The sequence below is a fragment of the Snodgrassella alvi genome (genome assembly GCF_002777745.1).
Taxonomy (GTDB): domain Bacteria; phylum Pseudomonadota; class Gammaproteobacteria; order Burkholderiales; family Neisseriaceae; genus Snodgrassella; species Snodgrassella alvi_D.
This window is the reverse complement of record NZ_MEIO01000049.1, coordinates 57,672-115,342: the sequence shown is the minus strand read 5'-3', so window position 1 is coordinate 115,342 and position 57,671 is coordinate 57,672. Positions and strand designations below refer to the sequence as shown.

The following is a 57,671-nucleotide window of genomic DNA, read 5'->3' as shown; positions in this document are numbered from 1 at the left end:
CACCTGCCCACAGATTACAAAACCAGATACAATAATTCGTTTAACTCATCTGCACAGCCTGAATTGCTGTCAAAGCAACAGTATAAACAATATCTTCAATCAGAGCGCCACGAGACAAATCGTTTACCGGTTTGTTCAGACCTTGCAACATCGGACCAACACTCAACACATGAGCACTGCGCTGAACCGCTTTATAAGTTGTATTACCAGTATTTAAATCAGGGAATACAAATACCGTTGCCTGACCTGCTACCTTACTGTCAGGAGCTTTCTGCCGGCCCACGCTCGGTACACTGGCCGCATCATACTGCAAAGGTCCGTCAATATGCAGATCAGGACGTTTTTGCTGTGCCAGCTTAGTTGCAGCAGTAACCTTTTCCACATCAGCACCACTACCAGATGAGCCAGTAGAATAAGAAATCATCGCCACTTTTGGTTCAATACCAAATGCTTTAGCAGAATCAGCAGACTGAATAGCAATATCAGCCAACTGCTCGGCAGTAGGATTCGGATTTACCGCACAATCACCATATACCAGCACCTGATCCGGCATCAGCATAAAGAATACACTGGATACCAGACTGGCACCCGGTGCAGTTTTAATCAGTTGCAAGGCCGGACGAATAGTATTGGCTGTAGTATGCACAGCGCCAGATACCAAACCATCCACGTCACCTGTTGCCAGCATCATAGTACCCAGTACCACTGTATCCTGTAACTGTTCAGCCGCCTGTTCCGCAGTCAACCCCTTACTCTTTCTCAGCTCTACCATCGGAGCAACATAACGTTCACGGATACTGTCAGGGTCAATGATTTCCAGCGAGGCTGGTAAAGTGATTCCTTTAGCCTGCGCCACCTCTTCCACTTCTGCTTTTTTAGCCAGCAACACACAGCGGGCAATACCTTTATTTTCACAAATTGCTGCCGCAGCAATCGTACGTGGTTCATTACCTTCAGGCAAAACAATACGCTTATTAGCTGAACGGGCACGTGCCATCATCTGATAGCGGAATGCTGCCGGTGCCAAATGTTCTGCTACCGGTTTAGCCAGTTCCGCGCAAAGCAGCTCAGCGTTTAACTGAGCAGCCACAGCTTTAGCCACATCCTGAGCCTGCGCTACTTCGACACCAGCAGATGCGGCAGTAACCAGACCAATACATTCAAGCTTTTTACCATGTGCAGCCAGTTCCGCCTGCACTTCTGCGGCAAAACCGGCAGCCGGTGCAGTTTGGGCATCAGCAGTTAAAATAAAGCCACTGATTTCAGTATGTCCATGTGCATAATCATGTAAAGCCAGTTGCAACTGAGCAGCCACCGCAGCAGGTGTTTGGTCTGCCACAGCAGCCACCAGAATCACCCGTGCATTCAGTGCGGCCGCAATTTTTACATTTTGTGCAGGCAAGTAAGTCCGGCCAGCTTCAGGCACAGCACCTTCAACCACCACCACATCGTGTCTGGCTTCAGCCATCTGGTGGAAAGCAGCCACAAACTCTTCTACCGCATCATCTGCCTGTCCCTGATACACACGTTCATCCAGACTAGCCAGCGACTGCGATGCAGGCAGATTCTGCTGCAATACAGCCTGCACCAGTGCAGCTGTGTTATCCGCAGCCACATCTGTAGCAACCGGCTTAAAGTACAATGACACATGTCCGGCCTGAACAAAAGCCTGTGCCACACCCAAACCTAGCGCAGACAGACCTGTCTGATTTCCAGTTGGTACCAGCAAAAATTGCGACATAATTATCCCTTTCGTATAAATAACACCCACAGCAATCGCTGCACTTATCTTATCGCTAACGATTATAGTTTAGTTCGCTTCACCACATCACAAACTGCATCAACTTTTGCATGAAAAAACATAAACCAGCCGGATATATCAACCAGCTACCACCATTTAAGTCATTCTTTACCGAACCATTATCCGCCTCAATCAGGCATCAGTGCAGACATAGCAACCCAAACCATTATTTGTCCCACTACCCAGATAAACATCAAATTAAGCTAAAAATAGTCCTTATCCAAACCAGCAAAGCAAACTGCCCACAGATACAGGCACACGAACAAATTAAATAAACCTATTAATTTTTTTTCAATCATCTTAGTTCCAGAAATTGTGTCATATACCTCATATCACAAATTCTGTATTTCCGTTTTTTATATTCTCTTCTTGGCAACCATACCAGAAATAAATTATTTATTAGGAAAACTGGTGAACAAAATCATGAAAAAATAACAGATTAATCATTCCCAATGGAATCGGAGACAAAAGCAATTCAGGATTTTTGTATAAATAGAGAAAATTTCCAGACCAAAGCTGCTCTGTATTTCAGAAACAAGAGCAAATATAATGACTTTGTTATATCAGCCAACAGAAATTAAACAACATCTCCCTCAGAGCACAAATAATGGCACCATACCAAAAGAATTAAAATTAAATGGTATAAAGCACAGCAATATCAAAACATCATCTGGGAGGCTGCCTGAACAGACAGCTCATCCATTTAAGACAGCCCTTATCCCGCGCTACAGATTAGCCAGTACTCGGCTCATCTCATAAAAATCGCCCCGCATTTGAGACCATAGATTTTCACGTGCCTGATCAAACTGTTCCTCACGGCCAAGCAGTTTACCTTCAGTAAAAGCCGTATATTTGCTGGGCACATGGCCGTCAAACCAGTAATAAGTCTGCGACGAGGTACTCTTTGCACTGTATTGCCGGTTTAAATCATACAGCCCATTTGAACGTACCTCAGCTACCATCTCCGCCTCATTAACCGTTTTCACACTATACTGTTTAAAATAAAAATCCTCATAAACAGCCTGATTCACCATATTGCCATCGGCATCAGCCACCTGCTTCGTGCCAACCCGTAAATTTTCATGCTTATCACTGGTTTCAATATTTTCCTTGTACTGCTGAAAATGACCACGAGTCATACTCACATCAATCACCAGATTAGCAGCACTGGCACTGCTTACAAAACTCACGTAATTTTTTTGAAGCGCAGAGCGTATACGGTCAGCCAGATAACTATTACCGCGGACAAATATCTGTACCTGTCCCTTACGAGCATAAACATCAGCCAGTTTAGTGGCATTTTTATAAGAGCTGCCATAAGGACTGTATACCTGACTGGCCGCACTGAACAAACTGGCCGCCTCACGGTATTCACTTAAATACCTTGCTTTGCGCACAATGGCCTGCGCCTGCTGGTACTGATTTTCTGCCTCAATTGTGCGCCATTTTTTTTCATAAATATCGGCCAGTTTAGCGCTATCCTTATAATTACCTAAAGGCAGATAGACATCATGCGCCTTACGGAAATTAGCTGCTGCCTGCTTATAATTCCGCGCTCGGACATTAGCTTGTCCCTCAGCATAAAACTCCTGCGCAGCAGTCTTATAATACATTTTCTGATTATCCTCAGCGCGCTTGTAAATATCTTTATAATTAAAATATTCATAGCCCTGACGGTATAATTTGGCCTTACGCAGATAATCATTACTATTAGTCGCCACAATGGCACCAGCCTGCTGGTAAAACTGTATCGCCAGAGATTCTTTCAGCCCACTCACCGTATACAGACCCAAATATTGCTCAATAAAAGAACTGTAGCTTTTGTCTTCCAGCTTAGTTTTCATCTCCAGCAACAGCTGATAATTTTTAATCCGTGTATCATAATCTGCCGCCGCAGCCTGCTGAATATTTCTCTGTGCCATCTGAGTCAGTTCACTAACTGTCACCTGCAAATACAGAATATCTTTTTCTTTCCACGGTTTATTTTGCTGTTGCAGCTTCTGGCTTTTCGCATTAAAGTTAGTCGCCAGAATATTCACTCCACCGATATAATCGCCTGTTTTAAACTTATCTTCCGGTTTAACCGGTACTACACAGCTTGCCAGAAACAAACACAAAAACACCAGTAAAACTTTTTTCATTGATCTATCCCCTCAGCTACAAAAATAGGCATCTGGTAAAATATCAAATCGCATATTAGCATTTACAAAAGAAACCAACAATAAATACACATATTAACTTAAATTCATTGATATACAACATCATTTCACAATCAGAGTAATGATGTAAACAACCTAATATAATCAAAATCGCGATATCACATACCTGACACAAAACAGCAAATAGCCCAGCAAGCATTCTAGTACGCTCAAATTAAGCTAAAATACAGATATCAATGCAGAAAACAAATTAAAGATCCTCTCAAAAATCCATTTTGGCGGCAATAATCCATCGCACCCATAACCATATCAGCTAAAGGCAACCCAGAATGCTATTTAAAAGAAAAAACCCGTACTACAATCCGGCGAAAGCCCACCATACACCCTATGGCTTTCGTAATCTGGAGCCAACAGTTATCAAACAGCTTGAAGTCTATCGCTGGAACTGGGAAAGACACATACAACACCTGCCCAAACCGCCACAACAGGGCTATGAGCGCTTTGCTCAGGACTGGTATCAGATACCTGACTTTACTCTCAGCGGCAACCGGCTATGGTGGATTAGTCATGCCACATTGTTACTGCGTTTACAGCAATGCATGATTATCACCGATCCCGTATTCTCACAGCGCGTTTCACCAGTAACATTTGCAGGTCCGAAGCGCCGCACCCAGCCGGCAGCCAGCATTGCCCAGCTCCCCCCCATTGATGTTATTGCCTTGTCACACAACCATTACGACCATCTGGACAAAGCCAGTATCCGGCAGTTGGCTGCTCGTTTTCCGGCCATTACAGCCGTTGTTCCATTAGGCCTGAAAAACACACTGCAAAAGCTGGGCGTTAGCAACGTAATTGAACTGGACTGGTGGGAACAGATAAACATAAAAGATATCCAATTTCATGCCGTGCCGGCACAACATTGGAGTCAGCGAGGCATCTTCGACCGCAACCTTAGCCTGTGGTGTGGCTGGATAATGCAAACACCCCAAGGCAGCAGTACTTATTTCAGTGGTGATACGGGTTTCAGCGAAATAATGTTCCGGCAGATAGCAGAACGTTTTGCGCCCATAGACATGGCCGCTCTCCAGATAGGTGCCTATGCACCGCGCTGGTTTATGCACAATCAGCACATCGACCCACAACAGGCAGTAACCATTTTTAAAATACTGCAATGCCGTCAGGCTGTCGGAATCCACTGGGGCGCTTTTGAACTGGCCGACGAACCACTGGATGAACCACCACAGCTACTGGCCACCGCCTGTGCACAACAACAACTTTCCACTGGTCGCTTTGAAAGTATCAAAATGGGAGCCAGCCGCATAATTTCTGCTGCCTGAACTAAACACTAACAGAAAAAATCTGCAATAACATCATAAAAAACTGATTTTTTTAGTAAAACCATATTGAAAAACAATACTGGTCTCAAACCTAAATACACAATACAAGTAAAGCCAGCAGACAATTTCAGCAGAATATCGCTTTCAAAAGAACTGATCGGATGACAAAATCATTCGCAACCAGCTTATAGACATTGCACAAAGCAAATACTTAACTAATAAAACAGAAACAAAACACCAAATCAGAGAAGTTATCAGCACATCTTGCCCAGACATGCAAGCTGAGCTGACACAGTATCCAGCCAGAAAAATTACATCCAGATACAGAAATCCTGAATTAAAACACCCAAACAAACCACATTCAGCCTGAATAAAATGGGTTTTAACATTTACACCTGATTACTTAAATCAGCCATCATACGGTTAAACTCCTCACGATAAGCAGGAGCAACATACGGGCGCAACAACGTGAGCGTCTGATGTGTACCGCGAAACTTCGAGGCTTCATTCAGCTTGCGTTCATACAGAGCACTGTCATAGTCACACCAGTATTTAGTAATCAGCCAGATATTGACAGCCATTTCCGTACGAGCCGTTTCATCTGTTTGAATAAATCCGATATCAGTCAACTGTTGCAACAGATTCTGCAATAATGGTGACACCTGTATTCGGGTAAAATTATTATGCTCACCCAGCAGCTCGGCACTGCGCGACAGCATCGCATTCAAATCACTGAACAAAAAACGGTATTTCCACATCACATCATATACACCAAACATATAGTTCTTAATGGCATCCGTGTCCTGTGGCGTTTTAACATGTTGCAGATAGCACAACAGCTCCTCACTGTAGCGCTTAAACAGCTGCATAATAATTTCATCTTTATTGCGAAAGTGATAATACAGATTGCCCGGACTAATACCCAGATAAGAAGCAATATGATTAGTACTGACATTACGCTCACCCTCTTCATTAAACAGCCTCAGACTGGCATCAATAATACGATTATAAGTATTGGGGCGTGATTCTTTCACCATATTCATTTCTTTCAGATTATGCAGTGTCTTACCGCGCAGATCATACAGATAGATTCCTCAGCATAGTGGCATATATCAGCCGGCAGCCAGCATCAATGTTTGTGGCAGCCATACCGGTTCCGGCTCCAGTTGCACCTGAAAGCGCTGTGCCACACAGCCCTGAACATATCGGGCCAGCGCAACCACATCTGCGGCACTGGCCTGATTTTTATTCACCAACACCAGTGCCTGCCGCTCATGCACCGCAGCCCCGCCAAGCTGATAACCCTTCAAACCACACTGATCAATCAGCCAGCCTGCTGCCAGCTTCATCTGTCCGTCAGACTGTGGATAATGCGGTAAAGCCGGATACTGGTTTAACAGAGTTGTCACCAGCGCCGCCGGCACAACAGGATTCTTAAAAAAACTGCCGGCACTGCCAAGTACACGCGGATCAGGCAGTTTCTGCTGGCGGATATGGCACACAGCCTGAGCCACCATACTAGCCGTTAACGTTTGCCCCCGAGCCAGCTCTGCCGCCACCTGCGCCAGATCACCGTAATGCAACTGTGGCGTAAAACTGCGCGACAGCGCAAACCGCACTGCCACAATCACATAACGCCCCTGTTCACCGTGTTTAAAAATACTGTCCCGATAAGCAAAACAACACTCATCACGATTCAGCCAGCGCAGTTGCCGCTCATCAAGATCAAAACATTGCACCGCTTCAATACAAGACTGTACTTCAACACCATAGGCACCAATATTCTGTACTGGTGCCGCACCTACCGTACCGGGAATCAAACTAAGATTTTCCAGTCCGCTCCAGCCTTGAGCCAGCGTGTACTGTACAAATTCATGCCAGCATTCACCTGCCGCAGCCTCTACCACCACCCGCACACCATCATCTGCTACCAGCCGGATACCACGGTTGGCCATACGTACCACCAGCGCCGGATAATCCGCACAAAACAGTATATTACTCCCACCACCCAGCCACAGCACACTTTGCCGGTCAAATTGTGGCAGCGCCATAATGTCTGGCAACTGAGCCGTATCACTTAGCGTTACCAGCCAGCGCGCCCGAACCGGCAGAGCAAAAGTATTCAATGACTGCAAATCCGCATGTTCAATCACATCTATCATGATTCTCTATCCGCATGCGCCAAAGCAAATTTTTCACTTTGCCGGTGCAAATACCATACCAGCGCCACAGCCGCACCTGTTAACGCCAGTACCAGCGCCAGCCAGAAACCATATAGCGCCATACCAAAATACAAACCAAACAAACAGCCAAATCCCAGTCCCAGCCCCCAAAAGCTGAACGCATGAATCACCATCGGGATTTTAGTCAGCTTATAGCCGCGCAGGGCATACGAAGCAATCGTCTGTGTTGCATCTGACAGCTGAAAAATCGCTGCAAAAATCAGCAGCGTTCCACCCAGAAAAATCACTTCCTGATCCACGGTATACAGACTCACCCAGAAATGCCGAAACAATAGCAGGATCACTCCAGTAAAACAGGCTCCCAGCAATCCCATAGACAGCCCCACACCCGAAACAAAACGGGCACGCTGCCATTTACCCGCACCGACAGCCTGTCCAACACACACCGCCAGCGCAATACCCACACTTTGCGGCAACATATAAATCAGAGAAGTAATACTAATTACCACCTGTTGCGCTGCTACCTGAGTTACCCCGAAGCGCGCAATCAGCAAACTAATAAAAGTAAACAGGCTCACCTCAAGGAAAAACGACATCCCGATCGGAATCCCTAGCCGCAACAAAGAGCCCTGCAAGCGCCATTGCGGCCAGTCAAAACGTGAAAACAGCGCAAACGGAGCAAAAAATCGCTGGCGAAACACATAGATACCCAACACAATTGCATTAAACCAGAAACAGATAGCCGAAGCCAGACCACAGCCTGCTCCGCCCAGTTCCGGCATACCATATTTGCCATAAACAAAAACATAATTCAGTGGAATATTCAGCAGTAACGCAATCAGACTCACCACCATAATTGGCTTCGGACGGTTTAAAGAAGAAGCAAAAGCATAAAAAGCCCGATGAATCATCGCAGCCGGCATACCCAGCGCAATAAAGAACACAAACTGCCCAAACACACCATCTACATATGAGCCCATATTCAGCCAATGCTGCATCGGTACAATCAGCGCCCACAACAACAGCATTCCCAGTACACCTAAGAACAGCCCGAACCATAGTCCTTGCCGCCCCTGTTCACCAATTTCCGTAGTTTTTCCGGCGCCATACAACTGTGCCAGAATCGGCTGCAACGCCGTCATCACCCCCAGAAAAGTAATATACAGCGTAATAAATACATTCGAGCCCAAAGCCACACCGGCCAGATCATTGGCACTGGCATGGCCGGCCATCACCGTATCCACCACACCCACACCCACCTGCGCTGCCTGTGCGATAAGAATTGGCAACGCCAGCCGCAATAATCTGCGACATTCAGCCAGCAACTCACCTCGGCCATGCTGATTCAGTTCAAACAACATGTTTCACCTACAAACTTAAACAATACAAATAATAAAAGACGGCAAGCCGTCACAATCGTTAGGCAGCATGACGCCGCGTAAATCATAACAAAACAGGCTGCCTGAAATTCTTCAGACAGCCTGCCAGCAAGAAAATCAGTTAAGCGCGTTTGCGGAACTCAAAAGTACGTGAATCAATTTCCACCTTATCGCCATTTTCAACATAGGCAGCTACCTGAATCTCAGCACCACCTACCAGACGGGCATTCTTCATTACCTTGCCAGAAGTATCACCTTTTACCGCCGGCTCAGTGTATTCCACTTCACGTACGATAATAGTAGGCAATTCCACAGAAATAGCGCGACCATCATAGAAAGTCACTTCACATTTTTCTTCCATGCCATCCACAATAAACTTGATGGCATCACCAATGTTTTCAGCTTCCACTTCATACTGATTAAATTCATCATCCATGAAAACATACATTGGGTCAGCAAAATAGCTGTAAGTACACTGTTTGCGATCCAGTACTACCACATCAAACTTTTCATCGGCTTTATATACCGTTTCCGTAGCAGCGCCAGTCAGCAAATTTTTCAGTTTCATTTTCACCACGGCAGCATTACGACCGGATTTATTGTATTCGGACTTCTGCACCACCATTGGATCATTGCCCACCATAAATACATTACCCGGGCGCAATTCTTGTGCGGTTTTCATCTTTAATCTAACTTCCAAAAAAGTTCAGCAAATAAATAACTGCATTATTTTAGCGGAAGATGGCTAAATCTGGCTAGTTTTTCCAGCGCACTGTCCTGTGCATGCAGCATTTCAGACCATACCGCAGCCGCTTTTACCCAATTTTGCCAGTTTGCATACAAATCCTGCCACACCTCCACACGCCTTAACCCGTCCAGATTGCCTGCTCCATTCAAATCATCCGACAATGCCATAAAAGCCCCTCGCACCCCAACTGGCCAGCCTGCCATCGCCTTGTTCCAGAACGCATGCAGCTTGTGCAGATGAGCATCATCATCCTGCCGGTAAATATGCCAGAAAAACGGCAACCCTGCCCATAAAGCGCGCACAAAACTATCCTCACCGCGCACAATGGCCGCATCAGCCAGCCACAGCAGGCGGTCAAAGGCCGCCTGCGGCACAAACGGAATGCGCACCAGCGTCAGCTTATCCAGTACATAAACATCGCCGTCCTGTTGCAAAGCATCGGGAGCAATTACCTGCGCAGCCCGCAAACTGTCGACTACCTGCCCCTCAGCCAGCCACAGCGTCATTGGCGCATCCGCCTGCCGCCACATCGCCATCCATTGCGGCCAACACACCGAAGCATAGGCAAATACCAGCCACAACTGGCCGCTATGCTGCAACGGCAAACCATACTGCTGCCTGAATGCCTGCTGCATCGAAACCTGCTGCTGAAACGCAGTCCGCTTAGCCAGATAATCAGCTTCGCGCAACAAGCCGCCACTGGCCGCATCAACACCCATAAACCAGAAATACTTTTCTAAGCCATTGGCCTGCAATGATGGCATAGCATGTAAATCCACCGCCCAGTCTTCTGCCGTCAGATATTCCCAGTTCAGCCACAAAGGTCTGCATTCAGTCATGCGTGCCTGTACCGCTGGTGGTAAATCACAGCCGAATGTTTCAATCACCAGTACCGGATCAGCGGCAGCAGCCAGTTGCCGTTGCATAGCTGCCTCATCATCCTGCCACGTTTCCACCACAATCTGCGGCTGATATCCGGCATGCTCCGGCACCAGCCTGTCCAGTGCACCCAAGTCATCAATCCACAGGCGTACCCGCAAGCACAAAAATTCCGCCAGCAAACAGCTTAAACGCCAGCCCACCCCCACATCACCAAAATTATCGATTACCCGAACAAATACCCATGCCTCAGTTGCCGAACCATTCGTCGGTGCATACACAGAAAAATCCTGACATTGCATAAAAATTTCCTTACCGGCAGCATAACTTAACCCGTCACACCACCATCCGTCATTCTGTCAAGAGAAAAACACACTTGACAGAACGATTTTATCCACATGCATTAAATGTAACGCGCCAAAGACTATAAAAAAAATAAACCAACAAGCCCAAAGACTATCTATTTTTAAGTTCATGTTTTTAAACATTTTTATTTTTAGGCTTATTTTTTAAGCAAGCACATACAAGGCTTGATTTACAGGCAATTATCCAGACACAACTTTCATTTTCCACAGATTTATCCACAAATATTGTGGGCATATCTTTAACCCCTTTAACAACAAGGTTTTTTACACTAAATCATCATCACAATGAAAAATAGTCAGAAACCAATGACTGCTATGGTAAAATAAACCATGCTCTCCAAAGTAGTAAAGCCATTATGTCTGATGCACTTTTTGCCAAAGAAACCATAACAGTATCTCTTGAAGAAGAAATGCGCCGTTCCTACCTCGATTACGCCATGAGCGTTATCGTGGGACGCGCCCTTCCCGACGTGCGCGATGGCCTGAAACCAGTTCATCGTCGTGTACTGTACGCCATGCACGAACTGAACAACGACTGGAATCGTGCCTACAAAAAATCGGCACGTATTGTCGGCGATGTTATCGGTAAATACCACCCCCATGGCGATACCGCCGTTTACGACACCATCGTACGCATGGCACAGGATTTCTCCATGCGTTACATGCTGGTAGACGGACAGGGTAATTTTGGTTCCGTCGATGGCGACAGTGCTGCGGCCATGCGTTATACCGAAATCCGCATGGCAAAAATTGCGCACGAATTACTGGCCGATATCGATCAGGAAACCGTCGACTTCATTCCCAACTACGATGGCAACGAAAGCGAACCGGCCGTACTGCCGACAAGGATTCCGGCACTGCTGGTTAACGGTTCCTCCGGTATCGCCGTTGGCATGGCCACCAATATTCCGCCACACAATATCAACGAAGTCATTGGCGGCGCCAAAGCCTTACTGGCCAACGAAGACCTCAGCATTGACGAACTTATTAACCTGATTCCCGCGCCGGACTTTCCTACCGGCGGCATCATCTACGGCCTCTCCGGCGTACGTGAAGGCTACCGCACCGGCCGCGGCCGCGTCGTTATGCGCGGCAAAACCCATATCGAACCAATCGGTAAACACGATGATCGCGAAGCCATCATCATTGATGAAATCCCGTATCAGGTAAATAAAGCCAGACTGGTTGAAAAAATTGGTGAACTGGTACATAACAAAGTTCTCGAAGGCATTTCCGACCTGCGCGACGAATCAGATAAATCCGGCATGCGCATAGTTATCGAACTGAAACGCAACGAAAATGCCGAAGTCGTACTTAACCAGCTATACAAACTCACCCAGTTGCAAGACAGCTTTGGTATCAACATGGTGGCACTGGTAGACGGCCAGCCGCGCCTGCTCAACTTAAAACAGATACTGAATGAATTTTTACGTCATCGCCGCGAAGTCGTGACCCGGCGCACCATGTTTGCCCTGCGTAAAGCACGCGAACGAGGCCACGTACTTGAAGGTTTAGCTGTAGCCCTGTCCAACCTTGACGAAATCATCACCCTGATTAAAACTTCTGCAACACCACCAGAAGCCAAAGCCGCCCTGACCTCACGTGCGTGGCGCTCAGGTCTGGTCGCAGAAATGCTCGCCCGCAGTGATATCGATGCCAAACTGGTTAAGCCACAGGATTTACCTGAAAATACTGGACTATTAGGCAACGACTACTACCTATCTGAGGCACAAGCACAAGCCATTCTTGAGATGCGTTTGCAACGCCTTACCGGTTTGGAACAAGATAAAATCGTTGAAGAATACAAAAGCGTCCTCGATGTCATACTTGACCTGCTCGACATTCTGGCCAATCCAGCACGCATCAACCAGATTATCCATGACGAACTAACGGCCATTCAACAACAGTTTGGAGATGAACGCCGCAGCGAAATCAATACTTTTGGTGGCGACATTGCCGACGAAGACCTGATACCGCAACGCGACATGGTTGTTACCCTCACTCATGGCGGCTATATCAAAACCCAGCAGGTAGACGACTATCAGGCACAACGGCGTGGCGGTCGTGGCAAACAGGCCACCGCCACCAAAGATGAAGACTTTATCGAAACCTTGTTTATCGCCAACACCCATGACTACCTGCTGTGCTTCACCAGCTTGGGCAAATGTCACTGGATAAAAGTCTACAAACTGCCCGAAGGTGGCCGCAACAGCCGTGGCCGGCCGGTTAACAACCTGATTCAGCTCGAAGATGGTGAAAAAATCAACACCATCCTGCCAGTACGCGAATTCAGCGAAAACGAATACGTCTTCATGTGTACCGAACAGGGCATCGTCAAAAAAACTTCCCTGATCGACTTCTCCCGTCCACGTACCGCCGGCATCATCGCCCTCGGACTGGACGAAGGCGACCACCTGATAGGCGCCGTAAAAACTGCCGGCAAACACGACATCATGCTGTTTTCCAATGGCGGTAAAGCCGTACGCTTCAGCGAAGACAACGTCCGTGCGATGGGACGTAGTGCCCGTGGCGTACGCGGCATGAAACTGGCTGAAAACAATCAGGTCATTAGTCTGCTGGCATACGATGCCGAAAAAGACAGCAACAAACTGGTACTTACCACTACAGCCAACGGCTATGGCAAACGCACTGCCGTTGACGACTACCGCCGTTCCGGCCGTGGTACTCAGGGCGTTATTGCCATCGATACCGGTGAACGCAATGGCGACCTCGTGGCCGCCACCCTCGTGGCCGACAGTGACGACCTGATGCTGATTACCAGCGGTGGCGTACTGATTCGCACCAAAGTCGACCAGATACGCGCCACCGGCCGCGCCGCTGCCGGCGTAAAACTCATCAATCTTGATGAAGGTGAAAAACTGGTAAGTCTGGAACGCATTGCCGAACCAGAAGAAAACAGCAACACCGAAGTAGATATACTAGATACCCCTGAGGATTAAATTCAGTTTTCAAACAACATAAAGCCGACTTCTCCAGTCGGCTTTATTCTTATCCAAATAAATATTCTTACCACATCCATCATAGCAATCCACCACTTGATAACAATAATGAAATCCATTATCATCTTTATTTGCAAAACAAACCATATACACAAAGGAAAAGCCATGTACGTTTGTCTGTGCAATGCCATCACCGATCGCCAGATAAAAGAAACCGTAGCCGCCGGCGCTTCCAGCCTTACCGACTTGCAGGCGCAGCTTGGCGTCGCCACCTGTTGCGGCTGCTGTGCCGATTTGGCCAGCTCATACCTGTCCTGCCACCACGACAACCTAACCAATTGCACCAAAGCCGATAACAAATAAACAATCAAATATCAAAAATAAAAAATTGCAAATATTTCCCGTTACAGCGGCTTATTTAAAGCTTAAGCTGATGAATGGGCGACAAAACCAATATGGACATAACTATTCACCATCCACGGTACTGCTATTAATATTATTTTGGGATCAGAATCAATATATTTCTGAATTATCCTAATCAACTGTTTATCAATACCCTGCCGCTGAAAGCTGATAACGGTCATCCACCGCAATATCGGCCAGATAAATTACATACACAAAATCCGTCATACAGCAGAACCTATAAAGATTTATATATTATTTATCCAGCCCTTGTTGCACCATATGTGCCGCTCTGATAACAGCTCTGGCTTTATTCTGGGTTTCTTGCCACTCCAGTTCTTCATCGGAATCAAATACGATCCCGCCACCACTTTGTACATATAAGGTGTTATTTCTGATAACGCCAGTCCGAATAGCAATACATAAATCCATATCCCCAGAAAAACTCAGGTAGCCCACTGCTCCGCCATAGATACCACGTTTGTTTGGTTCTAATTCTTCAATGATTTCTAAAGCCCGTACTTTAGGTGCACCTGAAAGCGTACCTGCCGGAAAAGTAGCGGCTAGTACATCCAGATTAGACAGACCATCCTGTAATTCACCTTCTACATTAGATACCATATGCATTACATGGGAATAGCGTTCGATAATCATTTTATCGGTAACTTTTACCTGACCAATTTTGCTGACGCGTCCGACATCATTACGGCCAAGATCAATTAGCATTACGTGTTCGGCTAGTTCTTTAGGATCTTGGGTCAATTCCTGTGCCAGCGCCTGATCCTCTTCGGCAGTTTTACCGCGAGGACGTGTTCCGGCAATGGGTCGTACGGTAACGCTGTCTTGCTCACGCCGCACCAGAATTTCAGGTGAAGAACCGACAACATGAAAATCGTCAAAGTGGTAATAGAATAAATAAGGAGATGGATTGAGGGTACGCAAAGCACGGTACAGACTTAATGGATTGTCATTAAATGGCATACTCAGGCGCTGACTGGGCACAACTTGCATACAATCGCCATTAAGGATGTATTCACGCACACGTTTAACGTAATTTTTGTATTGCTCTTCGCCGGTTTCGGCAATAGGTTCAGTTAACTTGCTGCCAAGTGAAAGAGGTAACTGTACGCTCTGACGCAGAGCGGTTCGCAATTCTTCCAGCCGTGTGCGCGCCTGCTGATAGCCGTCTTTTTTACTGGTATCAGCATAAACAATCAAATAAATTTTTCCTGACAAGTTATCGACAACAGCTAATTCTAATGAAAGCAGCAGAAAAATATCTGGTACACCTATGGGATTAGGCTTGTCTGTCTGTTTCAGGCGATGAGCAATTTGCTCAAAATGATAAATGGTTTCATAACCAAAATAGCCAACCAGCCCACCGGTAAACCGTGGTAAATCAGGGATATCGGGAGTTTTATATCTGGACTGAAATGTGTTAATAAATTTTAGCGGGTTACCCTGATGTGTCTCAACCAGCTGCGCCTGCTGATAAACCTCGGTGGTTCTACCAGATATTTTTAAATAAGTATTACAAGGCAGGCCGATAAAGGAGTATCGTCCAAAACGCTCACCATTAACTACAGACTCGAGCAGGTAGCTGAATGGTTTATTTGCCAGTTTCAGATAAAGCGATAATGGCGTATCCATATCTGCCAGTACTTCTTGTACCAAAGGGATATGGGTATAACCGGCTACAGCTTGTCGCTGGTATTCAGCTAGGGTAATCATAATTTACTTAGTCTGTGTATTTATACGCTGTCTTAGATATGAAAGTTTCTGAACTGCTGTTCTTTCTTAATTCATATCATAGCGTAATTCTGGGTTTAAAGCATGTTTACCAATATGGAAAATCTTAATGTACAGCAGCAGATAATATAAATTTTAATGTTTGAATAAATATATTTATATTCTACGGCAACGGTTTTGCCTGTGAGAATCAATGTTTATTTTTATATGGTTATTTAGGTGTTGTAACTGAATTAATACAAAGGTGACTTTAGCCGGATATTAAAAAGCTGCCGATGTACAGGCAGCTCCTTCGGTAACTTACTCTTCAACAGGCGCTTCGCCGTCAGTTTCATCCAGTTGCCCTTCGGTAATCTGGGGGGTAATACCAACTTTATTGCGAATTTTAAGGTTAATTTCGTTGGCAACTTCAGGATTGTCTTTAAGCCATTGGCGTACATTGTCTTTACCCTGACCAATTTTGCTGCCATTGTAACTGTACCAAGCTCCGGCTTTCTCTACAATCCCCAGTTTTACACCGATATCAATCAATTCGCCTTCCCAGCTGATACCTTCACCGTACAGAATATCAAATTCAGCCTGTTTAAACGGTGGGGCAACTTTGTTCTTGATAACCTTTACGCGGGTTTCATTACCAAGCACATCATCTCCTTTTTTTATCTGGCCAATCTTGCGGATGTCCAGACGTACAGATGAGTAGAATTTGAGCGCGTTACCACCAGTGGTGGTCTCAGGGTTACCAAACATAACACCGATTTTCATACGAATCTGGTTGATAAAGATAACCAGTGTATTGGTTTTTTTAATATTACCTGTCAGTTTGCGCAAAGCCTGACTCATCAGACGCGCCTGCAAACCCACATGACTGTCACCCATTTCACCCTCGATTTCGGCTTTAGGCACCAGTGCTGCTACGGAATCAACTACTAGCATATCTACTCCGCCACTGCGTACCAGCATATCGCAGATTTCCAGTGCCTGCTCCCCGGTATCAGGCTGGGACACCAGAAGATCTTCGACTTTTACGCCCAACTTACGGGCATAGATAGGGTCAAAAGCATTTTCGGCATCGATAAAGGCACATACTCCACCACCCTTTTGACATTGGGCAATGGCTTCCAGACATAAAGTGGTTTTACCAGAAGATTCCGGACCATAAATTTCTACGATACGGCCACGAGGCAAGCCACCTACGCCCAGAGCCAAGTCAAGCCCTAGTGAGCCTGTGGAGATAACTTCGAGATTTTCATCGGTATGGCTACCATCCATTTTCATGATGGAACCTTTACCAAAACTTCTTTCTATCTGCGCTAGTGCCGCAGCTAATGCTTTGCTTTTCTCATCAGACATGATGCTGTGCTCGCTTGCTATGTAATTAACTTTAATAAATCAATTATCGCATAAGCTTATGGTCAGGTGTTTAGCAAAAGCTTAGTTATGCTATCTATTTGAATTTAACAATTTTGTTATCTGTTACCGGTGGTGTAAATGCCCGTCAGTGGTGGGCTGTGGATGACTATAGTTACTTCATCTGGCTGGTCTTTTACGAATTTTTATTTATTTTTAGGCAGATGGCTGTCAGGTTTATAACAGGTTGATAAAGATGATACACTATTGGTTTACATAAGTGACTTATATTATTGTTGCTATGACCATAACGTGATGGTTGGATATCTATGTTATGGTGCTCTTCATTAAAAAATGTTGACGTTTGAATAGTCATCAATTCTATCGAATTCGTAACAGTTGCCTATATTGCATACAGCAACTGGAGGTTGTCTAGTATGAATGCTTTTGCCAATCTGGGTTTATCTCAGGAAATCGTCTCTGCACTAACAGATCAGGGCTATCAGGAACCCACACCGATTCAACATGCAGCTATTCCAAAAGCTTTGGCAGGTATGGATTTACTTGCTGCGGCGCAAACTGGTACAGGAAAAACTGCTGCATTTATGCTACCTAGTCTGGAAAGGCTGAAACGCTATGCCAATACTAGCACTTCACCAGCCATGCATCCTGTACGCATGCTGGTGCTCACACCAACGCGTGAACTGGCCGACCAGATTGACCAGAATGTACAGGGTTATCTGAAAAATCTGTCTTTACGCCAGACGGTATTGTTTGGCGGCATGAATATGGAAACTCAGAAGCAGGATTTACGCCAAGGCTGCGAAATTGTTATTGCTACGGTAGGACGCCTGCTTGATCATGTTCAGCAAAAGAATATCCAGCTTAACAAGGTAGAAATTGTAGTTCTGGATGAAGCCGACCGTATGCTGGACATGGGCTTTATTGATGATATCCGCAAAATCATGCAAATGTTGCCACCACAACGTCAAACTCTGCTGTTTTCAGCAACTTTTGCACCGGCAATCCAGCGATTGGCTCAGGATTTTATGCACAATCCGGAAAAGATTCAGGTAGCAGCACAAAATACTACTTCAGCCAATGTGGAACAGCATATTATTGCTCTGGATGGCGGACGTAAACGTTCATTGTTACAGCGACTAATTAGCGACCTGAACATGAATCAGGTAATTGTGTTTTGTAATACCAAGCAAAGCGTAGATCAGGTTAATCGGGAATTAAACCGCCGTGGTATCAGTGCTCAGGCAATTCATGGTGACAAGTCGCAACAGACCCGTCTGGAAACGCTGGCACAATTTAAAGAAGGTAGTTTGCGTGTTTTGGTTGCCACTGATGTAGCTGCACGTGGGCTGGATATTGCTGAGCTTCCGTTTGTAATCAATTATGAACTACCACTAAATGCAGAAGATTATGTACATCGTATTGGACGTACTGGACGGGCAGGTGCTGAGGGCGTGGCCATTTCCCTGATGGATGAGCAGGAACAGAAAGTATTTAATGCTATTAAAGATTTAACTGGAAATGATTTGCGGATTGAGCGAATTGAGGGTTTTGAACCACGCTGGTGGGAACAAACGCCAGCAGAAAATAAAGCATCGCAGATTTCATCAGTTAAAGTTGAGAGTGATACTCCTCGTCAGCGTGAACGAGTAATCAGATCTGGCACGAATAACGCCAATAAGGTGCAGAACAATAAGGAAGTTGATGTTACCTGCCAACAGATTCCGGGGCGTACGCGCCGCTTTAGCCGGCACAATCATCCGCAATGTGCCTTGCTACAGCCTAATTACGGAGCACGCAAAACTAAAATTCGTATTTAGTTCTAATTTGTAGTGCTTTGAAATTATTTTGATTTTTTACAACAGCAATTTTATTCATCAATAAATTGCGAAAAAATTTGGGAATTAATACAACTATCGGTATAATGCGCTGCTGTGGCGGGTCTCCTCGCATGGTTATTTAGGACAACGGGTCAGGTGCGGAAGCAAGCAGCCCATCTTAAAGCGACCAGTGCCGGGGGTTTGGCTCGCCACCCTCATCTCAGTCTTTTCTATTTCTATATTTCCCCTGTTTATCAATTGATTGTTGTATTCACTCTGCCACTTTGCTAATCTGTTTTAATCAGGTTGCAACAAGAGTTCACATGATGAATACACGCCCTTTCTCATATATTATTTCTATATTGTTGTCCGTCTGCTCTTTTTGCAGTCTGGCAGAAAGTTTAAATTACGGCATAGTTGAGCTGAACGCACAGGCGACACAAGCTGTTGCCCGGAATGAAATGATACTGGTGCTAAAAATTCAGCAACAGGGAAGCAACAGACAGCAAATCAGCAATACGGTTACCACTCGTTTAAATCAGGTTCTGGCTGCGGCGCACCGACATAATGATTTTAATACAACACAATTGACTCGCACGGTTGAACCCAGATTTGACTATCAGAAAAATAAGCGCACTGATAATGGCTGGCAGGACAGTGTCCTCATACAGATCAAAAGTACGAACTTAACGGCATTAAACCGGTTTGCCACTGAGGTACAGAATCTGGCTGCTGTTGTGGCTATCAATTATCAGGTTGCGGATACTACACTGCAAAATTATGAAGCAAAACTGACTCAGGAAGCTATTGCACGTTTTCAGCAACGTGCAGTGTTAATTGCTCATGCACTGGGCGGACATGGCTACAAGGTGGTGAGTATGAGTTTGGGGAGTAGTCAGGATTCACGGGATTATGGCGCTTATGCGTCACCGGTAATGTTAAGCCGTATGGCAGATTCAGCTCCGGTTCAGGATACGGCTGCGGGTGAAACTCAGTTAACATTAAACATTAATGGAAAGATTCAGATAACAGGATTACCATGATGAGAAACGGAGATACAGATATCCGGTTCTAATATCAGCTTAAAATTTATATAAAGAATCAGGAGATAAAATAAAAGCCAGTTTTGACAACTGGCTTTTATTTTTATTGGCACGCCCACGGGGAATCGAACCCCGGTTACCGCCGTGAAAGGGCGATGTCCTAACCGCTAGACGATGGGCGCGTAGAACTGGTGCACCCGGAGCGATTCGAACGCCCGACCCTCTGGTTCGTAGCCAGATACTCTATCCAACTGAGCTACGGGTGCGTGAAAGATGTGCAGTATAGGTAACATTAGCGTCCATGTCAATACCAGTCATATTCAAAAATTAGCAATAATAAGCAATATATTGTTTTAGCAATAAATTAATCGGGCATTAATCCAATGGGCAAAATACTTCAGGTAATTAAAATGCCATAAACATGTTGGCTGTATAGTCCGTCATTTTGGTATAAAATAGCAGTTCTTTTGCGTTTCCTGTTTGCGTCATGAGTATTGTTACCGATAATGACGCCGCTGCATTTGCCGAGCTGGCAGCGGTTTTGTTTACGCTGCCCATGCCTGTTGCAATTGTTGATCTTGAAACCACTGGTGGCCATTTCGAACACGACCGGATTACCGAAATTGCTATTCTACGGTTTCATCGTGGCTGCATCAGCCGTCATCAATGGCTGATTAATCCGCAACAACCCATTAGTGATTTTATTACTCAGTTAACCGGTATCAGTAATGACATGGTACAGAATGCCCCCATCTTTGCTGATATTGCCAGTGAGTTATTGCCATTGTTACGTGGACACCTGCTGGTAGCCCACAATAGTCGTTTTGATTATACTTTTCTGCGCCATGCTTTTTCGCGCTGCCATATTGGCTTTGCAGCACCAACTCTGGATACTGTACCTTTCTCACGCAAATTATATCCACAACATTTTAAACATAATCTGGATAGCATTATTGAGCGCTTTACGATTAAGATTGCCGCCACTGAACGTCATCGCGCTATGGGAGATGTACTGGCACTAACAGAATTTCTGCAATGCAGCTTATTCGAAAAAACTGTTCCGGTTTGGCTGGCACAATGGCAAGCACTGATTAAACCCGGTTATCTGCCCGCATGGCTTAAACCTGAATTACGCCAGCAGCTATATGCTTTACCAGACTGCTCTGGTTTAATTTTGCAGCAGGCAGCCCAGCATAAACCAATAACAATGATGGTACTGGAGCGTGCATTTACTGATATCTGTACACTATTACAAAATCAAAATGCGCAAATACAATGGCAGCAAACTCATAAGGTTGATTTTATTCCAGCTATCAGTATTCTGCATGCCTTATGGTTGCAAGGTCATTATGTAATGCAACAACAGGCACAACCATATTCTGATGAAACTGTTACGCCAGCCAAATGGTATACAGTTTCTTTTGTTGCAAACCATCATGGACAGCTACAGGCTCGGATTATTACACTTAGGGAAGGTATTCTGTCACACCCGCCTTATGGGTTGTTTATGCATCCGCGTGCCGCCAAGCGTGCACTGGCCGACTGGGCGCGCCGCTATGGTTTATGTCCGGCAGTTCTGGATATAACTCCTCAGAGTCTTGGCCGCAATGAACCCTGCCCGAATCAGGCAGCGCGGATATGTGATGGCACTTGTCGATTGGACTCTGCTACACAGAAACAAAATAAGCTGGTATTACAATATGCTCCGTTATTACCTGTTTGTGATTGGGGCAGATGGCATCAGTTAGAGCTTACTGAAATCGAAGCAGCAACTGCAACAGAAGTAGTTTTAGAAGCACAGGCCGGTTGCATACGGCTGGATGAACAGCACTGGTATTTTCACCCCCTATTACCCAAACTACTGAAACAGCGGCTGAAAAAACCAGAAAATATCGTATTTGTGCGTTGAGAGTAATAAAAATATCAGGCTGTGAGGGTAAATCTTCATAGCCTGATATCATGGATAACACCTAAAAAATGGCGCTCAGGATTTGCTCTGCTGTAAATCCTCGCTTTTGGCTTCTATTACATTATCATGTACCACATGCTTAGGTTGAGTAAGCTGTTCATGTACACGTCCGGCATTCGTTCCAATGCGATCCGGTACCTGATCCGGCATACCATTAATCGGTATCACTGCTGCTTCAGTGACATCGGTATAAGGTACAGATGAATCAGTATCAGTTTGTGAATTTTTATTGTCAGACTGTGTCATAAATGCCAGAGTAACGCTTTTGTTAGCACGTTTCTGCAACTGCTCATGCATGGCTGTTTTGTCCATTAACTGTTGCGCATCACCGTTCAGTTGCTGTAATACTTTCAGGTAACTGCGATTCAATTCATCTATAGCACCAGCAGTATCAATAAAATGTTTGTCTACCTGCTGTCGATAGTTATCAAAACTGGCTTTCACTGTCTGATACTGCTGGCGCTGTTTACCGCCACGCAAAAATAACCACATCAAACCAAGCCCAAGCAACAGTCCGATTACTGCAGCAATTGACACATATAACCAAAGCTGACTATTCATGCTGTTTTCCTTTTCCCAATCAAGATTTCATTTATTATCACCAACGGCTATGACCATGACTGCCATAGCTAGCATAACTTATTCTAACCGCTTACTGGCTAAACATTTAGTTGTCTAAGCTATTTTCAGCCCTTCTGCCTGATTAAACCAGCAGATATACAGCCGGTAATAAAACCAGCAGGCTGAACAGAGCTGCAATCAAATCGTCTAGCATAATACCAAAACCACCGTGAACACGCGCATCAAACCAGCGGATAGGCCATGGTTTTACCGCATCAAAGAACCGGAAAACCGCAAAGCCTGCCATCCACCAAATCCAATTTGTTGGTATACAAAATAAAATCAGCATCATGGCTGCAATTTCGTCCCAGACAATGCCGCCATAATCTTGCCGGCATAATGCTTGTTCCGTGTAGTCACAAATAAAAATACCCACTAGAAACAGTAGTCCAGCAAACACAATGTTGTACCAGAACGGTAAATTCAGCATCAGCCAGCATGCGGCCAGTGGAATGGCAGGTAATGTGCCAAATGTTCCAGGAGCTTTCGGCGCCAGCCCCGTCCCAAAGCCAAAGCCCAGCCAGCAGACTGGATACCTGCATAGCCAGCGCCATGTTGGCGTAACTGGTATCGTTGTTGTTTCAGTCTTAGACAAAATGATCAAATCCTTGTTGCTGTAGTTGTATCACGTTACCCGCATGATCATGTAAATGCAATTGAGCGCCTGCGGTAATGACGCCGATACGGGTTACGGGCGTGCCGGTTCTCTCAGCAGCAGCCATAATCGCCGCACGTTGCACCGGCGAGGCGGTAAATACCAGCTCATAATCATCGCCTCCGGCTAACAACCATTGTCTTAGCTGTGCCAACGGCAGCGCTTGCTGTTTTAAAGTTGTCAACGTAGGAATTAAATCTGCATTAATTTCTGCGCCAACCTTACTGGCTTGAAGAATATGCCCGATATCTTGCGCCAGACCATCGGATATATCCTGTGCCGCATGTGCTAAAGATAATAGCTCCTGTCCTAAAGCCACTCGTGGCTGAGGACGCAATCGTCTCTCTTCGCATTGGGCAAATATCGCAGCAGGTAAAGTAACCTTATTCCAGTGCACATCCAGAGCAGCAGCAGCCAATCCAAGTAAACCAGACACCCAGATATCATCACCAGCTTCAGCTGCATCGCGCCTTAATGACTGCCGACAAGGGGTTTCGCCAATAATATTAACATTAAAAACCCAATTTCCTTTAGTGGTATCACCACCTATGAGTGTTACACCAAAACGCGCGGCAAGTGCAAACAAGGAATTACAAAATGCTTCTATCCAATCTTTATTTAGTTCAGGCAACGCCACACTAAGCAAAGCCCAACGTGGTTTAGCTCCCATGGCCGCCATGTCCGAAAGATTGACAGCCAGTACTTTATGCGCCAGATCTGCCGGCGCAACATCTGGAAAAAAATGTGTTCCACCTACAAGCATATCAGTACTAAAATGCAGATCATAACCGCTGCGCGGACGTACGATAGCTGCATCATCACCGATTCCCAGAATAAGTTGCTCATCCTGTTGCTGACGATACAAATATTGATGAATAAAATCAAATTCATTCACGATAGATTGGCTTTATAATTCAAATCGGATTCTGATTTTAAGATGTCTGATTTAATCTTTCCAGAAAAGTTTGTTGCTGTAAGCAAGTAAGAATGGTTTTAGCCAAAATAGTTATAAATTAAATTTTAAACCTCATTAAGAACTAAATCGTTATATAAGCAATTCACAATAAAATTATATTACTTATCTATATAATATATCGAGAGCAAGTCAGTTAAATAACTCCATATATAGAAAGCAATCATCACATATATGAGAGGAAAAACAAAAGAATCTGCCGGTGTTCAACCAAAACATACAACAAGTGTAAACAAAGTAACACAAAATGCTTCTAACTAATCTTTATTCAGTTCAGGCAACGCACACTAAGCAGATCCCCGTATGTTTTGGCAGCCAATACCTTATGCGTCATACCCATCAACGCAACATCTGGAAAAAAATGTGTGCCATTTATCAACAATTCGGAACAGAACTACATATCATAACCACTTTATTATCAATATCTAATATCAGCTCTTTATCTTGTTGCAATACAACATAGATACAAGCAAATAGAATCAAATTCTGTCACAATAGATGCAGTTTATTTTCTGAAGTCAGGGTCTAATTCTAATAGTCTCTGTACCTCTATATTTTCTATTTAAAGCGCTATACCCAGTTATGCACAATATTCTTATTCTAGGAGCCAGATCACCTGCCAGTCTGACATGGGCGCGCCTTCTGGCCAAGGCAGGCCATCGGGTACACATGGCAGAAAGCTTAGGCTATGCCATAAGCCGTTTTAGCAGATATACGTTAACTTATACCCGTCTGCCTTCACCCAAACAGCAACCCAGACAGTGGCTAGAACAATTGATACAACTACTGGTAAGGGAAAAAATTCATACCATCATTCCAAACTGCGAAGAAGTGTTTTATCTGGCATCTGCCAATGCTCTTATTCAGCAGGCTCACCCCTGCCAGCTTTTTACCAGCTCTATTTCACTATTAACGCAACTGCATCACAAAGGTGATTTTGCCCAGCTTACACAAGACTGGCCTGTTTCTGCTCCCGAAACGGTATTACTGACTGATCAGAACCAGTTTGACGCATTTAAACAGCAAAAATTTTCAACAAACAAACAATGGGTGTTTAAACCTGCTTATTCGCGCTTCGCCACTCATACCTTAATCTGCCCAACAACTATTGAATACAACCAGATACAAGCAACTCCACAGCAACCCTGGGTGGCACAGCAATATATCCAAGGTAAAGAATACTGTAGTTACAGTATCATCAGGCATGGACAGCTTGTTGCTCATAGCTGCTACCAACCAAAATACCGAGTCGGTCAGGGTGCCGGCATTTATTTTGATCCAGTGCAGAAAATAAAAATTCGTCATTTTATTGAATACTTTGCCAAACAAACCCAATATCATGGGCAGGTGGGATTTGATTTCATCGAAGACTCAGCGGGCAAAATATACGTGCTTGAATGCAACCCCCGCGCCACCAGCGGCATTCACTTTCTGGAGCAGTTGCCACAAACAACACAAACAGCCATTGCTCACGCAGCCATGGAGGCAGATACCGATTTACCCATCAACCAACTCAAGATGGATGATCTGCAACCAGCTATGCATAATCTGGTTATGCTATTTACACCCCAGATATGGCGATTTTTTACCAAAAAAACTTTCTGGCGTGATTATCAGCAAGCGTGCGATGCTGTGTGGACAAAAGAGGATATCTTGCCTTATTTAATCCAACCCGTTCCTACCGCAGAAATACTGCTTCGAGCCATGTCATCACATAGCAGTTTTCTGGCTGCGACAACTTCAGATATAGAATGGGATGGAGTGCCTGTTGCTTTTCATTGATACCAACTAAATTCATGCTAATAAATCCATATACAGCAGATAAGCTACTTCCTATCAGGAATTTACCCGACAACCATGCCTTCTGGATGATACCTGCGTCAATAATGCACCGTTTAAGGTAAGCAGTATTACTATAGATGAAGAAATTGCTGCTATCTGAAACACCAGCAATAATACCCACACCAACTAAGTGTGCAGCCTGCTGAATAGCTATGGTTCTTCATTGCGAACAGAACTAAAATTAATTAAAACTCTAAAACTGCGACGTGCGCTGTTGACCGACTTATCCTATACAGCACATGTTCTATTACAGAACAGTGGTCTAAGCAGTGAAATTTTTCTGGAAAACTGGTATTTACACGACCACTCGCTACCATTGCTTACCGTTCGACACAGAGCATCATCGTGACAGTAAAAGCACTAGAAACACAGGCAATAGAATAGAGGTAAAATCATCAACCAATTACTATCCGTTCACTCCCCCGCTTTGCATACCAAAATCATTGATCAGCTCAGGCATAATGGCTTTCTGATAATCCCGACCCTGAAAATATGAATTGCCGACAATTTTCGCGACCACTCATGGCGCAAACGCCCACAGGTTAAAAGAGATTTAAGTCTTGCAAGAAAATCTACTGCGCAAACAAACTGGATAGAGAGTAAAGATTTTAGCGATGCGGATGTTGAAAGAAGTTTATTTCCATACAACCAAATATACCGTAGTAAACTCCTCATATTTATCCCTGACTTATAGCCTGTCTTGTTTCAAAACAGTAGCAGTTACCGGTTTTATTAAACTTTGCGGACTGCGCGTCCTGTAAATCATTCATCAACCAGTTTTGCCGCTCATTCAGCTACAGCGCACTCCAACACCAAACCTTTGCTAAACCCTTTTATCGGCATTGTCCGGTGCGATAATCTATTTAGCACCCCACTATTTGGATATAAACTCAAACGTCCAATCAAAGAAAATTTGTATTATCACCTGATGTTAAAAGTCTTTTGAGAAGCAGCACAGCATCTGGGCAGCGTACACTGTAGTGGTAGTAGTGGTAGTAGTGGTAGTACTGGAAATTTTAAAGCATTACGAAGTGCAAAGATGCATACTGAGTATTTAGAGCACTGACCACAACCATTGATACCTTTATCATTCCTTATACAGCCAAAAATCAGTTATAGCTGTACTTAACAGCAATTCCTAAATCATGTTAGTACTTTGCATTAAGGCAGCAATCCACTGAGCTCACCCAGGAACCAATTTACCCGCGGATCAGGCGTTGGTCGGGTTACCGCAAAGTAATTCACAATATTAGTTGCCTGCTGGGTTAGCAAAGGTATCAATACACCGCTGCGCACATAAGGCTCAGCAATTTCTTCCGACAACAAACCAAGATGACTGCCTGCAAGAATAAACAGCAGCGTAGCATGTTGCTTGTGAGCCACCGCAGTTGTGTTACCGCTCATCAAACTATTTCCTTCTTGCTGACGAGCGTAGGTGCGTTTTACCCATTGATAGTCTTCGGCAAGTAAATTCAGCGTTAAATCCTTGATTTTAGCTGCCGGATGCGAGGCATGACAATATATATACTCACGCTCTTCAAATACCAACTGATAGTGCAGATTTTTCAGCAAACTGTAATAATAACCAATACCAAGATCCATCTGATTATTGGCAATGGCAATTTCAATATCTTGCGGTGCACAGATATCTACAGACAACCGCAATTCCGGATAATGCTGATAGGCGCTGGCAATTACTTGATTGAAAATACGCTGGAAATCAGACGACAAATACTCTACTAGCCCAATGCGCAACGTACCAGACAATACCGAACGATGCCATTTAATATTTTGCACTTCGCGATGAAATTCAGAAGTTGCCTGTAACAATAAAGTACAGGCTTCATATAACTGATGTCCTGCCTTAGTTAAGGCAAAACCAGAACGACCACGCCGGCATAGAATCACACCCAGACTTTCCTCAAGATGTGCCAGATGAGTACTGATAGCCGATTGCGACATATTCAGCCGCTTTTGTGCTGCAGTAACACCCTGACATTCCACAATAGCCACAAAAGCCTGCAAAGCCTTTAAATCATGTTTAATCAAGGTGTGTAACATAACCCGCCCCTTTACCAGAAATCAGTTTAACACCGAAATATGCACCTCATCACCACAGGCAGCAGACAATACCTGACTCAATACCGCAAAAAACTCACTGCCATCCCGCGCTGATAACCATTGTCCGCGCTGGCAAGCAAAATGATAACCACCGCTTTTCGCCGCTATCCATAATTCCTGAGTAGCAGCATGGCGGTTAACAATAATCTGTTCCCCGCTATCAGCCTCTATCGTAAGTACATTACCACTGGCTTCACAATCCAGATCCCAGCCAGCTGTGTCAATACTTTCCTCAATATAGCCAAATAGATCATCACTATATTGTAAAAATTCACTTTCGGTCATTTTGCTTACCATAACCCTACATTTTATTACATTCAAACTGTTATCTTGCCATATAATATGGTTAAATCCTAGTTTTATACGTAATGGCCGCCTCACCGCACCAGCCATTTAAACCATAGTGAGCCAGATTAATGCATCGTTTTCTATTTTTAGGTGTGCTTGCAACCAGTTTCCTGTCTGCCTGTGGTTACAAAGGTGACCTGTACTTGCCCAAGGAAGGCGATAAAGCCAAATATGGCGTAATACAAACCGGCCTGACTATCGACCCAATTGACCAGAAAAACCTACCCAAACATGACTGATTACCTGAAATGTGAACAAATACCCTATTCTGCCCTAGCCGCTGAATATGGCACACCACTTTATGTTTACAGCCAGCAGGAAATGACTGCTGCCCTCAACCAGTATCAGCAGGCTTTTGCCTCATTGCAGCCACTTATATGTTATGCAGTCAAGGCCAACAGCAATTTATCCATTCTGCGCCACTTTGCCCGGCTGGGCTGTGGTTTCGACATTGTTTCCGGCGGCGAACTCCAGCGAGTAATAATGGCAGGCGGCGATACGGGAAAAACCATTTTTTCCGGTGTAGGCAAAAGCAGTGCTGAAATTGAATTTGCCCTGAATAATAATATTCGCTGTTTTAACGTTGAATCACTGCCCGAACTAGAACGCATCAACACAATTGCCGCCCGTCTTGGCAAAATTGCCCCGATATCATTACGTATCAACCCAGACGTCAACGCCCATACTCATCCGTATATATCCACCGGATTAAAGGCAAATAAATTTGGCATTGCCTATCATGACGTCATAAAAGCCTATCAGCTGGCTGCTACGTTACCTCATTTAAAAATCACCGGGATTGACTGCCACATCGGTTCCCAGTTAACTGATTTATCTCCATTGATTGAAGCACTTGAACGCATGTTGCTGCTGGTAGATAAACTGGCCGAACACAATATCGAGTTAGAACATATTGATTTAGGCGGTGGCGTAGGTATTGTTTACCAGAACGAAAACGTGCCAGATTTAGCTGCCTACGCAACCGCAGTAGCCAGATTGTTATCCAAACGCAATTTGCAGCTAATGCTGGAACCCGGACGTAGTCTGATTGGTAATGCTGGGGGCTTACTCACCACCGTTGAATATATCAAGCAGGGCGAAGAAAAGAACTTTGTTATTGTAGATGCAGCCATGAATGACCTAATGCGTCCTTCTCTGTATCAGGCCTATCACGGCATTCTGAATGTCAGTTCAACAACAGCAAATGAATTTGTTGCTGACGTGGTGGGACCTATCTGTGAAACCGGTGATTTTCTGGCCAAAGACCGTACTATTGCAGCAACAGCTGGCGATTTATTACTGATTCAAAATGCTGGCGCTTACGCATTCAGCATGGCAAGCAACTACAATACCCGCTGCCGCGCAGCAGAAGTATTAGTTAATGGGACAGAACATCATCTTATTCGGCAGCGTGAAAATCTGCCAGAATTACTAGCAAATGAACAAAATTGCCTTAAAGCAATCTGACTTATAATTAAATTACACCTTTAGCTTAACTTATTACACTTATTTTACACCTTACTTATCCTTGTTTTTGCTGTCTCGAATATCAGTTTTAAAGAAATTAATTTGACTAAAAGGGATATCGGCCATCTAAAAGTGACTTTATGGTATCCCGTCAAAAATGCCTTTTTACCAGCAAGGAGAACTAAATGCTAATCAGACCAGCTGGCCGAATAACATGGTTATTCATCAAGAAGTGAAGTGGATAGCTATTTGGAATTTACTAAAAACTTATTAACTAAGCTCTCTTACACAGTATAACAATAAATTTAACCGTCCATATCCAATAGAAATACTAGATTTTATCTTTTTTATAATCCGTCACCAGCAATGAAATATAACTAAAAAGTGGCTAATGATTTATAACATCGAAAAACCTTCATAAGCTATTAAATAACATCACGACGATCAAGTATAAAGTACAGAAACAGGCAGCACTATTTTCTACATGATTTCTGTGTTAACAATAGAACATTTACCTTATAGATTTGATTTAATGTTCCATCAATTTATGTTTTGAAACCTATTTAAATTAATATATTATCGTAAGAGTAGCAGAACGCTACCTTTATTATCGGCAATACCTTTTAAACGCTACATTTCACTAATAATTATTTAAATTCTATTGTTTTTCTTTTCTCATTCGAATATGTGGGATATTATCTTCTAAGTAAATATCAGAAATTGGAACAAATCCATACAAACCATAAAAGTCTGTTAGATGTGCTTGTGCACTAATAATAATTGGTTTACCTGACATTTGTGTCTTGATCACTGCCAACGTTTTTTCTAATAATTGATGGCCTAACTTCTTGCCACGATAGTTTGGATGAATAATTACCCTACCAAACGTAACTGTTGTATCTTGATCAATTATCCGCGTATACCCAATGATTGTCTGCCCTTCCTGTATCCATGTATGTACAGCCTGCTCATCATAAGCATCTATTTCTTGATAGGGGCAAGTTTGCTCCACTACAAACACAGCAATACGTAATTTGGTAATTTCATAAAATTCTTTGGTTGATAATTCTGAAAATGATTTAACGTAATAGTTCATATAGAAAATCCGTTTTAATACTAAATATATTTAAATACTCGACTCTTTAAATAACTATATAGCACCTGACAATCATATTATAAATTTCCAGTATTCAGTAAATAAATTACGTAGTAGATAATGTTATCTGTCTCAGTGCTTCATACTAATTGTGGTCATATTATCACCTTATACAAATTATTAAGAAAAATATAAATCAGCTCCTTCTGTGTAATATATCCAATTAAATATTCAATGTAACCATTCTAATAATGTACGACCGGATTTGATATAACCTGTAGTTGCATCATGTGATTTTTCCAATTGATAAATATTTTCTGGTAAATTCGAGTTGATTATCAACCCTTATTTTTAATAATATGTGCCTGTTTATTCCGTTAACGCGTAACACTACCGGCAGATAAACTGACTGCAATATCAATTCCAAGCACCTTCAGATTATAGCTATCCCTAAATAGTACTTAGAAAATTTTTTTTATTACTTCACAAATGATTTAAACATGAAAAAAATGACTGAACATCAAATCATATCCATTTTAAAATAAGGTAAAACCAGCGTTGCTGTTAAGGAGCCCTGTCGTAAATATGGTATGGGCAATTCAACTTTCTATAAATGGCGTGATAAATACGGTGGTATAGAAAACTCAGATATCAATGCTTAAAGCAACTGGAAACTGGAAATCGTAAGCTTAAGCAGATGTTTGCCGAGCTTAAAACCCCAGCTTCAGAAGGAAATCATAAAAAAGCTATAGTGCCTACTCAAGCATGTAAAGCCTGTGCTGTACAACTACCAGAAAATCATTCTGTTACTATGGCCATGAGCTGCGCTATTGTTGATTCAAGCCGCTGTGCTTACTATTATCAACTTAAGTTACCGGATGATTCGGTGATTGTGTCGGTACTAAGTGCTATCACAGATAGGCATTTACACTGGGGCTTTCCTAAGTATTTTAATCGTATCAGAAAGCTTGGCTATAACTGGAATCATAAACGTGTTCATCGAATATATTGCCAGTTAAAGCTTAATCTCAGGGTAAAGCGTAAACAACGTATTTTTGCGCGAAGCACAGAAAACCTATCAGTACCGAATAAGCTAGGTGAATGTTAGTCAATGGATTTTATGAGTGACGGCAGTTGCCATCAACGCAGATTTAGAGCCTTCAATGTCATCAATGACTTTAATCGTGAGGCATTAGGCATTGATATTGCAATTAGTTTACCGGCTGGTAGGGTTACCTATTATTTGGGATAAATTGGCCGGATATCATGGCTATCCACTCAAAATACGAGTAGATAACAAACCGGAATTTACCGGAAAAATATTCATTGACTGGGCAAAATCACATGGTAAACCATAGATTATATTCAAGCAGGTAACCCATATCAAAACGGCTATATTAAACGATTTAATCGCACCTATCACACAGATGTACTAGATTTATATCTATTTAATAATCTGGAACAAACAAGAAAGGTAACCGAAAAGTGGCTAACCATTTATAACGCAAGAAGACCTCATGAAGCATTAAATAATATGACGCCAAGTGAGTATAAAACACTAAAACAAGCAGCATAATTTTCTACCTCAGTCTTGTACTAACTTTGGGGTATTTACAATATATTTTTAATAATCTGGAACAGGCAAGAACAATCACCGAAGAATCGCTAACGATATATAACACCGAAAGGCCTAATGAGGCACTGAATAACATGACGCCAATTAAATATAAAACACCAAAACAAGCAATGTAGTTTTTACGCGAGTTGTATACTAGCTATGGGATATTTAATTCTGATTTTAGCCTGCATTATTTTAATTAGGAATTACAATAATTTAGGTATATTTATAGATTAATTTTGATTATATTCATGTAGCAAATGACAAATATAGAAAAACGGACTGGAGAGTCCAGTCCGTTTAAGTATCATTCAATTTAATAATTATTGAACTTTGATTTCTACATCAACACCAGCTGGCAAGTCCAATTTCATCAATGCGTCAGTGGTTTTATCAGTCCAGTCGATAATGTCCATCAGGCGCAAGTGAGTGCGAATTTCCAACTGCTCACGTGAAGTTTTGTTCACGTGTGGAGAACGCAGCAAGTTAAAGCGTTCAATTTTAGTTGGCAAAGGAATAGGACCTTTTACAACTGCACCAGTGCGTTTGGCAGTGTCTACGATTTCTTGAGCAGAACGATCAATCAGAGCGTAGTCATAAGCTTTCAGACGAATACGGATTTTCTGGTTTTTCATATCTATATTCTTCCTAAATTAAGCGATAACTTTAGCAACCACACCGGCACCAACTGTACGGCCACCTTCACGAATCGCAAAGCGTAAGCCTTCTTCCATAGCAATCGGGTGAATCAGTTCTACATCAATAGTTACGTTTTCACCTGGCATTACCATTTCAACACCTTCCGCCAGACTTACTGCGCCTGTTACGTCTGTAGTACGGAAATAGAATTGTGGGCGGTAATTTGCGAAGAATGGAGTATGACGTCCACCTTCTTCTTTGCTCAGTACGTACACTTCTGCTTTGAATTTAGTGTGCGGAGTGATGCTGCCCGGTTTTGCCAATACCTGACCACGTTCTACTTCTTCACGCTTGGTACCACGCAACAATACACCTACATTGTCACCAGCTTGACCTTGATCCAGCAGTTTGCGGAACATTTCCACGCCGGTACAGGTGGTTTTCTGGGTTTCTTTCAGACCAACGATTTCAATTTCGTCGCCTACATTGATTACACCGCGTTCTACACGACCGGTAACTACAGTACCACGACCTGAAATTGAGAATACATCTTCAATCGGCAACAGGAATGGTTTGTCTACTGCACGTTCCGGAGTAGGAATGTAGCTGTCTAATGCATCGGCCAACGCCATGATTGAAGCTTCGCCGATATCAGAAGTATCACCTTCCAATGCTTTCAGTGCAGAACCTTTAATCAATGGAATGTCATCGCCTGGGAATTCATAGCTAGACAGCAGATCACGGATTTCCATTTCTACCAGTTCCAGCAACTCTTCGTCGTCTACCATGTCGCATTTGTTCATGTAAACGATGATGTAAGGTACACCTACCTGACGTGCCAACAGAATGTGCTCACGGGTTTGTGGCATTGGACCATCAGCAGCAGATACCACCAGAATAGCGCCGTCCATCTGTGCAGCACCGGTAATCATGTTTTTCACGTAGTCAGCGTGTCCCGGGCAGTCAACGTGTGCATAGTGACGTTCTGCGGTTTCGTATTCTACGTGTGAAGTATTAATGGTAATGCCGCGGGCTTTTTCTTCCGGAGCATTGTCAATCTGATCGTAAGCTTTCGCTGCACCACCAAATTTCTTGGACAGAATGGTACAAATTGCAGCGGTCAATGTGGTTTTACCATGGTCAACGTGACCGATGGTGCCAACGTTTACGTGCGGTTTGCTCCGCTCGAATTTTTCTTTAGCCATGAGCTAAGTTTCCTTGAATAAAGATCGATTAAAGAACGATGATAACCTGAAAGTACAAGTACTTTCAGGTTATCGGTAAATAAGTTAGCCTTTACGGGCAGCAATAACCTGCTCGGCTACATTATTCGGTGCTTCTGCGTATTTCTTGAATTCCATGGAGTAAGTAGCACGACCCTGAGTAGCAGAACGCAGATCAGTTGAATAACCAAACATTTCTGCCAAAGGTACCTCGGCACGAACTTTCTTGCCACCGATACCATCATCGTCCATACCCAGTACGATGCCACGACGACGGTTCAAGTCGCCCATTACATCGCCCATGTAATCTTCTGGTGTTTCCACTTCAACTGCCATAATCGGTTCCAGTAATACTGGAGACGCTTTGCGCATACCGTCTTTGAATGCCATAGAACCGGCTAATTCAAATGCGATCTGTGAGGAGTCTACATCATGGTAAGAACCGAAAGTCAGGCGCACGCGGATATCCACTACTGGATAACCAGCCAGAATACCGTTGGTCATAGTATCACGGATACCTTTATCCACAGACGGAATAAATTCGCGTGGAATCACACCACCCTTAATTTCGTCAATGAATTCGTAGTTCACACCACCTGGTTCCAATGGTTCCATAGTGATAACCACATGACCATACTGACCTTTACCGCCAGACTGTTTCACGTATTTGGCTTCGGATTCCACCGATTTACGGATGGTTTCACGATAAGCTACCTGCGGAGCACCTACATTGGCCTCTACGCCAAACTCACGTTTCATACGGTCTACAATAATTTCCAGATGCAATTCACCCATACCGGAAATAATGGTTTGACCAGATTCTTCATCCGTTTTTACGCGGAAAGAAGGATCTTCTTTAGCCAACCGGTTCAGAGCCAGACCCATTTTTTCTTGGTCAGCTTTGGTTTTTGGTTCTACAGCAACGTGAATTACTGGCTCTGGAAATTCCATGCGTTCCAGAATGATCGGAGCATCGCTATCACACAGGGTTTCACCAGTAGTTACGTCTTTCAGACCAATTACAGCAGCAATGTCACCGGCACGTACTTCTTCGATTTCATCACGGTCATTGGCTTTCATCTGTACTAGACGACCAATACGTTCTTTAGTGCCTTTAACAGAATTAACTACGGTATCGCCAGATTTCACTACACCTGAATACACGCGAATGAAAGTCAGCTGGCCAACGTATTTGTCGTTCATCAATTTGAACGCCAATGCGGAGAATTTTTCTTCGTCGCTGGCTTTACGGCTGTCTTTTTCACCATCAGGTTTTTCACCAGCTACTGGCGGAATGTCCGTTGGGCTAGGCAGGTACTCAACCACTGCATCCAGCAGGCGCTGTACACCTTTGTTCTTAAAGGCAGAACCACATAATACAGGCTGAATTTCGCCAGCCAGTGTACGTGCGCGCAGCGCTGCAACAATTTCTTCCTCGCTCAGCTCTTCGCCGCCAAGGTATTTTTCCATCAGTTCTTCGTTGGCTTCAGCAGCAGCTTCAACCATTTTTTCGCGCCATTCTTCAGCAACATCTTTCAGATCTGCTGGAATATCTGCATATTCAAATTTCAGACCCTGAGTTGCATCATCCCATACAATCGCGCGCATTTTCAGCAGATCGACTACGCCTTCAAAGCCGTCTTCAGCACCCACTGGAATCACAACCGGTACCGGATTGGCACGCAGACGAGTTTGCATCTGCTCAACCACACGGAAGAAATTGGCACCTTGACGATCCATCTTGTTTACAAAAGCAAGACGTGGCACTTTGTATTTATTCGCCTGACGCCATACAGTTTCAGACTGGGGTTGTACACCACCAACCGCACAGTAAACCATAACTGCGCCGTCTAGTACACGCATAGAACGTTCTACCTCTACGGTAAAGTCTACGTGTCCCGGGGTGTCAATAATGTTCAGGCGGTGTTCTTTGAACTGGCCAGCCATACCTTTCCAAAAGGTAGTTACAGCAGCAGAAGTAATGGTAATACCGCGTTCTTGTTCCTGCTCCATCCAGTCGGTGGTGGCCGCACCGTCATGTACTTCACCCAGTTTGTGGGTCATGCCGGTGTAAAACAGAATACGTTCTGAAGTGGTGGTTTTACCAGCATCAATGTGTGCAGAAATACCGATATTACGGTATTGTTCAATAGGGGTTTTACGAGCCACGATAATTGCCTTTCTGCATTAAAAGCGGAAGTGAGAGAAGGCCTTATTGGCTTCAGCCATACGATGTACTTCCTCACGTTTTTTCAATGCGCCGCCGCGGCCTTCAGCCGCATCAATTAGTTCACCAGCCAGACGCAAATCCATGGATTTCTCACCGCGTTTACGAGCCGCGTCACGCACCCAGCGCATAGCCAAAGCTAAACGGCGCTCGGCACGAACCTCAACAGGAACTTGATAATTTGCACCACCAACACGACGGCTTTTTACTTCTACAACCGGCTTGGCATTGGCAATGGCTTCGTTAAACACTTCAATGGCTTCTTTGCCGGTTTTCTTTGCAATCTGTTCCAAAGCACCGTATACAATGCGTTCGGCTACAGATTTTTTACCGTCAATCATCAGCACATTCATGAATTTAGATAATTCGATACTGCCGAATTTCGGATCTGGCAATATGTCACGTTTTGGTACTTCTCTACGTCTTGGCATTTCAATTTCCTTAAACTATTCAGCTGGGCATTGCCCACGAATATTTATGTAAATATTCACTTACTCGACAGATATTCTGCCGATGCGTCCACTTATTTAGGACGTTTAGCACCGTATTTAGAACGGGATTGTTTGCGGTCTTTTACACCAGCAGTGTCTAAAGAACCACGAACGGTGTGATAACGCACACCTGGCAAGTCTTTTACACGACCGCCACGAATCAGCACTACGCTGTGTTCTTGCAGATTGTGGCCTTCACCACCGATATATGAAATCACTTCATAACCGTTGGTCAGACGCACTTTGCAGACTTTACGCAAAGCTGAGTTAGGTTTTTTCGGGGTAGTAGTGTATACACGGGTGCATACACCACGCTTCTGAGGGCAAGCCTCTAATGCAGGTACTTTGTTGACGTAAACCGGAGCCTGACGTCCTTTGCGTACCAATTGGTTGATAGTAGGCATATTTTCTCTTTATCCTGTTGAGTCAATACATGCCGACACCATGCCGGCAAAGTGTTCAATTTTAGCATTTCAAGACATTGCTGGTCAAGATTTTCCAATTTTAAATCTAGTTAATCTGCTAGAAAAACAACAATGTAAGGATCCGTATATAAAACAAAACCGCTGAAAGCTATTCAGCGGTTTTGTTCTGATTACAGCAAATATTCAAGCTTATTCGCTTTTATCTGCTGCTTCAGCAGCTACCTGTTGCTGCCATTTCTGACGACGGCTGCGGTGATAAGTCAAGCCTGTACCGGCTGGAATCAGGCGACCCACAATCACATTTTCTTTCAAGCCGCGTAAATCGTCGCGTTTACCCATAATTGCTGCTTCAGTCAACACACGAGTAGTTTCCTGGAAGGAAGCCGCAGAGATAAATGAATCGGTAGACAATGATGCTTTAGTAATACCCAGCAATACATTATCAAAGCGTACCGGCTCTTTACCCTCAGCCAGCAATTTTTCATTAGCAATCATCACATCACCACGTTCAACCTGCTCGCCGGTGATGAAGTGGCTATCACCAGCATCGGCGATATTCACTCGACGCAGCATCTGACGAATAATCACTTCGATGTGCTTGTCGGAAATCTTCACACCTTGCAGACGATATACCTCTTGTACTTCCTGCACAATGTAACGCGCCAATGCTTCAATACCCTGCAAGCGCAGAATATCATGCGGATCAACTGCACCATCCACAATGACTTCACCACGATTGACTACCTGACCATCGTGCACCAGTACCTGTTTTTCTTTAGAAATCAAGGTTTCATAAGCAACACCATCTGCATCTGTAATGATCAGACGTTGCTTACCTTTGGTTTCCTTACCAAATGATACAGTACCGGTTACTTCAGCCAGCATACCGACATCTTTCGGCGTACGTGCTTCGAATAACTCAGCTACACGTGGCAAACCACCGGTAATGTCGCGGGTTTTAGATGAAGCCTGTGGAATACGAGCCAACACATCACCCTTACCTACTTCCTGTCCTTCGCGTACAGTAATCACCGCACCCACTGGGAAAGCCATGGAAACAGCAGTCTCACTACCAGCCATACGAATTTCTTCGCCCTTTTCATCCAGCAGTTTAACGGTTGGACGTAATAGTTTAGACTGGGTGGACGAACGACGTTTACCATCAATCACCACCAGTGTGGACAAACCGGTTACATCGTCGGTTTGTTTCGCCACTGTCACACCTTCTTCGATATTTTCGAAGCGAACGCGACCGGCAAACTCGGTAATCATCGGACGGGTATGCGGATCCCAGGTAGCCAATGTCTGACCAGCTTTCACCACACCACCATCTTTAACCTGCAATAAGGCACCGTAAGGTACTTTATGACGCTCACGCTCACGACCAATATCGTCATGAATCACGATTTCGGATGAACGGCCGATGACAACCAGTTCACCTTTATTGTTGGCCACATAACGCATCTGACTGGAGAAGCGCACAGTGCCACCTGATTTTGCTTCTACCTGACTGGCAGCAGCTGCTCGGGAAGCGGCACCACCAATGTGGAATGTACGCATGGTCAACTGGGTACCTGGTTCACCAATGGACTGCGCCGCTATTACACCAACTGACTCACCGGCATTAACCAATTTACCTCGCGCCAGATCACGTCCATAACATTTAGCACATAAACCGTGACGAGTCTTACAAGTGATCGGAGTGCGCACTTTGATTTCATCGACACCGGAATTATCAATCAGCTCTACCAGACTTTCATTTAATAAAGTACCAGCATCTACTAATGTTGCACCACTGGTTGGATCTACTACATCTTCTGCGGTTACACGACCCAATACACGGTCACGCAGTGATTCGATAATATCCCCGCCCTGTACCACTGCTTTCATTACAAAGCCATCGTTGGTACCACAATCATTTTCTACCACTACCAAATCTTGAGTCACATCTACCAGACGACGAGTCAGATAACCGGAGTTAGCGGTTTTCAATGCGGTATCGGCCAGACCTTTACGCGCACCGTGGGTAGAAATAAAGTACTGTAATACTGTCAGACCTTCACGGAAGTTTGAAGTAATCGGTGTTTCGATGATGGAACCGTCTGGTTTCGCCATCAAGCCACGCATACCTGATAACTGTTTAATCTGCGCTGCGGAACCACGAGCACCGGAATCAGCCATCATGTAGATGGAGTTGAACGATTCCTGATCAACCAGATTGCCTTCACGGTCAACAACTTTCTGGGTTGACAGATTATCCATCATCGCCTTGGCAATCTTGTCACCGGTACGACCCCAGATATCGACAACTTTATTGTAACGTTCGCCATTGGTTACCAGCCCCTGACGATACTGGTCTTCGATCTCCTTGACTTCAGCATTGGCTTCAGCCAGAAACTGTGGTTTGCTTTCCGGCACCAGCATATCGTCAACACAAATGGAGATACCAGCACGGGTAGAGAAAGCATAACCGGTATACATCAGATGGTCGGCAAAAATCACTGTATCGCGCAAGCCGCAGCGACGGAATGAAGCATTAATCAGCTTGGAAATTTCTTTTTTCTTCAGCGTCTTATTAATATGCTCGAATGACAGACCTTTTGGTAGGATTTCTGACAGCAGCGCACGACCAACTGTGGTTTCATAACGGTTTACTACTGGTACAAACTCATCCTGTCCGTTTTTCACCCATTCGCGCAAACGTACGGTAATTTTGGTACCCAACTCCACCTGACGGGTCTGGTAAGCGCGATGTACTTCTTTCACATCAGCAAACAGGCTACCTTCACCTTTACCATTAATCTTGTCTCGGGTCATATAGTACAGACCCAATACAATATCCTGTGAAGGTACAATAATCGGGTCACCATTGGCAGGTGATAACACGTTGTTAGAAGCCAGCATCAAAGTGCGCGCTTCCATCTGTGCTTCCAGACTCAATGGTACGTGTACGGCCATTTGGTCACCGTCAAAGTCGGCATTAAATGCGGTACATACCAATGGGTGCAACTGGATTGCCTTACCTTCAATCAGAATCGGTTCAAAGGCCTGAATACCTAAGCGGTGTAGGGTTGGTGCACGGTTCAGCAGAATTGGATGTTCACGGATAACATCTTCCAGAATATCCCATACAATCGGTTCTTCCTGTTCCACCATTTTTTTGGCTTTTTTAATGGTGGTTACTGTTGGATCGAGTTGTTCCAGTTTGTGGAAAATAAACGGCTTGAACAGTTCCAGAGCCATTTTCTTTGGCAAACCACATTGGTGCAGACGCAGGTAAGGACCTACAGTAATCACTGAACGGCCAGAATAGTCCACACGTTTACCCAGCAGGTTCTGACGGAAACGACCACCTTTACCTTTAATCATATCAGCCAATGATTTCAGTGGACGTTTGTTGGCGCCGGTCATGGCTTTACCACGACGACCATTGTCCAGCAGAGAATCAACTGCTTCCTGTAACATGCGTTTTTCATTACGCACGATGATGTCCGGCGCACGCAATTCCAGCAAGCGTTTCAAACGATTATTACGGTTGATGACGCGGCGATACAAGTCATTCAGATCCGAAGTAGCAAACCGGCCACCATCCAGCGGTACCAGCGGACGCAAGTCCGGCGGCAATACTGGCAGCACGTCCATAATCATCCACTCTAGCTTCATACCGGAGCGCTGAAATGCTTCCAACACTTTCAAGCGTTTAGCAATTTTCTTGATTTTAGTGTCAGAGCTAGTGGACTCAAGCTCTTGGCGCAATACAGTCACTTCATGCGCGATATCCATGGCCCGCAATAAGTCGCGAATGCCTTCTGCACCCATCTTGGCTTCAAAATCACCACCAAATTCTTCATATTTGCTGATGTATTCTTCTTCACTGAGTAATTGACGCGGTTGCAATGAGGTCAGACCGGGGTCAGTCACCACATAAGCTTCAAAATATAGAATACGTTCGATATCACGCAAAGTCATATCTAATACCATCCCCAGACGGGATGGCAGCGACTTCAGAAACCAGATATGCGCAACCGGTGCTGCTAGCTCAATATGCCCCATGCGCTCGCGGCGCACTTTGGATAAAGTTACTTCAACACCACATTTTTCACAGGTCACACCACGAAATTTCAGGCGTTTGTATTTACCACACAAACATTCATAATCTTTAATGGGACCAAAGATTTTGGCACAGAACAGGCCGTCACGTTCCGGTTTGAAGGTACGGTAATTAATCGTTTCCGGCTTTTTCACTTCACCGTATGACCAAGAACGAATGGTATCCGGCGAAGCAATGCCGATTTTGATTGCATCAAATTCTTCTTCGGCACTGACATTTTGCAGCGGATTAAATAAGTCTGATAAAGCTTTCATATTTGCTCCTGACGATGCCGCATGCAGCATCTACACATACTGCATGCGACCGGTGTCGGTTAGTAACGTTCCAAATCCATATCCAAGCCCAAAGAGCGAATTTCTTTCAGTAACACATTGAAAGATTCCGGCATACCGGCGTCAATCTTGTATTCGCCTTTAACGATGTTCTCATACATTTTGGTACGGCCGGTGACATCATCTGATTTCACAGTCAACATTTCCTGCAAGGTATAAGCAGCACCATAAGCTTCCAGTGCCCATACCTCCATCTCACCAAAACGCTGACCACCAAACTGAGCTTTACCACCCAATGGCTGCTGTGTTACCAGACTGTACGGACCTGTAGAACGAGCATGCATTTTCTCATCAACCAAATGGTGCAGTTTGAGGTAATGCATTACCCCAACGGTGACCTTACGGTCAAAGGCCTCACCGGTACGGCCATCATACAGAGTCATCTGAGTACGGGTATCGTTGAAACCAAGTTTCTGGATTTCCGGATCATCTTCCGGATAAGCCAGCGCTAGCATGTTTTTAATTTCAGCTTCTTCCGCACCATCAAATACCGGCGTAGCTACAGTCATACCTTTACGCAGGTGCTGTGCCAGATTAATGATTTCATCGTCATTAAACTGCGATAAATCTTCTTTCTTACCACTGCTGTTATACACTTTCTCAAGGAAAGCACGAATATCATCAGCAGCACGTTTCTCTGTCAGCATGCGGTCAATCCGTTCACCTATACCTTTTGCTGCCCAGCCCAGATGTACTTCAAGAATCTGACCGATATTCATGCGACTTGGTACGCCCAGCGGATTCAACACAATATCGACAGAACGACCATCAGCCATGTATGGCATATCTTCTACTGGCAGAATACGTGATACCACACCTTTATTACCGTGACGACCAGCCATCTTGTCACCAGCTTTCAGACGTCGTTTGATGGCAATAAATACTTTTACCATCTTCTGTACGCCCGGCTGCAATTCATCACCCTGAGTGAGTTTTTTCTTTTTGATTTCGTACTGGGCATCTGATTCTTCGTGTTTGGCCTGCAAACTTTCTTTAATCAGTTCCACCTGTTTAGCGATACTTTCATCGCTCAGACGAATATCAAACCAGTCATGCCGGCTTGGCAATGATGTGAGGTATTCTTTGGTGACTTCAGCACCTTTAGCCAGTTTCAATGGTCCGCCGTTAACTTTCTGTCCCATAATCAGACGTTCGATACGGTCAAAAGCATCGTCATTGAAAATGCGTAATTGGTCAGTCAGATTCTGGCGGTAACGTTTCAGCTCTGCATCAATAATCGCTTTTGCGCGTTTGTCACGCTCAATGCCTTCACGCGTAAATACCTGTACATCAATAACGGTACCACTCATACCAGTAGGCATACGCAAAGAAGTATCTTTTACATCGCTGGCTTTTTCACCAAAAATGGCGCGTAACAGTTTTTCTTCCGGGGTTAATTGAGTTTCACCTTTGGGTGTTACCTTACCCACCAGTACATCACCAGCTTCTACTTCAGCACCAATGTAAACAATACCGGATTCATCCAGACGATTCTGCATGCGTTCTGACAAATTCGGGATATCGCGGGTAATTTCTTCTGCACCCAGTTTAGTATCACGAGATACAACATTCAGTTCTTCGATATGAATGGAAGTATATCGGTCGCCAGCAACTACCCGTTCTGAAATCAGAATTGAGTCTTCATAGTTGTAACCATTCCAAGGCATGAAAGCGATGGTCATGTTCTGACCCAGCGCCAACTCACCCAAATCAGTAGAAGCCCCATCGGCAATTACATCACCACGTGCAATGACATCGCCTTTCTGTACGGCTGGCCGTTGATTAATGTTGGTAGACTGGTTGGAGCGGGTAAATTTCACTAAGTTGTAAATATCCACACCTACTTCACCAGCAGTTGCTTCGTCATCATTGACACGCACCACAACACGGTTAGCATCGACATACTCAACCACACCGCCACGACTGGCTGCAATCGCTGTTGCACTATCAATCGCAACTGAGCGTTCAATACCAGTACCCACTAATGGTTTTTCTGCACGCAGACAGGGCACTGCCTGACGTTGCATGTTGGCACCCATCAATGCACGGTTCGCATCATCGTGTTCCAAAAATGGAATCAATGAAGCAGCAACAGAAACTACCTGACCGGTAGCCACATCCATGTACTGTACACGGTCAGGTGTCGCCATAATGGTTTCACCTTTTTCACGACAGGTTACCAAATCACCGATAATACGGCCTTCGTTATCCAGATCGGCATTAGCCTGCGCAATAACAAAGCGACCTTCTTCGATTGCAGACAGATAGTCAATATCATTGGTTACTTTGCCATCTACTACACGACGATAAGGTGTCTCGAGAAATCCATATTTATTGGTACGGGCGTAAACAGCCAGTGAATTAATCAAACCAATATTCGGACCTTCCGGTGTTTCAATCGGACATACGCGACCATAATGGGTTGGATGTACGTCACGCACCTCAAAACCGGCACGTTCACGAGTTAACCCCCCCGGGCCCAAGGCAGATACACGACGTTTATGAGTTACTTCAGACAGTGGATTCGTCTGATCCATGAACTGTGACAACTGGCTAGAACCAAAAAATTCTTTAATGGCAGCAGAAACGGGTTTGGCATTAATCAGGTCATGCGGCATCAGATTTTCTGACTCTGCCTGATTTAGGCGTTCTTTTACAGCACGCTCTACACGTGACAGACCGCTGCGGAACTGATTTTCAGCCAGTTCTCCAACAGAACGCACACGACGGTTGCCCAAATGGTCAATATCATCCACTTCACCATGACCATTGCGCAATTCAACCAGAGTGGCAATTACGGATACAATATCCGGAATTGTCAGCACATGACCGCCTTTTTCATCAGCATCTGCGAAAGTCTCATTCATCAGCCTGCCATACCATGATTGCTGCTGTGCTTCCAACAACTTCTGTTGATAGGTACGGGTATTAAATTTCATCCGGCCAACACGAGACAAATCATAACTATCTTCGCTGAAGAACAGACGGTTAAACAACGCTTCCACCGCATCTTCGGTTGGAGGTTCGCCTGGGCGCATCATGCGATAGATGGCAATACGCGCAGCTTGTTGTCCTTCAATTTCGTCTGTACGCAGGGTATTGGAAACATAACCTCCTTGATCCAGATCATTGATATACAGAGTGGAAATCTCTTTAATTCCCTGAATATCAAATTGCGCCAATAACTCTTCAGTGATTTCATCATTGGTTTTGGCCAGTATCTCACCAGTATCAGGCACAATAACATCAGTAGCCAGCACTTTGCCAATCAGGCTTTCTGGTTCAACTTCTAACCATTTAATGTCTGCTGCAACAAGATCACGGATATTTTTGGCATTGATGCGCTTACCCTTCTGTACCAATACCTTACCATCTTTATCAACCAGATCGAACTTAGCTGTTTCACCTTTCAGGCGTGACGGTATCAGGTTAGTATGCACACCATCTCTAGATAAGAAATATTGTTCTTTATCGTAGAACATATTCAGGATCTGTTCGGATGTAAAACCTAATGCTTTCAGTAAGATTGTCACCGGCATTTTCCGGCGGCGGTCAATACGGAAATAAAGCAAATCTTTTGGATCAAACTCAAAATCAAGCCATGAACCACGATAAGGAATAATACGAGCTGAAAACAGCAATTTGCCTGAAGAATGTGACTTACCACGATCATGTTCGAAAAATACACCGGGAGATCGGTGTAACTGCGACACAATCACACGCTCAGTACCATTGATAATGAATGAACCACTTGGTGTCATCAGTGGAATTTCACCCATGTATACTTCATTTTCGCGAACTTCCTTAACCACATTCGGTTTGGATGACTCTTTGTCCAGAATAACCAGCCGGATACGTGCCCGCAATGGTGCAGCATAAGTAATACCACGCAGCTGACATTCAGGGATATCAAACAACGGTTCACCTAATACATAATGAGTGAATTCCAGACGAGCATAACCATTATGACTGATAATAGGAAAAATAGACTGGAAAGCCGCCTGAAGACCAATGTCTGCACGTTGGTCATAAGGAGTTTCCATCTGCAAAAACTGTGTATAAGAATCCAACTGCGTAGCCAATAAAAACGGCACTTCCAATACATTGGCGCGTTTGGCAAAGCTTTTACGGATACGTTTTTTTTCAGTAAAAGAGTAGGACATGGACAGTCTCCAGTAGGGAGGTTTGGCAAGTAAGGTTTTATAAATACTTAAGACAACTGTTAAGATAAATTAGGAAAAATTATGTAAATAATAGTTTATTTTGTAAATATTTATAAAACTTCACTTTAGCTAGACAAGCGAAAGCAGGCTGGTAGCCTAAGCTACCAGCCTGTAAAACACAACTGTAATTACTTGATTTCGACAGAAGCGCCAGCTTCTTCCAGTTGTTTTTTAATGTCGTCGGCTTCAGCTTGAGAAACACCTTCTTTAAGGGTTTTAGGAGCACCGTCAACCAGATCTTTAGCTTCTTTAAGACCCAAGCCTGTGATGGCACGAACCACTTTAATCACGCCAACTTTTTGTGCACCGGCAGAAGTCAATACAACGTCAAACTCGGTTTTTTCTTCAGCAGCAGTTGAAGCGTTACCATTGCCATTAGAAACTGCCAGAGCAGCTGCAGAAACACCAAATTTTTCTTCAAAAGCTTTAACCAAATCGTTCAATTCCATAACGGTCAGGTTACCAACTGCTTCCAAGATGTCTTCTTTAGTAATAGCCATGCTATTAAACTCCAATAATTGAGAATGAAAATTTAAATATATAGGGGATGAAAATTATGCAGCTTCTTCGCCGGCTTTTTTCTCTGCCAGAGCAGCCAGTGCACGGGCAAAGCCAGAAACAGGTGCTTGCATAATACCCAGCAATTTCGCCAGCAATTCTTCACGGCTCGGAATAGAAGCAAGTTCTGCTACCTGAGCTACATCCAGCAATTCACCATTGTATGAACCTGCTTTCAGTACGATTTTTTCATCTTTTTTCGAGAACTGGTGCAGTACTTTTGCAGCAGCAACCGGGTCTTCAGACACCGCATACACCAAAGGACCAACCATTTGGTCAGCCAGGTCTGCGAATGAAGTACCTTCAACAGCGCGACGAGCTAATGTGTTTTTCAACACATGCAGGTATACACCTGCTTTACGAGCATTGGCACGCAGTTCGGTCATGCTAGCAACACTGATACCACGGTACTCGGCAAGAACCATAGTTTGTGCATTAGCGATTGCTGCTGCAATTTCGGCTACGGCTGCTTGCTTGGTTTCAATATTGAGACTCAAGGTCTACCTCCCACTGTTTTTAAACAGAGTAATACAAAGCATTACTCCACCCAGCGCGGCAACCCAAAAAGACATCCGTAAGCAAAGCTTACACAAGATTATCTGGGACTACCGTCTGCGTAGGGTTAGTTTTTAAAATCCGCATCACCACTACAGATTCCCTACGGTCTTGGACATCTACTTATTTCTAAGTAGCCCGGCATATAAATGTGGCACATTTATATGAATTTTGATGACAGCCTGAGCTAAAACCAGACTGCCAATAGCAATATATTGCTTAGCTGTTTACAGAAGCACTGTCAATACGCAGACCGGCACCCATAGTGCTAGATACTGCAATTTTACGCAGATACTGCCCTTTAGCTGCTGCTGGTTTGGCTTTAACAATTGCATCCAATAAAGCATTGAAGTTTTCACGCAAGTCAGCAGCTTCAAAAGAAGCACGTCCAATAGTTGCATGCACAATACCCGCTTTGTCAGTACGATACTGTACCTGACCAGCCTTGGCATTTTTCACAGCTTCAGCTACATTTGGGGTAACAGTACCAACTTTTGGATTTGGCATCAGGCCACGTGGGCCCAGAATAGTACCCAATTGACCAACTACACGCATAGCGTCAGGAGAAGCAATAACAACGTCAAAATTCAGATTGCCTGCTTTTACTTCAGCAGCCAGATCGTCAAATCCTACTACATCAGCACCAGCTGCTTTAGCAGCTTCAGCATTGGCACCCTGAGTAAATACAGCTACACGTACGGTTTTACCGGTACCTTTAGGCAGTACTACTGAACCACGGATTACCTGATCGGATTTACGTGCATCTACACCCAAATTAAAAGATACATCAATCGATTCATCAAATTTAGCTGTAGCATTGGCTTTTACCAAATTCAATGCTTCATCAATAGCATACAATTTATTGGTTTCAACAGCAGCACGAATTGTCTGCATACGTTTAGAAAGTTTTGCCATTTACACACCCTCCACATCTAAACCCATTGAACGGGCACTACCAGCGATGGTGCGTACAGCTGCATCCAGATCCGCAGCAGTTAAGTCAGGCTCTTTAGCCTTGGCAATTTCTTCCAGTTGTGCACGAGACACTTTACCAACCTTTTGTGTCAGCGGATTAGAGCTACCTTTTTGCAGTCCAGCGGCTTTTTTCAGCAAAATAGAGGCTGGCGGGGTTTTCATTACAAAGGTAAATGATTTATCTGCAAATGCAGTAATCACTACTGGAACCGGCAAGCCTGGCTCTACATTTTGTGTAGCAGCATTAAATGCTTTACAGAATTCCATGATATTCAGACCGCGCTGACCCAAAGCCGGGCCTACCGGAGGAGATGGATTGGCTTTACCTGCAGGAATCTGCAGTTTGATGTAGCCTATAATTTTTTTTGCCACTTGATTTAGACTCCAAATAAACGGGTATGACGCAGCAAATGCTGCTTCCCAAAAGCAAGACCCGTGATTATAAAGAAAATTTCTTTTCCTTACAAGCACAGGTTAAGTTGTGTTGTATTCTCGCAGTTAAATTTTCTCTACCTGAGAAAATTCCAGTTCCACTGGTGTTTCACGACCAAATATCTGGACGGCAACACGCAATTTATTACGTTCATAGTTGACTTCTTCGACAACGCCATTGAAATCTTTAAATGGTCCTTCATTGACGCGTACCTGCTGACCAACATCAAACAGTATTTTCGGTTTTGGTTTTTCTACACCGCTTTGTACCTGATGCAAAATAGCATCCACTTCACGAGCAGAAATAGGTAATGGTTTATTAGCTGTTCCACCAATAAAGCCAGTCACGCGCGGTGTATTTTTTACCAGATGCCATGAAGCATCAGTCATGTCCATTTCTACCAGCACATAGCCCGGAAAAAATTTGCGTTCAGTAATACTCCGGCGACCATTTTTGATATCCACTACTTCTTCAACTGGCACCAGTATCTGGCCAAAATACTCACCCATTCCTTCACGCTCAATGCGCTCTTTCAAGGTTTTCTGGACATTTTTTTCAAAACCGGAATAAGCGTGTACAACGTACCACTGTTTTGCCATGGTTAACTCCTCTTCATAAAGATGTCAAATAATAACCATGAAATCAGGCTATCAACACCCCAAATAAATAACGACAAGACAGCTACAAATATCAGTACAAACAGGGTCATGCGCAATGCTTCGTTGCGCTCGGGCCATACTACTTTTCTGGCTTCTGACACACAGTCACGCACGTAAGCAGTCAGCTCTCGCCCGCCAGTGCTCCAGAAAAATACGATTACAATGGCCGCTATTACTCCTATTAATGGAAACAGATAGCGGATATAAAGTGGCAATTGCGTATCCAAAGCATAGAATGCCATGATACCAGCAGCAATCAGTATAGCCGAGATGATATATTTGAGAAAATCAAGACGCTTATTGCGCTTGATTTCTAATTGCTGCTGTTCTCTGGCCTCAGCTTTTAATTGTGCTTTGGTTTTGGTTTTGGTTCCCACATCTTTCGATGTTTTGTTGTCCATACAACCACCTTTTAATTAATGCAAAAAAGACTAACCGACCTATGGCCGATTAGTCTGATTTTTGGCAGGCCAGGAGGGTCTCGAACCCCCAACCCTCGGTTTTGGAGACCGATACTCTACCAATTGAGCTACTGGCCTACAAAACTTTAAGCGATAACTTTAGCAACCACACCGGCACCAACTGTACGGCCACCTTCACGGATCGCAAAGCGTAAGCCTTCTTCCATAGCAATCGGGTGAATCAGTTCTACATCAATAGTTACGTTTTCACCTGGCATTACCATTTCAACACCTTCCGCCAGACTTACTGCGCCTGTTACGTCTGTAGTACGGAAATAGAATTGTGGGCGGTAATTTGCGAAGAATGGAGTATGACGTCCACCTTCTTCTTTGCTCAGTACATACACTTCTGCTTTGAATTTAGTGTGCGGAGTGATGCTGCCCGGTTTTGCCAATACCTGACCACGTTCTACTTCTTCACGCTTGGTACCACGTAACAATACACCTACATTGTCACCAGCTTGACCTTGATCCAGCAGTTTGCGGAACATTTCCACGCCGGTACAGGTGGTTTTCTGGGTTTCTTTCAGACCAACGATTTCAATTTCGTCGCCTACATTGATTACACCGCGTTCTACACGACCGGTAACTACAGTACCACGACCTGAAATTGAGAATACATCTTCAATCGGCAACAGGAATGGTTTGTCTACTGCACGTTCCGGAGTAGGAATGTAGCTGTCTAATGCATCGGCCAACGCCATGATTGAAGCTTCGCCGATATCAGAAGTATCACCTTCCAATGCTTTCAGTGCAGAACCTTTAATCAATGGAATGTCATCACCTGGGAATTCATAGCTAGACAGCAGATCACGGATTTCCATTTCTACCAGTTCCAGCAACTCTTCGTCGTCTACCATGTCGCATTTGTTCATGTAAACGATGATGTAAGGTACACCTACCTGACGTGCCAACAGAATGTGCTCACGGGTTTGTGGCATTGGACCATCAGCAGCAGATACCACCAGAATAGCGCCGTCCATCTGTGCAGCACCGGTAATCATGTTTTTCACGTAGTCAGCGTGTCCCGGGCAGTCAACGTGTGCATAGTGACGTTCTGCGGTTTCGTATTCTACGTGTGAAGTATTAATGGTAATGCCGCGGGCTTTTTCTTCCGGAGCATTGTCAATCTGATCGTAAGCTTTCGCTGCACCACCAAATTTCTTGGACAGAATGGTACAAATTGCAGCGGTCAATGTGGTTTTACCATGGTCAACGTGACCGATGGTGCCAACGTTTACGTGCGGTTTGCTCCGCTCGAATTTTTCTTTAGCCATGGCTACTTCCTATCTAAAGATGATTAAGTTTATCAATTCAGGTGGTGCCCATGGACAGAATTGAACTGTCGGCCTCTCCCTTACCAAGGGAGTGCTCTACCCCTGAGCTACATGGGCATATGGTGGTATTTACTTTATATGGAGCGGGTGAAGGGAATCGAACCCTCACCGTAAGCTTGGAAGGCTTCTGCTCTACCATTGAGCTACACCCGCATACTTACTTAAAAGCTACTCCAAGTAAGACTGGAATTTTGGTGGAGGGAGAAGGATTCGAACCTTCGAAGCTTTCGCAACAGATTTACAGTCTGCCCCCTTTGGCCGCTCGGGAATCCCTCCAAAAGAGAACGGCATGATAATGTTCATTTACATTTTCGTCAAGTCTATTGAGCATTTTTTTTTGCTAAAAATAGTAATTAACTGTTCCTAATCCATTTCAGCCGAAATAATTTACTCTTTTTCTGCCATTAGTTGCCTATATTTCGCCTCCAGCTCTTCTTCACTTTCTGGATGCTCTTCGTCGATGATGATGCAATCTACCGGGCAAACCTGCTGACATTGTGGTTCATCATAATGGCCAACACACTGGGTGCAACGCTCTGGAGTGATTTCATAAATTTCATCGCCCTGATAAATAGCGTTGTTTGGACACTCTGGTTCGCATACATCACAGTTAATGCACTCATCTGTTATCAAGAGTGACATGTTTTTCCTTTATCGTTAAATTTAACTCACAACCGTTGGGCGCGGATTATAGCATTGTTTTGCCTGCAATCCGGTAAGCAACCATCTGTTTATGCTATCTTTGCGTTGCGGTAAGTTAATAATTCGAAGCGGCTTATACCTGATTTACCTTCTCGCAATAGCTGCCAGCCGGATGGTAAGGCAGGTAAGCTGTTACTTTCCAGATAGACGCGAGCCTCTGGCTGTAGATGCGCGACGATTGCATTTAAGAGCTCATCCCATTGCTGCCAGGCATAAGGTGGATCTAAAAATACCACATCAAACTGCTGGCGGTTATTCGCGAGAAAACTTTGTGCATCAGTACAGATGAGTTCTATTTGACTAAAATTCAATTGTTGCAGGTTGTTTTTTATTGCGGCAGCTACCTGACGGTTGTTTTCTATCATGGTCACTGTTTTGGCTCTTCTTGAAGCAGCCTCTAGCCCGATGACGCCACTACCGGCAAAGAGATCCAGTACGGCCATGCCAGTTAAATCCTGCCCCAGCCAGTTAAATAGACGTTCACGCACACTATCAGCAGTTGGACGCAGACCATCAGCAACCGGAAAGGTTAATTTACGTCCCCGGTGTGTGCCGCCGATGATGCGTACCTGATTGCGATGCTGTTGCTGTATTTTTGCCACGTGAGTTAACTCCGATAAAAAAGACTTTCAGGCATTCTGAAAGTCTTGCTGTATCCATTTACATTGAGTGCCCGTTTTATTCTTTTGGTGCTGGCGGTTCAATCTGTTCCGCATAACCACATTCTTTTTGCGGACACACTTTTTCAGTACCACGCCGTTTGGTGGTTTTGATGGTCAGTATTGGCCAGCCGCATTGCGAACAGGGTTCATTGATTGGTGGATTCCACACAGCATAGTCACAATCAGGATAGGTGTTACAGCTGTAAAACAATTTTCCATAACGGCTTTTACGCTCAATCAGGCTGCCTTTGTGGCATTTCGGACATTCAATGCCGGTGTCTTTAGGCTTTTCCAACGGCTCAATATATTTACATTTGGGATAGTTGGCACAACCAATGAATTTGCCATAACGTCCGCGCTTGTAAACTAGCTGCCCTTCACACTTTGGACAATTGCGCCCTTCCACTACGGTGGGTTCCTCAGCGGCTTTCGCGGCCTCTTCTGCTGTTTCATTCACGTTGCGGGTATAATCACAATCAGGATAACCTGTACATGCAATAAAACGGCCTCGTTTACCAAACTTAATTTGCAATTGGTGCACACCACATTTGGGGCAGATTTCATCTAGATTTTCGGCGGTAAGCTCTGCACGAGGAATGTCTTCCTTGGCTTTGATTTCTTTATTAAAGCCTTTCCAGAATTGTTGCATTACTGGCTTCCATTCCCGTTTGCCGCCGGCAATATCATCGAGCTGGTTTTCCATTCTAGCGGTAAAATTGTAATCTACATACTGACCGAAATGTTCAGTCAGGAATTTATTGACTACTTCACCGGTATCAGTAGGCAGAAAGCGTTTCTGCTCCAGAGTAACGTATTCGCGTTCTTTCAGGGTTGAAATAATACTGGCATAAGTAGACGGACGGCCGATGCCATACTCTTCCAGTGCTTTAACCAGACTGGCTTCGGAGTACCGTGGTGGTGGCTGGGTAAAATGCTGTTCGCCAAAAATTCTGTCTACCGGCAAGTTGTCGCCTTCATGCAGTTCTGGCAGTTTTTTGGTATTTTCTTCATCTTCGCTATCGTCCACGCCTTCTTCATATACACTGAGAAAACCGGCAAAAGTTTGTACCTGACCGGTTACTCTGAAAATACCTTTACCCACAACAATATCAACACTGGTGGTATCAAAGCGTGCAGGAGCCATTTGGCAGGCCACAGCACGCTGCCAAATCATCTGATACAGGCGAAACTGGTCAGCAGTTAGAAAGGGTTTTACTGCTTCCGGCGTACGATAAACTGAGGTTGGCCTGATAGCTTCGTGCGCTTCCTGCGCATTTTTAGATTTGGTTTTATAAATTTTCGCTGCTGATGGTAGATATTCGCTGCCAATTTTGTTTTCAATATAATGGCGTATTTCTACTACGGCATCATCAGACAGGCTAACTGAATCGGTACGCATATAGGTAATCAGACCTACGGCACCCTGTCCGACATCCACACCTTCATACAATTGTTGTGCAGTGCGCATAGTACGATCTGTGGTCATGCCCAGTTTGCGCACTGCTTCCTGTTGCATGGTTGAAGTGGTAAAAGGAGCAGCAGGATTACGGCTGCGCTTTTTCTTTTCCACTTTGGACACATGTGCCTGCTGCCCAGCTAGTGCATTTACGATTTCCTGCTGCTGGTCTTCATTTGAAATATCAAATTGTTCCAGTTTCTGTCCCTGCCAGTGGGTCAGTTTTGCAGTAAATTTAGTACGCGCTTTATGGCTGTCCAGATGTATGGTCCAGTATTCTTGAGCAGTAAATTCACGGATTTCCTGCTCACGCTCACAAATCATGCGTAATGCCGGACTTTGTACTCTGCCAGCAGATAAACCACGGCGAATTTTCTTCCATAATAATGGTGACAGATTAAAACCAACTAGATAATCCAGTGCCCGCCGTGTCTGCTGTGCATCTACCAGTGTTTGCGACAGTTCACGTGGATGAGCAACTGCCTCCAGCACGGCTTTTTTGGTTACTTCATGGAATACTACTCGCTTTGGATGCAGGTTTTTCAGCCCACGCTTAGATTTGAGTATTTCTTGTAAATGCCAGGAAATAGCTTCACCTTCCCTATCCGGGTCGGTAGCCAGATACAGTGCATCTGCTTCTCTGGCAGCAGTAACAATGGCCTCCAGGTGTTTGGCATTGCGGCTGACAAGCTGGTACTTCATGGCAAAGTCATTTTCTGGATCCACAGCACCGCTTTTGGGTACCAGATCGCGCACATGACCATAGGAAGCCAGAATTTCAAAATCGCTGCCTAAATATTTTTTCAGCGTTTTGGCTTTAGATGGAGATTCAACAATCAACAGGTTTTTTGCCATTCGTTCAGGCTCACATTCGTAATTTAAGTATTTGTGATATGTTGTTAGTCTGGTTTATTCTAATAAATACGCTAGGACAAAGCAAAAAGCTTTCAGACGTGCTGACTGAAAGCTTTCAAGTTTGTATCGCTGTCAGTAATTTCACTGCATTGTGGCTTCACCATTGAGTGCAGCCATTAATTCATCGCCGATTAGTACCGGTAATTCTGAACGATGTGCCCATAATACCAATAAAGCTAACACTTTGGCATGGTCTACTGTGATGTCTTCATAGGGTAAGTTCATCAGGGCATTGAGTACAAATTCGCGCTGCTCTGGCTTGAGTGCGCCATTCTGCTCCAGAAAATGTATCAGACCACGTACATCCAGCGGTAGTGCATCCAGCTCTTCATTATTGTAAATGCGTATCCCTGTACTGTTGCGCAATATTTCGGCAGGAATCAATGGTTCAAAACGCAAATAATCCAGACAGGATAATGCGTCACCAATCTCATCATCATTGAAACCCACTTCTTCCAACAGTGCACCCAGATCTTTGCGCGGAGGGAATGCATCAACGTCTTGAAAGTGCTCAATCAAAAACGCTATTACATCAATCATTTGCTTTCCTTTCAAGATTTAATGCGTTGATAACAACCACCGGGCAAGGCTGTAATCCAGCCACCAAGTTCCAGTACCACAAGATGAGCATACACATCTGTTGCAGCCATGCCAAGTGCTGTAACCAATGTGTCTGGGTGAACTACACCGTAACCCAGTGCAGCCAGAACCTGTTGTTCCATCGGGTTGAGTTCAGATACAGATGCACTGACCGATGATAAATCTTCAGTGTTATTAATACTTGAAGGTGGTATGCCGGTTAGAGGTACTTGTTGAGCAGGCTGGCTGCTATATGATTGCAAATGCGATTTTTGCAAGAGCAAGGGGCACTCCTGAAGAATATCCTCTAGATTTTCTACCAGTCTGGCTCCCTGTTTAATCAGTGCGTGACAGCCTTTACTTAAAGGATTATCAATCGAACCTGGTATTGCCATGACCTCCCGTCCCATTTCACTGGCCAGACGTGCGGTAATTAATGAGCCCGATTTGGTTGCAGCCTCTATTACTAGCGTACCTCGACTGAGTGCCGCAATCAAGCGATTGCGCCTGGGAAAATTACGGGCTAGAGAGCGAGTACCTAATGGAAATTCAGAGATAATGCAGCCATGTGCCGCAATCTGTGCAGCAAGTGTTTTGTTGCGTGCAGGATACACACGATCAATTCCGGTACCCCATACAGCAATGGTGGTTCCTATACCCAATAATGCCCCCTGATGAGCGGCAGTATCAATACCATCGGCCATGCCAGATATAACAGTAATTCCCTCATGTGCCAGTGCTTTAGCAAAATCACGGGCGATACGCATTGCTTGTGGTGTTGCATGGCGGCTACCTACTATGGCTAATGCAGGCTGGTGCAGATATTGGCTGTTACCACGGACAAATAATAATGGCGGTGGCGTTAATCCTTCAGTGAGCAGTGCGGGATAATCGCTATCTGCCAGTAATAATAAACGGGCATTAGTGTGGGATTGTTCCCATATCAGGGCGGCTTCTGCTGCCTGTATGGCCTCGTCACTACGCCAGTATTTGCTGGCCTGAGTGCGAATGAGAAAAGGTTTGATTTCAGCAATATTTGCAGACAGTACGGCTTGTGCCGAACCAAAATGATTCAGCAGGCGCAGAAATGTTTCACTGCCAATATGGGGAGTTAAAGCTAATTCAATCCATGCATAGCGTTCTTGCTCATTCATTTACATTATCTTTACAATTTATTATGTGATGATTATGACAAAAGTAAGTTTATAGAACAATGGATTATTTAAATACTGCCGCAGATTATTATTTATATGAAATATGATCATTGATCTTAAATATATAAAATATTAATTATTATATGTTATTTTTTATTTTAAGCCTCTGTACTAAAATTTCCTTTATTTCAGATATAAATTAAAACTCAGATACGCTGGATATTATTTTTATAGAAAATATATATAAATTTTTGTTTGATTTTGTAAATTTTTTATGTATACTTAATCATATGGATTCTATTGTGATTTGATGTTATTTAGACTTTCCAGACGAGAATCAAGGATATATATATGCTAGCGCCGCTTAAATTTAAGGATTTTCTACATCCACGTCCAGTACCGTCTGGAATTGATGTGGACTGTAAATTAAAACATTTTGCCATTATTACTTATGCGGTCGATGCAGATAAATTTGCCGGATTATTCCCCCCTCGTTTCCAGCTGGATAGTGTCATAATTGATGGGCAGGAAAAAGGTTTGCTATCTGTTGTGCCATTTATGGATGTGGATTTTACCTCGGCGGTTTATCCTTTTCCTGTTTTTACTATGGGACAAACTAATTACCGGATTTATATTATTGATACCGCTACT

The 57,671-nt window shown here is 44.3% G+C and carries 48 protein-coding genes, 6 tRNA genes, 1 other RNA gene and 1 pseudogene (1 of these 56 only partly in view); 16 read left to right on the top strand and 40 right to left on the bottom strand.

Annotated elements, in window-relative coordinates; translation table 11 throughout:
* Positions 1-40 precede the first annotated feature (40 nt).
* Entirely contained in the window at positions 41-1,741 is a 1,701-nt protein-coding gene (pta, locus tag BHC51_RS06575; RefSeq protein WP_100153599.1) for a phosphate acetyltransferase, read from the bottom strand.
* Between the two features lie 785 nt (positions 1,742-2,526).
* Positions 2,527-3,942, bottom strand: coding sequence for a hypothetical protein (locus tag BHC51_RS06570; protein WP_100136074.1), 1,416 nt, complete (start codon positions 3,940-3,942; stop codon positions 2,527-2,529).
* A gap of 347 nt (positions 3,943-4,289) precedes the next feature.
* On the opposite strand from BHC51_RS06570, the gene BHC51_RS06565 reads away from it, so the two are divergent.
* Positions 4,290-5,297, top strand: a complete 1,008-nt coding sequence (locus BHC51_RS06565) for an MBL fold metallo-hydrolase (RefSeq protein WP_100153598.1) — start codon at positions 4,290-4,292, stop codon at positions 5,295-5,297.
* A gap of 389 nt (positions 5,298-5,686) precedes the next feature.
* On the opposite strand, the gene BHC51_RS06560 is transcribed toward BHC51_RS06565, so the two are convergent.
* The 5 genes from BHC51_RS06560 to earP all read right to left on the bottom strand — a co-directional run bounded on the left by BHC51_RS06560 (position 5,687) and on the right by earP (position 10,788).
* Positions 5,687-6,340 (bottom strand): TetR/AcrR family transcriptional regulator, encoded by a 654-nt coding sequence (locus BHC51_RS06560; protein ID WP_100099257.1) that lies wholly within the window; start codon positions 6,338-6,340, stop codon positions 5,687-5,689.
* Between the two features lie 69 nt (positions 6,341-6,409).
* Positions 6,410-7,459 (bottom strand): UDP-N-acetylmuramate dehydrogenase, encoded by a 1,050-nt coding sequence (gene murB / locus BHC51_RS06555; protein ID WP_100099256.1) that lies wholly within the window; start codon positions 7,457-7,459, stop codon positions 6,410-6,412.
* A complete protein-coding gene (locus BHC51_RS06550) occupies positions 7,456-8,841 on the bottom strand; it encodes an MATE family efflux transporter (protein ID WP_100099255.1) in 1,386 nt (461 codons plus the stop codon). The genes murB and BHC51_RS06550 overlap by 4 nt, the downstream gene beginning before the upstream one ends.
* Positions 8,842-8,980: 139 nt before the next feature.
* Entirely contained in the window at positions 8,981-9,541 is a 561-nt protein-coding gene (gene efp / locus BHC51_RS06545) for an elongation factor P (RefSeq protein WP_100090392.1), read from the bottom strand.
* Positions 9,542-9,585: 44 nt separating this feature from the next.
* Positions 9,586-10,788 (bottom strand): elongation factor P maturation arginine rhamnosyltransferase EarP, encoded by a 1,203-nt coding sequence (gene earP / locus BHC51_RS06540; protein ID WP_100153597.1) that lies wholly within the window; start codon positions 10,786-10,788, stop codon positions 9,586-9,588.
* Positions 10,789-11,207: 419 nt separating this feature from the next.
* Between earP and gyrA the strand changes: the two genes are divergently transcribed.
* A complete protein-coding gene (gyrA, locus tag BHC51_RS06535; RefSeq protein WP_100153596.1) occupies positions 11,208-13,811 on the top strand; it encodes a DNA gyrase subunit A in 2,604 nt (867 codons plus the stop codon).
* Positions 13,812-13,976: 165 nt separating this feature from the next.
* Positions 13,977-14,174: a (2Fe-2S)-binding protein gene (locus tag BHC51_RS06530; RefSeq protein WP_100099252.1), complete on the top strand. Its 198-nt coding sequence runs from the start codon at positions 13,977-13,979 to the stop codon at positions 14,172-14,174.
* A gap of 294 nt (positions 14,175-14,468) precedes the next feature.
* Here BHC51_RS06530 and trpE read toward each other — a convergent pair whose 3' ends face one another.
* Entirely contained in the window at positions 14,469-15,944 is a 1,476-nt protein-coding gene (trpE, locus tag BHC51_RS06520; RefSeq protein WP_100153595.1) for an anthranilate synthase component I, read from the bottom strand.
* 318 nt (positions 15,945-16,262) lie between these two features.
* Complete coding sequence (gene recA / locus BHC51_RS06515; RefSeq protein ID WP_100099250.1) at positions 16,263-17,312, bottom strand: recombinase RecA; 1,050 nt, start codon at positions 17,310-17,312, stop codon at positions 16,263-16,265.
* 434 nt (positions 17,313-17,746) lie between these two features.
* Here recA and BHC51_RS06510 point away from each other — a divergent pair, with 434 nt between their 5' ends.
* The 3 genes from BHC51_RS06510 (at position 17,747) to BHC51_RS06500 (ending at position 20,193) form a co-directional block, all read left to right on the top strand.
* On the top strand, positions 17,747-19,150 hold the full coding sequence (locus tag BHC51_RS06510) for a DEAD/DEAH box helicase (RefSeq protein WP_100136131.1): 1,404 nt from the start codon (positions 17,747-17,749) through the stop codon (positions 19,148-19,150).
* Between the two features lie 116 nt (positions 19,151-19,266).
* Positions 19,267-19,364: signal recognition particle sRNA small type (gene ffs / locus BHC51_RS06505), an RNA gene on the top strand.
* Between the two features lie 109 nt (positions 19,365-19,473).
* Positions 19,474-20,193: an SIMPL domain-containing protein gene (locus tag BHC51_RS06500; RefSeq protein WP_100099248.1), complete on the top strand. Its 720-nt coding sequence runs from the start codon at positions 19,474-19,476 to the stop codon at positions 20,191-20,193.
* Positions 20,194-20,300: 107 nt separating this feature from the next.
* Here the strand turns inward: BHC51_RS06500 and BHC51_RS06495 are convergent.
* Positions 20,301-20,375 (bottom strand) — tRNA-Glu (locus tag BHC51_RS06495).
* 7 nt (positions 20,376-20,382) lie between these two features.
* Positions 20,383-20,459 (bottom strand) — tRNA-Arg (locus tag BHC51_RS06490).
* A gap of 221 nt (positions 20,460-20,680) precedes the next feature.
* Between BHC51_RS06490 and BHC51_RS06485 the strand changes: the two genes are divergently transcribed.
* Positions 20,681-22,102 (top strand): 3'-5' exonuclease, encoded by a 1,422-nt coding sequence (locus BHC51_RS06485; RefSeq protein WP_100153594.1) that lies wholly within the window; start codon positions 20,681-20,683, stop codon positions 22,100-22,102.
* A gap of 75 nt (positions 22,103-22,177) precedes the next feature.
* Here BHC51_RS06485 and BHC51_RS06480 read toward each other — a convergent pair whose 3' ends face one another.
* The 3 genes from BHC51_RS06480 to thiL all read right to left on the bottom strand — a co-directional run bounded on the left by BHC51_RS06480 (position 22,178) and on the right by thiL (position 24,333).
* Positions 22,178-22,723, bottom strand: coding sequence for a ZapG family protein (locus BHC51_RS06480; protein ID WP_100099246.1), 546 nt, complete (start codon positions 22,721-22,723; stop codon positions 22,178-22,180).
* Positions 22,724-22,865: 142 nt separating this feature from the next.
* Entirely contained in the window at positions 22,866-23,387 is a 522-nt protein-coding gene (locus BHC51_RS06475; protein ID WP_373885683.1) for a phosphatidylglycerophosphatase A family protein, read from the bottom strand.
* Positions 23,371-24,333, bottom strand: coding sequence for a thiamine-phosphate kinase (gene thiL / locus BHC51_RS06470; RefSeq protein ID WP_100153593.1), 963 nt, complete (start codon positions 24,331-24,333; stop codon positions 23,371-23,373). Before thiL ends, BHC51_RS06475 begins: the two co-directional genes overlap by 17 nt.
* 660 nt (positions 24,334-24,993) lie before the next feature.
* On the opposite strand from thiL, the gene BHC51_RS06465 reads away from it, so the two are divergent.
* Complete coding sequence (locus BHC51_RS06465) at positions 24,994-26,193, top strand: ATP-grasp domain-containing protein (protein WP_100153592.1); 1,200 nt, start codon at positions 24,994-24,996, stop codon at positions 26,191-26,193.
* A gap of 1,221 nt (positions 26,194-27,414) precedes the next feature.
* Here BHC51_RS06465 and BHC51_RS06460 read toward each other — a convergent pair.
* Both BHC51_RS06460 and cyaY read right to left on the bottom strand, forming a co-directional pair.
* Positions 27,415-28,314 carry a LysR family transcriptional regulator gene (locus tag BHC51_RS06460; protein WP_100099242.1) on the bottom strand — a complete coding sequence of 300 codons (900 nt, stop codon included), beginning with the start codon at positions 28,312-28,314 and terminating at the stop codon, positions 27,415-27,417.
* 21 nt (positions 28,315-28,335) lie between these two features.
* Positions 28,336-28,659, bottom strand: a complete 324-nt coding sequence (cyaY, locus tag BHC51_RS06455) for an iron donor protein CyaY (protein WP_100099273.1) — start codon at positions 28,657-28,659, stop codon at positions 28,336-28,338.
* A 131-nt stretch (positions 28,660-28,790) separates the two neighbouring features.
* Between cyaY and lptM the strand changes: the two genes are divergently transcribed.
* Positions 28,791-28,961 carry an LPS translocon maturation chaperone LptM gene (lptM, locus tag BHC51_RS06450; RefSeq protein ID WP_100099241.1) on the top strand — a complete coding sequence of 57 codons (171 nt, stop codon included), beginning with the start codon at positions 28,791-28,793 and terminating at the stop codon, positions 28,959-28,961.
* A complete protein-coding gene (gene lysA, locus BHC51_RS06445; RefSeq protein WP_100153591.1) occupies positions 28,954-30,189 on the top strand; it encodes a diaminopimelate decarboxylase in 1,236 nt (411 codons plus the stop codon). Before lptM ends, lysA begins: the two co-directional genes overlap by 8 nt.
* A gap of 658 nt (positions 30,190-30,847) precedes the next feature.
* On the opposite strand, the gene BHC51_RS06440 is transcribed toward lysA, so the two are convergent.
* Positions 30,848-31,285 carry a GNAT family N-acetyltransferase gene (locus BHC51_RS06440; protein ID WP_100099239.1) on the bottom strand — a complete coding sequence of 146 codons (438 nt, stop codon included), beginning with the start codon at positions 31,283-31,285 and terminating at the stop codon, positions 30,848-30,850.
* Between the two features lie 566 nt (positions 31,286-31,851).
* On the opposite strand from BHC51_RS06440, the pseudogene BHC51_RS13305 reads away from it, so the two are divergent.
* The 5 genes and pseudogenes from BHC51_RS13305 to BHC51_RS13295 form a co-directional block, all read left to right on the top strand.
* Positions 31,852-31,947 (top strand): annotated as a pseudogene (locus tag BHC51_RS13305) (hypothetical protein); the annotation flags it as partial.
* A 35-nt stretch (positions 31,948-31,982) separates the two neighbouring features.
* On the top strand, positions 31,983-32,393 hold the full coding sequence (locus BHC51_RS06430; RefSeq protein WP_100153590.1) for an IS3 family transposase: 411 nt from the start codon (positions 31,983-31,985) through the stop codon (positions 32,391-32,393).
* Positions 32,394-32,490: 97 nt separating this feature from the next.
* Positions 32,491-32,643, top strand: coding sequence for a transposase family protein (locus tag BHC51_RS12945; RefSeq protein ID WP_218966386.1), 153 nt, complete (start codon positions 32,491-32,493; stop codon positions 32,641-32,643).
* Positions 32,640-32,861, top strand: coding sequence for an integrase core domain-containing protein (locus BHC51_RS13300; RefSeq protein ID WP_100136180.1), 222 nt, complete (start codon positions 32,640-32,642; stop codon positions 32,859-32,861). Before BHC51_RS12945 ends, BHC51_RS13300 begins: the two co-directional genes overlap by 4 nt.
* Before the next feature lie 26 nt (positions 32,862-32,887).
* Positions 32,888-33,037, top strand: a complete 150-nt coding sequence (locus BHC51_RS13295; RefSeq protein WP_180296449.1) for an integrase core domain-containing protein — start codon at positions 32,888-32,890, stop codon at positions 33,035-33,037.
* A 189-nt stretch (positions 33,038-33,226) separates the two neighbouring features.
* Here the strand turns inward: BHC51_RS13295 and rpsJ are convergent, their stop codons facing one another.
* The 23 genes from rpsJ to dprA form a co-directional block, all read right to left on the bottom strand.
* Positions 33,227-33,538: a 30S ribosomal protein S10 gene (gene rpsJ, locus BHC51_RS06415; protein ID WP_025329903.1), complete on the bottom strand. Its 312-nt coding sequence runs from the start codon at positions 33,536-33,538 to the stop codon at positions 33,227-33,229.
* 18 nt (positions 33,539-33,556) lie between these two features.
* Positions 33,557-34,747 (bottom strand): elongation factor Tu, encoded by a 1,191-nt coding sequence (gene tuf, locus BHC51_RS06410; protein WP_100090166.1) that lies wholly within the window; start codon positions 34,745-34,747, stop codon positions 33,557-33,559.
* A gap of 84 nt (positions 34,748-34,831) precedes the next feature.
* Complete coding sequence (gene fusA, locus BHC51_RS06405) at positions 34,832-36,934, bottom strand: elongation factor G (protein ID WP_100100715.1); 2,103 nt, start codon at positions 36,932-36,934, stop codon at positions 34,832-34,834.
* Positions 36,935-36,952: 18 nt separating this feature from the next.
* Positions 36,953-37,423, bottom strand: a complete 471-nt coding sequence (rpsG, locus tag BHC51_RS06400) for a 30S ribosomal protein S7 (RefSeq protein WP_100100716.1) — start codon at positions 37,421-37,423, stop codon at positions 36,953-36,955.
* Positions 37,424-37,515: 92 nt separating this feature from the next.
* Positions 37,516-37,887, bottom strand: a complete 372-nt coding sequence (gene rpsL / locus BHC51_RS06395; RefSeq protein WP_025329900.1) for a 30S ribosomal protein S12 — start codon at positions 37,885-37,887, stop codon at positions 37,516-37,518.
* Between the two features lie 210 nt (positions 37,888-38,097).
* A complete protein-coding gene (rpoC, locus tag BHC51_RS06390; protein ID WP_100100717.1) occupies positions 38,098-42,273 on the bottom strand; it encodes a DNA-directed RNA polymerase subunit beta' in 4,176 nt (1,391 codons plus the stop codon).
* 59 nt (positions 42,274-42,332) lie between these two features.
* Positions 42,333-46,514 (bottom strand): DNA-directed RNA polymerase subunit beta, encoded by a 4,182-nt coding sequence (gene rpoB / locus BHC51_RS06385; RefSeq protein ID WP_100100718.1) that lies wholly within the window; start codon positions 46,512-46,514, stop codon positions 42,333-42,335.
* 188 nt (positions 46,515-46,702) lie between these two features.
* Positions 46,703-47,074 carry a 50S ribosomal protein L7/L12 gene (gene rplL, locus BHC51_RS06380; RefSeq protein WP_100123158.1) on the bottom strand — a complete coding sequence of 124 codons (372 nt, stop codon included), beginning with the start codon at positions 47,072-47,074 and terminating at the stop codon, positions 46,703-46,705.
* 54 nt (positions 47,075-47,128) lie between these two features.
* Positions 47,129-47,629: a 50S ribosomal protein L10 gene (rplJ, locus tag BHC51_RS06375; protein ID WP_100100720.1), complete on the bottom strand. Its 501-nt coding sequence runs from the start codon at positions 47,627-47,629 to the stop codon at positions 47,129-47,131.
* A 277-nt stretch (positions 47,630-47,906) separates the two neighbouring features.
* On the bottom strand, positions 47,907-48,602 hold the full coding sequence (rplA, locus tag BHC51_RS06370; RefSeq protein WP_100100721.1) for a 50S ribosomal protein L1: 696 nt from the start codon (positions 48,600-48,602) through the stop codon (positions 47,907-47,909).
* Positions 48,603-49,034: a 50S ribosomal protein L11 gene (gene rplK, locus BHC51_RS06365; protein WP_100100722.1), complete on the bottom strand. Its 432-nt coding sequence runs from the start codon at positions 49,032-49,034 to the stop codon at positions 48,603-48,605.
* A 126-nt stretch (positions 49,035-49,160) separates the two neighbouring features.
* On the bottom strand, positions 49,161-49,694 hold the full coding sequence (gene nusG, locus BHC51_RS06360) for a transcription termination/antitermination protein NusG (RefSeq protein WP_100100723.1): 534 nt from the start codon (positions 49,692-49,694) through the stop codon (positions 49,161-49,163).
* A 2-nt stretch (positions 49,695-49,696) separates the two neighbouring features.
* Complete coding sequence (secE, locus tag BHC51_RS06355; RefSeq protein WP_100123160.1) at positions 49,697-50,155, bottom strand: preprotein translocase subunit SecE; 459 nt, start codon at positions 50,153-50,155, stop codon at positions 49,697-49,699.
* A gap of 62 nt (positions 50,156-50,217) precedes the next feature.
* Positions 50,218-50,293 (bottom strand) — tRNA-Trp (locus BHC51_RS06350).
* A gap of 8 nt (positions 50,294-50,301) precedes the next feature.
* Positions 50,302-51,492: an elongation factor Tu gene (gene tuf / locus BHC51_RS06345; RefSeq protein WP_100090166.1), complete on the bottom strand. Its 1,191-nt coding sequence runs from the start codon at positions 51,490-51,492 to the stop codon at positions 50,302-50,304.
* 42 nt (positions 51,493-51,534) lie between these two features.
* A tRNA-Thr gene (locus BHC51_RS06340) sits at positions 51,535-51,609 on the bottom strand.
* Between the two features lie 22 nt (positions 51,610-51,631).
* A tRNA-Gly gene (locus tag BHC51_RS06335) sits at positions 51,632-51,705 on the bottom strand.
* A 39-nt stretch (positions 51,706-51,744) separates the two neighbouring features.
* Positions 51,745-51,828 (bottom strand) — tRNA-Tyr (locus BHC51_RS06330).
* A gap of 111 nt (positions 51,829-51,939) precedes the next feature.
* Entirely contained in the window at positions 51,940-52,194 is a 255-nt protein-coding gene (locus BHC51_RS06325; protein ID WP_100100725.1) for a YfhL family 4Fe-4S dicluster ferredoxin, read from the bottom strand.
* 89 nt (positions 52,195-52,283) lie between these two features.
* On the bottom strand, positions 52,284-52,856 hold the full coding sequence (gene rsmD / locus BHC51_RS06320) for a 16S rRNA (guanine(966)-N(2))-methyltransferase RsmD (protein ID WP_100100726.1): 573 nt from the start codon (positions 52,854-52,856) through the stop codon (positions 52,284-52,286).
* Between the two features lie 76 nt (positions 52,857-52,932).
* Positions 52,933-55,227: a type I DNA topoisomerase gene (gene topA, locus BHC51_RS06315; protein WP_100153589.1), complete on the bottom strand. Its 2,295-nt coding sequence runs from the start codon at positions 55,225-55,227 to the stop codon at positions 52,933-52,935.
* Between the two features lie 141 nt (positions 55,228-55,368).
* A complete protein-coding gene (locus BHC51_RS06310; protein WP_100100728.1) occupies positions 55,369-55,827 on the bottom strand; it encodes a DUF494 family protein in 459 nt (152 codons plus the stop codon).
* Between the two features lie 11 nt (positions 55,828-55,838).
* Positions 55,839-57,020 (bottom strand): DNA-processing protein DprA, encoded by a 1,182-nt coding sequence (dprA, locus tag BHC51_RS06305; RefSeq protein WP_100100729.1) that lies wholly within the window; start codon positions 57,018-57,020, stop codon positions 55,839-55,841.
* A 351-nt stretch (positions 57,021-57,371) separates the two neighbouring features.
* Between dprA and BHC51_RS06300 the strand changes: the two genes are divergently transcribed.
* Positions 57,372-57,671, top strand: the 5' portion of a protein-coding gene (locus BHC51_RS06300; RefSeq protein WP_100153588.1) for a DUF2071 domain-containing protein. It continues 486 nt past the right edge of the window; 300 of the gene's 786 nt are visible here — the first part of the coding sequence; it begins with the start codon at positions 57,372-57,374; its stop codon lies off the right edge, out of view.

Coding starts and splice junctions, on each gene's coding strand:
- BHC51_RS06530 (WP_100099252.1), top strand. CDS start 13,977: ATGTACGTTTGTCTGTGCAATGCCATCACCGATCGCCAGATAAAAGAA.
- lptM (WP_100099241.1), top strand. CDS start 28,791: ATGCATCGTTTTCTATTTTTAGGTGTGCTTGCAACCAGTTTCCTGTCT.
- rpsJ (WP_025329903.1), bottom strand. CDS start 33,538: ATGAAAAACCAGAAAATCCGTATTCGTCTGAAAGCTTATGACTACGCT.
- BHC51_RS06570 (WP_100136074.1), bottom strand. CDS start 3,942: ATGAAAAAAGTTTTACTGGTGTTTTTGTGTTTGTTTCTGGCAAGCTGT.
- trpE (WP_100153595.1), bottom strand. CDS start 15,944: ATGATTACCCTAGCTGAATACCAGCGACAAGCTGTAGCCGGTTATACC.
- topA (WP_100153589.1), bottom strand. CDS start 55,227: ATGGCAAAAAACCTGTTGATTGTTGAATCTCCATCTAAAGCCAAAACG.
- BHC51_RS06550 (WP_100099255.1), bottom strand. CDS start 8,841: ATGTTGTTTGAACTGAATCAGCATGGCCGAGGTGAGTTGCTGGCTGAA.
- efp (WP_100090392.1), bottom strand. CDS start 9,541: ATGAAAACCGCACAAGAATTGCGCCCGGGTAATGTATTTATGGTGGGC.
- BHC51_RS06460 (WP_100099242.1), bottom strand. CDS start 28,314: ATGTTACACACCTTGATTAAACATGATTTAAAGGCTTTGCAGGCTTTT.
- cyaY (WP_100099273.1), bottom strand. CDS start 28,659: ATGACCGAAAGTGAATTTTTACAATATAGTGATGATCTATTTGGCTAT.
- BHC51_RS06485 (WP_100153594.1), top strand. CDS start 20,681: ATGAGTATTGTTACCGATAATGACGCCGCTGCATTTGCCGAGCTGGCA.
- rplA (WP_100100721.1), bottom strand. CDS start 48,602: ATGGCAAAACTTTCTAAACGTATGCAGACAATTCGTGCTGCTGTTGAA.
- BHC51_RS06310 (WP_100100728.1), bottom strand. CDS start 55,827: ATGATTGATGTAATAGCGTTTTTGATTGAGCACTTTCAAGACGTTGAT.
- gyrA (WP_100153596.1), top strand. CDS start 11,208: ATGTCTGATGCACTTTTTGCCAAAGAAACCATAACAGTATCTCTTGAA.
- rpoC (WP_100100717.1), bottom strand. CDS start 42,273: ATGAAAGCTTTATCAGACTTATTTAATCCGCTGCAAAATGTCAGTGCC.
- pta (WP_100153599.1), bottom strand. CDS start 1,741: ATGTCGCAATTTTTGCTGGTACCAACTGGAAATCAGACAGGTCTGTCT.
- secE (WP_100123160.1), bottom strand. CDS start 50,155: ATGGACAACAAAACATCGAAAGATGTGGGAACCAAAACCAAAACCAAA.
- rpsL (WP_025329900.1), bottom strand. CDS start 37,887: ATGCCTACTATCAACCAATTGGTACGCAAAGGACGTCAGGCTCCGGTT.
- BHC51_RS06430 (WP_100153590.1), top strand. CDS start 31,983: ATGTTTGCCGAGCTTAAAACCCCAGCTTCAGAAGGAAATCATAAAAAA.
- BHC51_RS06560 (WP_100099257.1), bottom strand. CDS start 6,340: ATGAATATGGTGAAAGAATCACGCCCCAATACTTATAATCGTATTATT.
- rpsG (WP_100100716.1), bottom strand. CDS start 37,423: ATGCCAAGACGTAGAGAAGTACCAAAACGTGACATATTGCCAGATCCG.
- BHC51_RS06565 (WP_100153598.1), top strand. CDS start 4,290: ATGCTATTTAAAAGAAAAAACCCGTACTACAATCCGGCGAAAGCCCAC.
- murB (WP_100099256.1), bottom strand. CDS start 7,459: ATGATAGATGTGATTGAACATGCGGATTTGCAGTCATTGAATACTTTT.
- BHC51_RS06440 (WP_100099239.1), bottom strand. CDS start 31,285: ATGAACTATTACGTTAAATCATTTTCAGAATTATCAACCAAAGAATTT.
- lysA (WP_100153591.1), top strand. CDS start 28,954: ATGACTGATTACCTGAAATGTGAACAAATACCCTATTCTGCCCTAGCC.
- BHC51_RS06500 (WP_100099248.1), top strand. CDS start 19,474: ATGATGAATACACGCCCTTTCTCATATATTATTTCTATATTGTTGTCC.
- tuf (WP_100090166.1), bottom strand. CDS start 34,747: ATGGCTAAAGAAAAATTCGAGCGGAGCAAACCGCACGTAAACGTTGGC.
- BHC51_RS06510 (WP_100136131.1), top strand. CDS start 17,747: ATGAATGCTTTTGCCAATCTGGGTTTATCTCAGGAAATCGTCTCTGCA.
- rplL (WP_100123158.1), bottom strand. CDS start 47,074: ATGGCTATTACTAAAGAAGACATCTTGGAAGCAGTTGGTAACCTGACC.
- rpoB (WP_100100718.1), bottom strand. CDS start 46,514: ATGTCCTACTCTTTTACTGAAAAAAAACGTATCCGTAAAAGCTTTGCC.
- BHC51_RS06480 (WP_100099246.1), bottom strand. CDS start 22,723: ATGAATAGTCAGCTTTGGTTATATGTGTCAATTGCTGCAGTAATCGGA.
- dprA (WP_100100729.1), bottom strand. CDS start 57,020: ATGAATGAGCAAGAACGCTATGCATGGATTGAATTAGCTTTAACTCCC.
- BHC51_RS06325 (WP_100100725.1), bottom strand. CDS start 52,194: ATGTCACTCTTGATAACAGATGAGTGCATTAACTGTGATGTATGCGAA.
- nusG (WP_100100723.1), bottom strand. CDS start 49,694: ATGGCAAAACAGTGGTACGTTGTACACGCTTATTCCGGTTTTGAAAAA.
- earP (WP_100153597.1), bottom strand. CDS start 10,788: ATGCAATGTCAGGATTTTTCTGTGTATGCACCGACGAATGGTTCGGCA.
- recA (WP_100099250.1), bottom strand. CDS start 17,312: ATGTCTGATGAGAAAAGCAAAGCATTAGCTGCGGCACTAGCGCAGATA.
- BHC51_RS06465 (WP_100153592.1), top strand. CDS start 24,994: ATGCACAATATTCTTATTCTAGGAGCCAGATCACCTGCCAGTCTGACA.
- tuf (WP_100090166.1), bottom strand. CDS start 51,492: ATGGCTAAAGAAAAATTCGAGCGGAGCAAACCGCACGTAAACGTTGGC.